We start from the raw sequence: 50,704 nt of genomic DNA, 5'->3' as shown, positions 1-50,704 counted from the left end.
GCGCCCCAGCGGTCGGTGCCGGGCGCCAGCTCCCGCATCGGCGTCCACGGGCCCGGACGGCCCTCCGGATCGGCCAGGACGACGTTCGCGGCGACGGCGGCGTGCCCCTCGCCGAACACGGTCGCCGTGACGTCGAACGACTCGCCCACGACCGCCTTCGCCGGGTGCCTGCCGCACTCGACGAGCGGCCGGACGTCGCGTACCGGGATGCGGCCGATGGCCTGGGACCGGCTCATGGGTGTCACCTCCGCCGTGCTCGGGGCCGGGCCCGTTGGCCCGGCCGGGGGTACAAGCTGCGCCGGAAGGATCTGCCTCCGAGCGGGGTTGCCGGCTGCGCGGGGAAGAGCTGCCTCCGCGCGGGGTTGCCGGCCGCGCGGGATCTACCTCCGCGCGGGGGTACGGCGCGCAGCCGCGGGCGGGGCGCGCCGGCCGGCCAGTGCCGTGCCGGTCCGGTCGTCCTCGTCCCGCAGATAGGAGATCAGGGTGGAGCGCAGATAGCGTTCGGCCGCGTCGGCGGCCTCGCGGGCGCAGCGCTTCCCCATGAGCACACAGAGGGTGTAGCCGGAGTCCTCGAAGGTGGCCCGCACCCCGCGGTCCGCCGGGGAAGCGAGCATCGCGCGTTCCCAGGCCCGGTACCGCCGCAGTTGCCGGGCGACTTCGGCCTTGGCCGGCAGCAGCATGGCGCCGTTCACCTCCCGGGGCTCGATGGCACGTCTCCCGACCGTCGGGCGGTGACCGGGCGCGGGCGCGCACGGTCCGTTACGGGCAATCGAGGTCTTCACACATGGTGCACGGGTGATGACGCAGCGTCTTGTTGGGGATTCAACGATCCCGGTGACCGCTCGTGTGGCCGCTCGTGTTGCACGAATGGCGTACCGCTCTCACTCTTGAGGTGACTCAGGAGCGATAAGCGCTCACGCTCCGCGTTCGGGGCCCGTCCCGCGGGGACGGGGAGGAGCGGGGACTTCGCCGGTGAGGAGCCAACGAGATGAAGACCGCAGTGCCCTGCTACTACCACCTCGACGTGGAAGTCAGCCCCGATCGGGTCGGACAGGTCAGGCGCATCCTGGCCGCTCACCTCCGGTTCTGGAACCTCGACAACCTGGTCGAGCCCGTCTGCCACGGCACCGAGCTGCTGCTCAAGGCCATCGACGAGCACGCCACGGACAAGAACACCTCGATCGAGATGTGGTGGAACGGCCAGCACCTCATCACCGCCATCGGCGGCAACGACTCCCAGCTGCGCCCGGACCAGGACCTGCGGAGCTGCCTGCAGTGGATCGCCGCCATGAGTGACGGATGGGGCTGCTGCGCCACCGACAACGGCAGCAAGGTCATCTGGTTCTCGCAGCGGGCCCGCGCCGGCGAACGCGTCCCGCTGGTGCCCACCGCGCCCGCGCCGAGCCTGCGCGAGGGGCTCCAGGTGCCCCGCGAGGTCCCGGTCGTCGCGCTGGCCGGCGACGTCGCGCCGGCCGGCGCGGCCGACGGCGCCGGCGTCCTTCAGGACGCCCGGTGACGGCCAGGCGACGGCGCAAGGCAGGGGTGCCCGTGTGGAGCGGGCACCCCTACCCGTTGGGTGCCTCCTTCGACGGCGAGGGCACCAACTTCGCCCTGTTCAGCGAGGTCGCCGAACACGTCGAACTGGTCCTCGTCGACGACGGCGGCGGCGAGCGCCGCGTCCCGGTGGCGGAGGCCGACGGGTTCGTCTGGCACTGCTACCTGCCCGGCGTCGGGCCGGGGCAGCGCTACGGCTACCGGGTGCACGGGCCGTTCCACCCGGAGCTGGGCCACCGCTGCAATCCGGCGAAGCTGCTCCTCGACCCGTACACCCGCGCGGTGGACGGGCAGGTGGACGATCACCCCTCCCTCTTCGAGCGGGCCTCGCACGGCCGGTCCCGGGCCGACAGCGCCGGGCACACCATGCTCGGCGTGGTGACCGACCCGGCCTTCGACTGGGGCGACGACCGGCCGCCCGACCGGCCGTACGCCGACACGGTGATCTACGAGGCCCACGTCAAGGGCCTCACCTGCACCCACCCCGACGTGCCCGCCGATCTCCGCGGCACCTACGCCGGCCTGGCCCACCCCGCGGTCCTGGAGCACCTGACCTCGCTGGGGGTGACCGCGGTGGAGCTGATGCCGGTGCACCAGTACGTGCAGGACGGTGTGCTGCGGGGCCGCGGGCTGTCCAACTACTGGGGCTACAACACGATCGGCTTCTTCGCCCCGCACAACGGCTACGCCGCCCGCGGCAGCCGCGGGCAGCAGGTCACCGAGTTCAAGTCGATGGTGAAGGCGCTGCACGCGGCCGGCCTCGAAGTGATCCTCGACGTCGTCTACAACCACACCGCCGAGGGCAACGAGCGCGGCCCCACCCTGTCCTTCCGCGGCATCGACAACGCCTCGTACTACCGTCTGGTGGACGGCGACTGGAAGCACTACTACGACACCACGGGCACTGGCAACAGCCTGCTGATGCGGCACCCGTACGTGCTCCAGCTGATCATGGACTCGCTGCGGTACTGGGTCACCGAGATGCACGTCGACGGCTTCCGCTTCGACCTCGCGGCCACGCTGGCACGGCAGTTCCACGAGGTCGACCGGCTGTCGGCGTTCTTCGACCTCATCCAGCAGGACCCGGTGATCAGCCGGGTCAAGCTGATCGCGGAACCCTGGGACGTCGGCGAGGGCGGCTACCAGGTGGGCAACTTCCCGCCGCTGTGGTCGGAATGGAACGGCAAGTACCGTGACGCCGTACGGGACTTCTGGCGCGGGGAGCCGCACACGCTCGGCGAGTTCGCCTCCCGGCTGACCGGCTCCTCCGACCTGTACCAGCACAACCGGCGCCGCCCGCGCGCCAGCGTCAACTTCGTGACCGCGCACGACGGGTTCACCCTGCGCGACCTCGTCTCGTACAACGACAAGCACAACGAGGCCAACGGCGAGGACAACCAGGACGGCGAGAGCCACAACCGGTCCTGGAACTGCGGCGTGGAGGGCGAGACGGACCGTCCCGCCGTCCTCGAACTGCGCGCCCGCCAGCAGCGCAACTTCCTCACCACGCTGCTGCTGTCGCAGGGCATCCCGATGCTGTCCCACGGCGACGAACTCGGCCGCACCCAGGGTGGCAACAACAACGCCTACTGCCAGGACAACGAGGTCTCCTGGATCGACTGGCGGCTGACCGAGGAGCAGCGCGGCCTCGTGGACCTCACCCGGTACCTCATCGGGCTGCGCCGCGACCACCCCGTGCTGCGCCGCCGCCGGTTCTTCCGCGGGGAGACCGTCCGGCACGCCGGCCAGCCGCTGCCGGACCTGGTCTGGCTGGCGCCGGACGCGCGGGAGATGACGGAGGAGGACTGGCAGCGGCCCGACGCGCACTCCGTCGGGGTCTTCCTCAACGGCGACGCCATCGCCGAACTCGACGCGCGTGGCCGGCGGGTGGTGGACGACTCCTTCCTGCTGCTGTTCAACAGCTACTGGGAGCCGATGACGTTCCGGCTGCCGGACGTCGCCTACGGCGAGCGCTGGCGGACACTCCTCGACACGGCCGAGGCGCAGGACGCCCCCGACGAGGTGGAGCACAAGGCGGGTACGGAGATGACCGTGGAGGCGCGCAGCCTCGTCCTGCTGTCGCGGCCCTCCCGCGCCGCGCGGTGAGGCGGAGACGGAGACGGAGACGGGGGAGCGTGCTGCTTCGGCGCTCGCCCGTCCCCGGTGTCCCCGGTGACCGCCCTCGGCTCTCGCGGCTCCCCTCGCTGCCTTGGTGCTCGCTGCGGCCCTGGTGCTCGCGGGCTCTCGGTGATGCTCGCGGGCTGTCGGTGCCCGCGGCTGTGAGTGCTCCCCGCCCTCAGTGCTCGCGGCGCGAGGTCACCGTGAACTGGGCGCCGTCGCGGTCGCGCAGCACGGCCTCGTCGCTGCCCTTCGACAGGACGCTGCCGCCGTGCCGCTCCGCGGCCCGGACGCAGACGTCCACGTCCACGACGGCGAAGTGGACCTGCCAGTGGGGCCGGATCCGCGGGTCGGGAGCCGCGCCCAGGGCGCCCGACTCGATGCGCGCCACCACGTCGCCCTGGCTGCGCAGCACGACCTCCTCGCCCTCGTAGCCGACCTCGCAGCAGCCGGGCTTCCCCGTCGCCCAGCCGAGGACCTCCCCGTAGAAGATCGCGGCGTCGAAGGCGTCACGCGTGTGGAGCCGGATGAAGGTCGGGGCCGCGCGGCGCCAGCTCTCCCACTCCGAGACCAGTTCCCCTTCCCAGATCCCGAACGTCGCGCCGTCCCGGTCGGCCAGCAGCGCCGCCCGGCCCGGCGGGAAGGAGATCGGCCCCACCGCCGTCGTGCCGCCGCGCTCCTGCGCCCGGGCCACGGCCTGGTCGGCGCCGGGCACGGCGAAGTACGGCGTCCATGTCACGACCATCTGCCACATGGTGGCCACGGCGGCGATCCCGGCGACCGGCGTGCCGTCCGCCAGCGCGATCCGGAAGTGCTCGCCCAGCTTGGCCCCCCGCCACCGCCAGCCGAACACGGCCGTGTAGAACTCCTCGGTGGCGCGCAGGTCGCGGCTGGTCAGACTCACCCAGCAGGGCGCGCCGAACACGGAGTGCGAGGAGACGACGCTCGTCGCAGGGCCGGGGCGCGTGATGTCGTGGTTCATGGCTCACGTCCAGGTCTCGTCCACCGGCGGCCACCGGTCTGCCACCAGTGTCCGACCGGAACGGCTCTCCGCGCCTGTCGAGTACCCCGGCGGGGCGGCCGAAACGGCGGCCTCGCCGGGCGGCTCCCCGGTGGCGGGCGCCCGCGCGAGTGGCGAGCATGGAAGGGCCGGACACCAGTACGCGAGCGGCCGGCGGGAGGTGGCCATGCCCGTGGACGGGGGCTCGGACCGGATCGTCGAGCTGCAGCAGGAAGTCGACCAGCTGAAGGAGGCCGTCGCCTCGCACGCCGTCGTGGACCAGGCGATCGGCATGGTCGTCGCCCTCGGCCGGCTGTCGCCGGACGAGGGCTGGCAGGTGCTGAGAGAAGTCTCCCAGCACACGAACATCAAATTGCGCAATATCGCGGAATTGATTCTCATCTGGGGCCGCAACGGAACACTGCCCCCGGAAATACGCTCTGAATTGGAAGAGGCGCTGGACCGTTACGGCCCTCCGCAGATCCCCGGCGCCCCGCCGCAGTGACGGGACGCCCTGCCGCCCGCTCCCGGGCCGCCCCCCGGCTCAGCCGGTCTGCCCCTGGCTCTGGGCCTGCCCCTGGCTCTGGGTCTGTGCCTGGGGTTGGGGCTGTGTCTCGCTGAGGAGTTCCCTGCGCAGCTCCGCGAAGCAGCCGCTGAGCAGACGCGAGACGTGCATCTGCGAGATGCCGAGCTGCTGCGCGATGCGGCTCTGCGTCATGCCCTTGAAGAACCGCAGGTAGAGGATGGTGCGCTCGCGCTCCGGGAGGGCCTGCAGACAGGGGGCGACGGCCACCCGGTCGACGACGACGTCGTAGGCCGGGTCGGACTCGCCGACGGTGTCGCTCAGGGCGTACCCCTCGGTGCCCGGCACCTCGGCGTCCAGGGACAGCGCGGAGAAGCACTCCAGGGCCTCCATGCCGGTGCGCACCTCGCTCTCCTCCAGGCGCGTGTGCAGGGCGATCTCGGCGACGGTCGGGGCGCGTCCCGGGGTCGTCTGCGACAGCTCCTTCACGGCGTGCCGCACCCGGTTGCGCAGGTCCTGGACCCGGCGCGGCACGTGCAGGGTCCACATGTGGTCACGGAAGTGGCGCTTGATCTCACCGGTGACGGTCGGCACCGCGTACGCCTCGAAGGCGTGACCGCGTGCCGGATCGTAGTGGTCGACGGCCTTGACCAGGCCGAGGGCGGCGACCTGGTACAGGTCCTCGAGAGCCTCACCGCGTCCCTTGAAACGGACGGCGATCCGTTCGGCCATGGGCAGCCAGGCCTGGACCAGCTCGTCCCTGAGCGCCTTGCGCTCCGGGCCTTCCGGCAGCCGCGCGAGCCGTTCGAAGGCCCGGGCGGTGTCGGGCGCGTCGTCGTGCGGATGCGGCGTGGTTCCGGTGGTGACGCGCATGGGCGCACCTCCCTCGGCCGGGTGCTGTGTGGACGGACACCACGGGAGGGGCGGGCGTGGACCTGACGGAGAGCATCCGGGGCCTGCTGCCGGCTCCCGTGGACGTGCCTCCGGTCCGAAGCACTGCGATGCGCATTCCCGTCCGCAGGGATTCCAAAACAATAAAGTCAATACGGTGACGCAAGGCGACCGGGCGATTCTGAATCGTCGCGGGAATTGCCCCCGATCGCCACGGACCGGCATCGCGGGAATTCGTCACGTGAGCTGCCGCGCCCGGTCGTGGCACGGTTCGGCGTAGGCATTTCCGGACGTCGCCGGGGGCCCCGCGAGACCGGTCCCGCCGCCCGCCGGGCGGCCCAGCTGCTGCCGAGGTCCCCGGCCGACGCCCCCAGCCGGTGCCCGCGGCCGGCGCCCGGCTCGGCGAGTGGCGCGGGCGGCGCGCTCGGCATCGCCGCGGTGCCCTCGCTCCCGGCCCGGCCGGCCCGCTGAGGGAGCCGGCCGGACGTGATGTGCGGCACGCGTGTGCCCGCGTGCTTCGGGGGCCACGCGCCGATTGTTCCTGCGCACGGCTTGATCACCGATCAAAGGGGGTGAACCGGCTGCCCACAGCGCATTCCGCTCATTTGACAGTGCACTGAGCCCACAGATAGGAAGCAGCTCTCTGAGGTCGAGAGGTGGATTGTGTACGAGCCCAACGTGGTCGGGGACTGGCAGGAGTACGACGAGCATGCCGGTCTGCGTGTCCGCGTCCACCGTCTCGAGGCCGCCGAGCCACCGCGGGGACGTGACGACGCGGCCGCCGGGCTGACGTACTTCAGCCTCCGCGTCACCGTCGAGAACCGGGGCAGCCGGAACTTCGGCATCCACCTCGAGGACGGTCAGATCGACGTGCGGACCGGCCCGGACGGCGAGGCCGCCTTCATCGACTGGCGCAACTCGCAGTTCGTCGAGGGCTTCGACGTCTATCCGCTGCGCCGGGTCACCGCCGTGCTGTACGCGGCCGCACCGGAGACGTCGCTGAGCCAGATCGACGTGCAGGTCCAGCTGCGGGTCGACGAGGAGTGGGCCGACCGCCGGATGTGGGTGGGCGGCATCGGACTGCACGAGCAGGGCACCGGCGCGGCCCCGGGCGCCGGCCGCGACTGCCTGGCCCACCAGGTGAGCAACTACCTGCGGGACCAGGCTGAGAAGGGCACCGCCTGATCCTTCGCGCCGGAGTGCGGAACGCCGTCGGTGGTCCCGCGCGCCTCAGTGCGGGATGCCGTCGATGATCTCGCGGGCGCCCTGGCGCAGCAGAGCGACGGCGACCGACGTGCCCAGCGTGGCCGGGTCCAGCCGTCCCGCCCACTCGTGGGCGTTCAGCCGGGTCTTGCCGTCCGGGGTGAACACGCAGGCGCTCAGGGACAGTTCACCGCTGCGGTCCACGCGCGCGTACCCGGCGATCGGGCTGTTGCAGTGGCCCTGCAGCACGTGCAGGAACATCCGCTCGGCCGTGGCCTCGCGGTGCGTGTCCGGGTGGCCGAGCCCGCTGACCGCGTCGATGAGTTCCGCGTCGCCCTCCCGGCACTGCAGGGCGAGGATGCCCGCGCCGATCGGCGGCATCATCGTCTCGGGGGAGAGGATCTCGGTGATGACGTCGTCCCGGCCGATGCGCCGCAGGCCGGACACCGCCAGCAGCAGCGCGTCCGCCTCGCCGGCCGCCAGCTTCTCCAGCCGCCGGTTGGCGTTGCCGCGGAAGGGCACGCACTCCAGGTGCGGGTGGGTGGCGGCGAGCTGGGCGACCCGGCGCACGGAGGAGGTGCCGATCCGGGTCCCCTCGGGCAGCTCGTCCAGGGTGAGACCGTCCGGATGGATCAGGGCGTCGCGGATGTCGTCGCGTTCGAGGAACGCGGCGAACGTCGTCCCGGCCGGCAGCGGCCGGTCGGCGGGCACGTCCTTGACGCAGTGCACCGCGAGGTCGGCCTCGCCGGCGAGCAGCGCGGCGTCCACCTCCTTGGTGAAGGCGCCCTTGCCCTCGACCTGGGACAGGTCACCGAGCCACTTGTCACCGGTCGTCCGCACGGGCACGACCTCGGTGCGCACGCCCGGGTGAAGGGCCGTCAGTTCCGCTCGTACGCGCTCCACTTGGGCGAGCGCCATCGGCGAGTCGCGGGAGACGATCCGGATCAGTTCGGGTACGGACATGCGGACACGATAGACCCTCGGACGGCAACGGCCGTGCGCCACCGCCCAGTCGGCGGACGGTAACGGCACTGCGCCACCGTCCGGTCGGCCGCCCGGCGCTCAGCGGCGCAGCACCGTCTCCCGCTGCATGCGCGACAGCTTCTCGGGGTTGCGCACGGCGTACAGCCCGGTGACGAGGCCGTCGTCGACGCGGACCGCCACCACGGTGTCGATCTCGCCGTCCATCCGCAGTACCAGCGCCGGACAGGCGTTGACCTGCGCCGGCCGCAGCGACGCCGCGGTGATCCGGCCGAGGCCGCCCGCCAGCAGCCGGGCCACCTTGTCGGCGCCCCTGACCGGCTGCGGCACGGCCTCGCCGGATCGGTCCGCGGAAGCAGTCCGCCTCCGGCTCGGGTCCTCGGTCCTCGGTCCGGAGTCCGGGGTTCGGAGTCCTCGCTCCGGGGGCCGGGTCCGGGTCCGGAGCCCGCGGCAGCGGCCTGCGGCCGAGGCCGCCCGCAGGCCGGGGAAGGGGCGGCACGCGGGGCCGTGTAGCTTACATCGGGATGAACGACGCGACACAGCGGCTGCGCTCGGCGATCGCCGCCAACCTGCGGTACGCCCGGCATGCCCAGGAACTGAGCCTCCGTGACCTGGCCGACCGGGCGGGCGTCAGCAAGGCTCTGCTGTCGCAGCTCGAGCGGGGCGTCGCCAACCCCACCATCGAGGTGCTCTCGGCCGTCAGCGCCGCCCTGGGCCTGGATTTCGCCGAGCTGATCCGAGTCCCGCTGTACGAGCCGCAGGTGCTGCCGGCCCACGCGGTGGAGGCCGGGACCCGCACCCTCTTCTCCAGCCCCGACCGGCGCCGGATCGAGCTGTACGAGGCGACGCTGGCCGCCCGGGAGATCCATGAGAGCGCCCCGCACGGCCGCGGGTCCGACGAGTTCACCTACGTGGTGTCCGGTCAGGTGACACTGGAGGTCGGGCAGTGGTCGGTGCCGCTGCGCACGGGTGAGGCGGTGCGCTTCTCCGGCGAGGCCGAGCACCGGTACGTCGCCGGCGGGCGGCCGGTCCGGCTGGTCACGGTGCTGTCGATGCCCTCGGAGTGACGGCCGCTCCCCGGCTCAGCGGGCGACGTCCTCGCCGTGCAGCAGTACCAGACCCCGGTAGCTGGGCTTGCCGTACCAGGCCAGCCGGTCCAGGGTCGCGGCGGGCAGCGGGAGGTCCTGCGCGTCCAGGTAGGTCTCGCCCAGGTGCGCGTCGGTCCACGGGTCGTGGGCGTGGAAGACGTCGCCGTCCACGTCGTGCACCACGATCCAGTGCGGGCAGCTCTCGTCATGCATGCCGAACTCTTCGATCAGGACCAGCGCGACCGCGCCGTCGGCGAGCGCGGTGCGCAGCGTGTCCAGGCCGAACGGCTCGGTGCGCACGTCCAGTCCGCGCTCGGCCGCCTCCGCGCGGAAACCCCGCTGGATGAAGGCGCGCAGGTCGCGCTCCTCGTCGGTGCGGCACAGTTCGAGCAGCACGGGCCGCTCGGTGGACAGCAGCACCTCGGGTGCCGCGCCGAGGTCGGCCGCCGCCAGGGCGAGCCCCAGCGGGTCGCAGCCGTCCGCGGTGGTGGCCCGGCGCCACAGCCGCAGTTCCTCCTCCCGGGTGGGCTCCGCGAGCAGCCCGAGCGCCGACGCGCCCATCTGCAGGGCCACCGGCCCGCAGGTGAAGTCGGTGGTCTGCCGCATGTACGGCACCGTGCGGCGGGGCGCCCTGCCGCGTCGGCGCACCTGGCCGAAGACGGTCCCGGGCCGGTGCGGTCCGGCCACCGGCCCGGCCCAGCGAGGCGCCGGCACCTCCGTCCAGCCGCGCTCCAGCGACCGCGACCAGGCCTCGTCCCGGGCACGGAACTCGCGCTTGACCACGGCGGCGCCCTCGCGCCAGGCCCGCTCCTCGATGGTATCCACCAGCAGTCGCTCCACGTGCGGCTCCGGCGCCCAGACGTCGACGATCTTCCGGTAGGCGGTCAGCGGGCGGTGCACCTCGTAGGCGGCGCCCACCAGTTCGCCGTCGCGCCTGGCCGTGGCCAGGGTGGCGACCTGGATACCGCCGCGCCGGTCCCAGCGCCGCAGCAGTTCCTCGGGCAGGTCGCCGACCCCGTCGGCGACCTCGGCCACGGCGCCGGTCACCGGCAGCACATCGACATGCACGGACAAGGGTCGTTCCTCGTTTCTGGTTCGGCGCGTCGGCACGCGCTGATGCGCTGACGCGCTCGGTACGGACGGGCTCCGGCCGCGTCCGACGGCGGTCAGTGGGCGGCGGGCCGGGCGGCCAGCAGACGCCGGGTGTAGGGGTGGGTGGGCGCGGACAGCACGGTGTGCGCCGGACCGCTCTCCACCACGCGCCCTCGGTGCATGACGTGGACCCGGTCCGCGACCTGCCGGGCCACGGCGAGGTCGTGGGTGATGAACAGCAGGGTCAGTCCCAGGTCGCGGCGCAGCCCGGAGAGCAGGTTGAGCACCCCGGCCTGCACGGAGACGTCCAGGGCCGACACCGACTCGTCGCAGATCAGAACCTTGGGCCGCGGGGCGAGCGCACGGGCGATGGCCACCCGCTGCCGCTCTCCCCCGGACAGCGCCCGGGGCCTGCGGCGGGCGTGCTCGGCGGGCAGCCCGACCAGGGCGAGCAGTCCGGCGACCTCCGAGGCCGGGCGGCCGGCGGCGGCCAGCGCCTCCCGTAGGCAGGCGCCGACGGTCAGACCGGGGTTGAGCGCGGAGTACGGGTCCTGGAAGACGATCTGGACCCGCTGCGGCCCGGCCGGGGCGCCGGGAAACTCGATACTGCCTTCGTCGGGCCGTTCCAGGCCGACGACGCAGCGCGCCAGCGTGGTCTTGCCGGAGCCGGACTCGCCGACCACCGCCACCGCCTCGCCCTGACGGACCGTCAGGTCCACTCCGTCCAGCGCGGGCTGCTCGGCGCCCCGGAAACGCCGCCTGAGTCCGCGGACGGTCAGCGCCGGGCCGGCCTCCTCCCGCGCGGGCTCCGGCTCGGGCGCCTCGGTGACCGGCGGTCGCGGGTCGGCCTGTCCGATCCGCAGGCAGGACGCCAGATGGCCGGGCCGCACCTCGACCGTCTCCGGCCGGGTGGTGCGGCAGGCGTCGACGGCGAGGGCGCAGCGGGCCGCGAAGGCGCACTCGCCGCCCACGGTGTGCGGCGGCGGCACCGCCCCGGGGATGGTGGGCAGCGTGGCCAGCCGCACGTCCAGCGGCGGGTCGCAGGCCGCGAGCCGCGCCGTGTAGGGGTGCGCGGGACGCTCGAGCACGTCGTCGACGGGCCCCTCCTCCAGCACACGCCCGGCGTACATCACCATGATCCGGTCGGAGCGGCTGCGGGCCACGGCCAGATCGTGGGTGATCAGGACGACTCCCATCCGCCGGGTGCGCTGGAGCCGGGCGATCAGGTCCAGCACCTCGGCCTGCGTGCTGACGTCCAGGGCGGTGGTCGGCTCGTCGGCGACGAGCAGGTCGGGGTCCCCGGCCAGCGCGGCGGCGATGGCCACTCGCTGGCGCATCCCGCCGGACAGCTCGAACGGGCGGCGGCGGGCCACCTCGGCGGGCAGCCCCACCTCGGCCAGCAGCTCGGTCACCCGCCCGGCGCGGCGGCGGCGGTCGGCGACGGCCCAGCCGATCTGCGTGCCGCAGCGGTGCAGCGGAGACAGGGAGGTGAACGGGTCCTGCGGCAGAACGGCGATCCTGGAGCCGCGGATCCGGCGCCACTGCGGCGCGGAGCCGTCGGGGTCCAGTGCCTCGCCGTCCAGCTCGATGGCGCCGGTGGCGGTCAGCCCGCGCGGCAGCAGGCCGCTGAGCGCCTTCACGGTGAGGGACTTGCCGGAGCCGGACTCGCCGACGATGCCCAGCGTGCGGCCGTGCTCCACGGTGAGGTCCACGTCGGTGACGACGGTGCCCAGCGGGCCGGTGACCCGGAGGCCGCGGGCCGAGAGCAGCGGCGCGCTCATCGGAGGGCCACCGTGCGGTCCAGACGCTCGAAGACCCAGTCACCGAGCAGGTTGACGGCGGTCGCGGTGAGGATGATGAGCACTCCCGGGACGATCGAGGCGAGCGGGTTGTCGCCGAGCAGTTCACGGCCGTCGGCCAGTTGCCTGCCCCAGTCCGGGGCGCCGGGCGGCGCGCCGAGCCCGAGGTAGGACAGCGAGGACAGCGCTACCAGCGCGAAGGCCGCGTTGAGCAGCACGTTGGCTACGACGGTGGGCGCGATGTTGGGCAGGATGTGCCGGATCATGATCCGTCCGGAGCCGATGCCCAGCAGCCGCGCCGAGTCGATGTACGGGCGGGTGGTCTGCTCCAGCACGGCGGCCCGGACCAGGCGCACGTCCGAGGGGGAGAACAGCACGGTCAGGACGGCCACGGTGACCCAGTAACCGCCGCCGAGGAGTCCGGCGACCACCACCGCCAGCAGGACCGCGGGCAGCGCCAGCACCAGATCGGCGTAGCGGCCGACGAGCGCGTCCAGCACTCCGCCGTGGTAGCCGGCCAGCAGGCCGAGCCCGGCTCCCAGCAGCATCGAGCCGCACGCCACCAGCACCGGGCCGACCAGCGCCGAGCGCGCCCCGGCGACGGACAGCTGCAGGATGTCGCGCCCCAACTGGTCGGTGCCGAGGAGATGGCCCTCCACCCCGGCGCCCACCACACCGGTGTAGAGGTCCTGGTCCAGCGCGTGCGGGGCGATCAGCGAGCCGAGGGCCGCGCACAGCGCGGCGGCCACCAGCAGGAGGGCGGACAGGGCGGGGGCGAGCGGCCGGCGGGTCCGCGCTGTCTTCACCGTCGTCACCCTCCCGGCCTTCTCCACCGTCGCCTGCGCGGACTTCGCCGTCTTCACGGTCCTCACGGGGCTCCTCATCGCGTCATCCGGGTGCGTATCCGCGGGTCGACCGCCAGGTAGGCGAGGTCGGCCAGCAGCGCGGTCAGCGAGATCACCACGGCCACCACCACGGTGAGCGCCTGCACCACGGGGAAGTCCTTGAACAGCACGGACTGCTCCAGCAGCGCGCCCAGGCCGGGCAGCGCGAAGGTCACCTCGACCAGCAGGGTGCCGCCGAACAGGTAACCCACCATCAGCGCGAGGCTGGTGAGGATGGGGATGGCGGCGTTGCGCAGCACGATCGTCAGCACCCTGACGCGACCCAGGCCCCGGCTGCGGGCGAAGACCACGTAGTCCTCGTCCAGTTCGCGGGCCACCGCGGCCCGGGTCAGTTTCACCACGAAGGCGCCCAGGCCCAGGGCGAGGGTGACCGCGGGCAGGACCAGGTGCCACAGGCCGTCGAGGAACCCGGTGCCGGTCCCGTAGACCGGGAACCAGCCCAGGCCGACCGCGAACACGTACAGCAGGATCAGGCCCACCGCGAACCCGGGGGCGCTGATCCCGACCACGGACCAGCCCACCAGCGTCCGGTCCAGCCGGCCGCCCCGGTGCAGCGCCGCGGCCACCCCGGCCGGGATCGCGACCAGCACCGACAGCAGGAAGGCCAGGGCGGACAACGCCGCCGTCAGGCCGAGGCGTTCGCGCATCATCCGGCCGACCGGGGCGCCGGTGCGGATGGAGTCCCCGAAGTCACCGGTGACCGCGTCCGCCAGCCAGTGCGCGTACTGCCACAGGAAGGGCTTGTCCAGGTGGTACTGCGCCCGGACCTCGGCGAGCGCCTGCGGCGTGACGTTCCTGGTGCCCAGCAGGTTGCGGGCGATGTCACCGGGCGCCAGGAACATCAGCCCGTACACCAGCAGGGACAGCGCGAGCAGCAGCAGGACCGTCATGCCGAGGCGACGGACGAGGAAGGCGAGGAGCTGCCGGGTCATTTCGCCGCGTACACCCGGGTCGGCCACTCGCCCAGCAGGGTGTAGGACGTGTAGTCCTTCAGCCCCACCGCGTCGGTCAGCGCGACGGCGGACTGGCCCCACCACAGCGGCGCGTAGGCGACGTCGGCGGCCTGGGCGCTCTGCGCCTGGATCAGCAGCTCGGCCCGCTTCGCCGGGTCCGACTCGGTCCCCGCGTCGGTGAGCAGGGTGGTGACCCTGCGGTTGGTGTACCGGGCGGGATTGTCCGCGCCGAGCAGCCAGGAGGCCAGCTCGCCGGGGTCGCCGGTGGTGTTGAAGTACCACATGTAGCCGAGGCCCGGGTGGGTGCCGAGCTCGGAGAGCCACTGCTCGATGGCGAGTTCCTTGACGTGCAGGGTGATGCCGATCTTCTTCAGGTCGGCGGCCAGCGCCAGCGCGGCGGTGCCCAGCTGGGGGCCGGTGCTGGGGTAGGAGATGCTCGCGGTGAAGCCCTTGGGCACGGAGGACTTGGCCAGTTCCTGCCGGGCCTTGTCCAGGCTGTGGTCGTACTGCGGGACCGCGGCGAGCCGCTTGGTGGCCTCGGCGGGGCTCCACAGGCCGCCGAACTGCTCGGGGGTGGACAGCGCGGTGGCGACCGCCCCGTGGCCGCGCAGGATGTCCCGCACGATCGCCTGCCGGTCGACGGCGTGGGCGATGGCCTTGCGCACGTGGACGTCGTCGAACGGCTTGACGTCGGTGTTGAAGGTCAGCCCGACGTACGAGCGGTCCGGGGTGTGGACGACCCGGGTGTGCGGGGCGTTCTCCCACTGGCGGGAGGCGGCCGGCGGCACGTTGAGCGCGAGGTCCGCCTTGCCGGCCTTCCAGGCCAGCAGCCGGGTGTTGTCGTCCGGGATGAAGTCGAAGCGGATCCGGGCGACCTTGGGCGCGGTGCCCCACCAGGTGTCCACCCGCTCCAACTCCACGTGCGAGTCGGGGGCGAAGTCGGTGACCTTGTACGGGCCCGATCCCACCGGAAGCGCGGACGCCGTGCCGATCTTGCCCTTGCCCTTCTGCCAGGTGGCCTTCGGGAGGATCCACAGGGCGTCGGCGTTGGAGGGGAGCCAGGCGAAGGACTCGTTGCCGCTCTTGCTGGTGAGGGTGATCTGGTGGTCGCCGGTCTGCTCGGCGGTGTCCAGGTCCGCCCAGTAGGCGGCGGTGCTCGGGGAGGCCGCGGTGTCCCGGGCCCGCTCTATGGAGTAGAGGATGTCCGCCACGGTGACCGGGCTGCCGTCCTGGAACTTCGCGTCGGACCGGATCGTGTAGACGTACCGCTTGGCGCCGGACCGGCGCACCTTGGTCGCCAGGCCGGGCACCAGCTGTCCGGACGGATCGACGCCGAACAGGCCCTCCAGGCAGACCCCGGCCACGATGTAGTTGAGGATGCCGGACTCCTGGCCCGGATACAGGTTGGAGAGGGAGCCGGGCAGCACCACCCGCAGGAGGTCGATCTGCTTGCCGGTGTCCTTGCCGATGGTGGCGGCCGCGTCGGGGGACGTCTTCTTCGACGGCTGGGCACCACACGCACCCAGGAGTGCCGAGGCCGACAGCATGCCGGCCCCGGCGAGGGCGGTCTTGATTACGGTGCGCCGGCCGGCGAAAGCCGGTCCTGAGGTCAAGGGCATGCTGGGTACCGTCCAGGTGTCTACTGGAATGGGTCGATTGGGTTGGCTTAGTAAACACCCAGGGATCGCGGGTCCGCCACCAGCGGAATCTGTGAGGTGGCCCGCAGACGACGGTTCCGAAATCGGACGCGGCACACGGCGCGATCCGCACCCGTCCCGGCCGGTGCACTCAACTCCGGGACTGTGCAGGGAAATCTGCGATGCGGGCGCACGCGTCGGCGGCGGGCGGGCCGGGGCGGCGGCCGGGGCCGGGGGAGGCAAGCCGACACACAGGTTTAACAAACGGGCCGAGCCGGCCTGCGGTCCCGGCGCAAGGGGCGGGCCGGTCCTCGTGCCGGGGCTCCGCCGTGACGGCGGCGCGGCCGCCTCAGCCGCCGTCACGCGCCGCGCCGTGCCGTGCCACGCCGCGCCGCGCCGCGCACAGCAGGGCTCCCGGAGCCGGGGCGGCTCCGGGAGCCCTGAGTGACCTGGGTGAGGGGCGGGCCGACGGACCGGCCGCGGGTCAGCTTGCGCGGGTTCTTCGCGTCAGGCGTTGGGGTCGAAGGTGATGCCGGACGGCAGCGCCTTGGACAGGTGTGAGGCGAAGCTGTCGTCCTTCAGGCCGAAGTGGGCGCTGCCGAAGTCGTACGCGCTCAGCTTGTCGCGCAGGCCCGCGGGGTAGCCGTTCCAGCCGACGAGCGGCGGGTACTGCCAGGTGCCCTTGTGGTTCTCCGGCGGCTCGTCGTTGGAGTTGGCCAGCCGGAAGCAGTGGGTGCTGATGCCGTCCTTGTGGTAGACGATCTTCGCGTGGGTGCCCTCGAACCGGACGTCGGACGCCGCGTGGACGGTGAACGAGCCGTGGTTCGACGTCGAGACGTACTTGACCTGGTTGTCCTGCACCCAGACCACGACGTGCTCCCAGTCGTGGCGGTGCCCGCCGATGCTGCTGCCGGCCAGGGCCTGGTCCTTCTCGAAGTACAGCCCGTACATGTACGCGCACCAGCCGTTGTTGCACTTGTAGCGCGAGTAGCTGTTGGTGTTGTCCAGGTCCGAGGCGTCCCGGCAGCTGCCGTTGAGGGCGCCGGTCGGCTTCAGGCCCCCGTTGATCGTGCCGTCGGGGCCGATGGCGGGGGTCGAGTAGCAGCCGTCGGTGTCGTAGTCGAACGCCGGCTGGTACGTGAACTCGGCGGCCTCCGCGTTGGCGGGCAGTGCCTGGGGCGGGGCGGCGAAGGCGACGGCGGGGAAGGCGACGACGAGAGCGGCGGCGCCGGCCAGACCGGTCAGCCATCTCCTGCGGTGTGTCCTGAACTTCGTTGACGACACTGCGTGCTCCTCTTGAGCGCAGCCCAACGGCTGTGGGGGAAAGGGGAGTTCAGCTTCCCCGCTTTTCACGTCCGGGCCAAGGGGTCACGCGCGTACCAGCGGTGAACCGCTGCCCAAAACTTGGACCATGGCGTGGCGTCGGGTGGGTGCGTCGCCGGTGTCAGGCGGGATCGTCCGGAATGTCGTCGGGCAGGCCGTCCGGAATGCCGTCCGGGAAGCTGCCGGGGAGGTCGTCCGGGAGGCTGCCGGGGAGGTCGGCCGCCGCCTCCTCGGGCGCCAGGTCGGGCCTGAGCCGCAGCCAGGACGGCTGGCGCAGCATCCCGGCCCGGGTACGCACGCTGTAGCGGACCTCGCCGACCAGCCGGGGCAGCACCCAGCGCGCCCCCGCCACCGGCGGCACGGGATCGAAGGGGCACACCTTGGACGCCGCGGCCCGCAACAGCGCCGCCAGCTGTGACCGCTCCGCCTCGCTCCAGCCGGTCCCCACGCTGCCGACGTAGCGCAGGCGTCCCGCGGCGCGCTGGCCGACCAGGACGGCGCCGGGCAGACCCGTCAGGCGGCCCTTGCCGGGCAGCCAGCCGCCCACGATGACGTCCTCGCTGCGCATGTTGCGGATCTTGATCCAGGACCGGGAGCGCACACCCGGCTCGTACACCGAGTCCAGGCGCTTGCAGACCAGGCCCTCCAGGCCGTGCTCGCGGGTGGCGCGCAGCGCCTGCTCGCCGTGTCCGACGAGGGCGGCGGGCGTCGACCAGAAGGGGCCGTCGAGGGCGAGGCCCTCCAGGCGCCCGCGCCGCCGGGTGTACGAGAGCCCGACGAGCGGGCGGCCCGCCAGATGCATGACGTCGAAGAGTACGAGATGGACAGGAGCCTGCGTGGCCCGGCGCGCGGCCCGCTCCGGAGCGTGTGCGAGCCCCATGCGGGACTGCAGCAACTGGAAGTCCGCCCGCCCCTGTTCGTCCAGCGCGAGCACCTCCCCGTCCAGTACCGCCGACGTTGCGCCCAACGCCCGTCCCAGCGAAGCCAGTTCGGGGTACGCGGCGGTGATGTCCTCCCCGGACCGGGCGCGCAGCAGCACGCTGCCGTCGCCTTCGAGGTAGACGACCACCCGCTGGCCGTCCTGCTTGGTCTCATAGGCCCAGCGCGCGTCCTGCGCGGCGGGCGGCAGGCTGCCCGGGGTGGCGAGCATGGGCGGGATCAGGGGCAGGGTCACGGCAGAAGGTCTCGACGCTCCCGCCCACCGCCACGCATCCCGCCCACCGGTTTCCCCTGAACGGCGCAACCGCCGCGGGCCGGGGAGGGGGCGCCGTTGCGCCGAGGCACTCGGACTCGGCCTCAAACCAGGCCGAGTTGAGCGCGTCCGGGCCGGCGAGGGCCCTCGTCGGCCCGGACGCCCGGGCCGACCCGCGGCATCCGGCCAGTTGCCCGGGCCCCCGTGGCTCGCCGCCGACCTTCCTGGCCCCGGCCCGGCGGTCGGCGGCTCGCGTGAGCAGCGCGTCGGTTCCTCAGGAGGCGGCTGCCGGTGCCTCCGCCGCCCGGGGCGTGGCCTCGGCCGGGGCCAGGGGCCGGCGGCGGGGGATGAAGGACGCCACGGCGAAGGCGAGCAGGGCGGCGCCCGCGCCGAGGCCCATGACCGCCTTGAAGCCGTCCTCCGACGGCAGTTCGTAACCGCCCAGGCTGATCGTCATCTGGGACAGCACGACACCGGCGATCGCGCTGGCGACCGACGTGCCGATCGAGCGCATCAGCGTGTTGAGGCTGTTCGCGGCGGCCGTCTCCGACAGGTCCACCGCGCCCATGATCAGGGCGGGCATGGCCCCGTACGTGAAACCGATGCCGGCGCCGATGACGCAGGACACCACGACGAGGTGCCAGACCTCGCTCATCAGGACGATGTTGAGGCCGTAACCGGCGGCCACGATCAGCGCGCCGATCATCAGCGTCACCTTCGGCCCCTTCGCCCGGGAGACCGCGGCCGACACCGGGGCGAACGCCATCATCACCAGGCCGGACGGCGCCATGACCAGGCCGGCGGTCAGCAGCGACCTGCCGAGGCCGTAGCCCGTCTGCTCCGGCATCTGCAGCAACTGCGGCAGGACCAGCGACATCGCGAACATCGCGAACCCGATCGCGACGGAGGCCATGTTGGTGACCAGCACCTGGCGGCGGGCGGTGGCGCGCAGGTCCACCAGCGGCTCGGAGGTGCGCAGTTCGAACCGGCCCCAGGCGAGCAGCACCAGGACGGCGGCGGCGAACAGTCCGAGGGTCAGACCGCTGGACCAGCCCCAGTCGGCGCCCTTGGAGATCGCCAGCAGCAGGCAGATCAGACCGGTCGCCATGCCGAGGCCGCCCACCACGTCGAAGCGGCCGCCGCTGCGCACCGCGGACTCGGGCACGAACAGCAGCACCAGGACCAGGGCGACCGTGCCCATGGCGGCCGAGCTCCAGAACAGCACGTGCCAGTCGAAGTGGTCGGCGATCAGCGCCGCCGTCGGCAGGCCGAGGGCGCCACCGACGCCGAGGGATGCGCTCATCAGCGCGGTCGATCCGGCGAGCCGCTCGGCCGGCAGCTCGTCCCGCATGATGCTGATGCCCAGCGGCACGACCGCGGCCGACAGGCCCTGCACGGCCCGTCCGACGATCATCGGCACCAGCGTCTCGCTGAGCGCGCACAGGACGGAGCCGGTCACCAGCAGGATCACGCTGACCAGCAGCATCCGCCGCTTGCCGAACATGTCACCGAGCCGGCCCACCACCGGCGTGGCCACGGCGGCGGCGAGCAGCGTGGCGGTCACGGCCCACGCGGTGTCCGACGCGGGGGCGTCCAGCAGCCTGGGCAGTTCGGGGACGATGGGGATGACCAGCGTCTGCATCAGCGATACGACGATGCCGGCGAAGGCCAGCACGGGCACCACGGCGTTCGGTCGCGGCGGGGCCGAGGCCGTGGCGTCGGCGGGTTCGGCGAGGGCATCGGGCATGGAGGTGCCTCCGGATCGGGGGTGGTGGAGAGCCGTGCGCCTGCGTAATTTAAGGCAGGTGATTGACTTACTGTAGCGCCTGCCCCTGCCGGGCCGCGCGACGGCCGGAGCGGACGGAGGCGGCGGCTGGAGCGAACGGAGGCGGCGGAGGCGGCCACAGTGGACGGAAGTCGGCGGATGCGGCCGGGCGGAGACCGGCGGGCGTATATGGATGTATGCGGACAAGCGCGGACGGAGGCGGGCGGAGGCGGCCGGGTGGTGCCCGGCGCGTGCGTGGCCGGGCGCCTGCCGGGCCGGTGCGCGGCCGATGCGGGGCGGGCCGGTGCCCCTGTGACGTGCCGTTGCGTAGGCTTTCGCGCGGGAGGCCGCCGCGTCGGCGGCGCACCCGCGGCGGCTCGAGGGACTGGCCGCCGGCGGGCGGAGCGAAGTCCCGGTGCGGTGGTGATCATGGCCGGCAGCACGGTGCGGGCGCGGCAGGCGAGTGCGACCCGGGAGCTGATCCTGGCCGCCGCCGAGCGGCTGTTCGCCGAGCGCGGTGTGAACGCGGTGTCCAACCGTCAGGTCGGCGAGGCCGCCGGGCAGGGCAACAACACCGTCGTCGGCTACCACTTCGGCACCAAGGCCGACCTGGTCCGCGCGATCGTCCGCAAGCACGCCACCCGCATCGAGGAGATCCGGTCCCGGCTGCTGGCCGGGATCCGCGATTCCACCGACGTGCGCGACTGGGTGGACTGCCTGGTGCGCCCCATGTCCGAACACCTGGGGGAGCTGGGCGGCCCCACCTGGTACGCGCGGTTCTGCGCCCAGCTGCTGACCGATCCGGCGCTGCGCGAGATCGTCGTGGAGGAGTCCCTCGCCTCCCCGTCCCTGCGCGAGATCATCGACGGCCTGAACCGGTGTCTGCCCGATCTGCCCGCAGAGGTCCGCGCCGAACGCGGCGAGATGGCCCGCCTCCTGATCGTGCAGATGCCCGCCGAACGGGAACGGGCGCTCGCCGAGGGCAGACCGACGCCCCGGTCCACCTGGCACGACGCCGCCACCGGCCTGGCCGACGCCATCGTCGGCATCTGGCTGGCGCCCGTGACGCCGGGCACCTGACGCACGCGCCGCCGTCGCGAGCGGCGGGGCCGGGCGGACCGGGCCGCCGCGCATCCGGTCTCGCGGCCAGGGCCCGTTGCCGCTCCGACCGACCTCTACCGTCCGGTAACATCGCGCCGCAGACGATCAGAGGAGGAACCGTGTCCCGGTCCGAACGCTCGCCCCTGCTCCTCGCCGGCCTGCTGGCCGCCGCGGGTGCCGCCCACTTCGCCGTGCCACGCCAGTTCGACGCGATCGTCCCGCGAGCCCTGCCGGGCACCCCTCGCACCTGGACGTACGCCAGCGGCGCCGCCGAACTCGCGCTGGCCGCGGGCCTCGCGGCGCCGCGCACCCGGAAGGCCGCCGCGCTCGCCGCGACCGCGTTCTTCGTCGGCGTGTTCCCCGCGAACGTGAAGATGGCGGTGGACTGGCGCCACCGCCCCGCACCGCAGAAGGCCGCGGCCTTCGGACGCCTGCCGCTGCAACTGCCCCTCGTGCTGTGGGCCCGTGGCGTCGCGCGCGGTGCGGAGGGCCGGTCGTGACGGGGCGTCCGGAAGTCGGCGACAAGGTCGGGGACTTCACGCTGCCGGACGAGACCGGCACCGACCGCAGCCTCGGCGAACTGCTCGTCGACGGGCCGGTGGTGCTGTTCTTCTACCCCGCCGCGCTCACCGCCGGGTGCACCGCGGAGGCCTGTCACTTCCGCGACCTGGCCGCCGAGTTCGCCGCCGTCGGGGCCCGGCCGGTGGGCGTCAGCGGCGACCCCGTCGAACGCCAGCAGGAGTTCGCCGGCCGTCACGGTCTCGGCATGCCGTTGCTGTCCGACGTCGACGGGGCCGTGCGCGAGGCGTTCGGCGTGAAACGGGGATTCACCCTCGCGCCCACCAAGCGGGTCACCTTCGTCATCGCGCAGGACCGCACCGTCCTGGAGGTGGTCCGCAGCGAACTGCGCATGAACACCCACGCCGACCGGGCCCTCGCCGCCCTGCGCGCCCACCGGGCCTGACGTCCGCCGGGCCGCGGGTTCGGGTCCCACCCGCCCCGGGCGCCGACGGCGTGGTTCACGCTCGGGGCTGGTCCGCGAGGGCGTGGGTGAGGCCCGCGAGGATGTCCTCGGGGACGGCCTGCGAGGTGGCGAAGTTCAGCCGCAGGAACGCGTCGGCGTCGGGGCCGAAGGGGGCGCCCCCGTCCAGCAGGACGTTGCCGGCCTTCAACACCCTTTCGACGGGGGGTCTTCGAGCGCGAGCCGCCGGACGTCGATCCAGGCCGGGTAGGCGGCTTCCGGTGCGTGGTACCGCAGGCGCGGCATTCGCGCTTGCAGCACCTCGGCCGGCCGTCGGCGGTTTCGGCCCAGGACGGTGAGCAGTTCGCGTTGCCAGGTGTCACCGTCGCGCAACGCACGCGGTGTCTCCCCGGCGCGCGGGATCACTCCACGTCGCAGCCCGGGTTCGGCGCGTCCTCGGAGAACGGCGCGCCGTGCGGCAGGACGTACAGCACGTCGAGGACCAGCGGCGTGTCGCCCTGGTTGCGGCCGAGGTGGACTTCGTCCGGCCCGCTCGGCTCACGCACCGTGGTGCCCGTCCGGTACACGCCGTCCACCGTGCAGTCCGCGTGGTAGTGGGTGAGGGTGCCCTGCCGCACGAAGCCGTAGAGCGGTCCGTCGTGGTAGTGCCAGCCCGTGCTCTGCCCCGGCGGGACGGTGATCTCCCGCAGCACGTAGTCGGTGTCCCCGATCGTGGTCTGGCTGATCAGCCGGCCGGTCACCCCCGGTCCGGGAGGCGTGGCGCCGGCGGTGCCGCAGGTCAGGACGGTGCCGGCGACGACCGTGCCGACGACGGCGGTGCGAAGTGCGTGGCGCATGCGGAAGACCTTCCGGGACGAGGGACCGCGAAACGGGTACCGCCGCGAACATAGAGGCTCGGCAAGGGGATCGGTGGCGGAACGATCCCATTCGCCCCAGCGTTTCTTCCGGTGTCACGGACGGCGTGAGGAGTGATCGACCGGGGGAGAGAGCAGGGAGAAGGGGCCCGGCTCGACCGGAGCCGGAGCGGACGAGTGGTGGAGCGCGTATGACGGCGGAGCGGGGCGCCGGGCGGGACACGGCGGCGGCCGACCCGTCCGCCGAGCCCGACGCGGCCACGGCGATCGATTCCGCGGCGATCGATTCCGCGGGGATCGAGGCCGCGGGGATCGAGGTGAGGCCGGTCGCCGGGCACATCGGGGCCGAGATCACGGGCGTCGACCTGACCGGCGACCTCGGCGACGCCGTGGTCGCCGCCATCCGGGCGGCGGTGCTGCGCTGGAAGGTCGTGTTCTTCCGCGGGCAGCACCTCGACCACGCCGGGCACATCGCGTTCGCCCGGCGCTTCGGCGAACCGGTCGTGCTGCCCAGGCGCGGCAGCGCCTCCCCGGCGGACTTCCCCGAGGTCGAGACGACCGCCGACCGGCTGGAGCTCGGCGGACGGTTCGGCATGGACCACGACGAATGGCTGCACCGCCGCCGGCACACGCTGCTGCGCGGCTGGCACTGCGACCACGGCGCCCGCGTCGACCCGCCCGCGGCGACGATCCTGCGCGCCGAGACGGTGCCGCCGTACGGCGGCGACACCACCTGGTCGAACCTGGCGGCCGCCTACGCCGGACTGTCCGCGCCGGTCAGGGAGTTCGCCGACGGCCTCAGGGCCGAACACCGCCTCGGCGTCGGCTACCAGCCCCGGCCCGGCGACGACGCGTACCTGCGGCACCTGCTCGACCACCAGGTCGCCTCCCTGCACCCGCTGGTGCGCGTGCATCCGGAGACGGGGGAGCGGGTGCTGTTCGTCAACGGCTACTACGTCGAGCAGATCGCCGGCCTGTCCCGCCCGGAGAGCCGGGCCGTGCTCGACATGCTGCTGGAGCAGGCGACCCGGCCCGAGTACACGGTGCGATTCCGGTGGGAGCCGGGCAGCGTGGCCTTCTGGGACAACCGGGCCACCATCCACCTCGCGCCCGCCGACAGCGCCCACCTCGGATACCCCCGGATCATGCACCGGGTGATGCTCGCGGGCGACGTGCCCCTCGGGGTGGACGGCAGGCCGTCGGAGCCGGTCGTGGGCACCCGGCCGGGCCTCTGGTGACGCCGGGCCTCCGGTGACTCAGCCGGCGGGGCGCCACCCCAGCGCCGGGCCGAGCTTCGTGGCGATGTCGGTGAGGATCTGCACGTAGTCCTCGTGCTCGAAGGTGAACGGCAGCGCGAACGCGACCTCCTCGACCTCGCGGAACGCGGCCTGCGCGGAAAGCCGCTCGGCGATCCGGTCCGCGGGGCCCACCAGGTCCGGCGCGAACAGCAGCCGCCCCGGTCCCTGCGGAGAAGCGGTGCGGGGCAGGCGCGCGGCCGCGTACTCCTCGTACTTCGCGCGCTGTCCGGGCGAGGCGGAGTCGGTGGGGATGACGACCAGGCCCTGCGAGACACGGGCGGCCTCGCCGTCGGGGTGGGCGGCGCGGAAGGCCCGGATGAGCGACAGCTGAATCCCGGCGAAGTCGAACTCGGCCGCTCCTTCCGGCCCCTCCGCCTTGACGACGCTGCTGGTCAGGAAGTTCATCCCGTGCTCGCCGGCCCACCGCGCGGAGGCGAGGCTCCCGCCGCCGTACCACATCCGCCGGCCCAGCCCCGGGGAGTGGGGCTGCACCCGGTCGCTGAACACTTCGAAGCCCTCGGTGCCGCTGAAGTCCGTGGCCCGCTCGCCGCGCACGAAGTCCAGCAGGCGCCGTACCCGCTCGTAGCCGAAGTCCTCGGCGTCGGCCGTGTCCGGGTACAGCGCGTCCCTGACCCGCTCGTAGTGCATCGGCGGGCCGGTGCTCACGCCCGGGTTGAGCCGTCCGCCGGACAGCAGGTCGACCGTCGCCAGGTCCTCGGCCAGCCGCAGCGGGTTCTCCCAGCCGAGCGGGATCACGGCGGTGCCGAGCTCGATGCGGCGGGTGCGCTGCGAGGCCGCGGCGAGGACGGCGACGGGGGAGGAGATGCCGTACTGCAGGTGCCGGTGGCGCACCCACGCGCTGTCGAAGCCGAGCCGTTCGCCCAGCTCGATGATCTCCAGCGTGGACTCGTGCCCGCGGCGCGGGTCCGCCTCGTCGAACAGTCCGATCGTGAGGAAGCCCAGCTTGCGCAACGGTCGTGGGGTGGACGGCACGGAGCTCTCCTGCGGTCGTACGTCAGTGCTGGCTCCGATTGTCGCAGGCGAACATTGCGGCAATGTGATCAGATCAGCGGGATGATCACCTCGTCCTCCACGGGCGGGTCGATCTCCTGCGCGCGGTTGCCGGTGGCGGCGTGACAGCGCAGCCGGATCGCCTCGGGGGTGACGTCCAGGCGCAGGAACTGCTTGAAGAACGGCGGGCTGTACGTCGCCGAGCCCGGCGAGAACAGCCGTGTGTACAGCTTGCGCACCGGGAGCCGGAACCGCGAGGTGCGGTCGGGACGGCCGCCCGCGCCCAGCAGGCTCGCCAGCAGACGCATCCGCCGCGTCACCCGCACCGGGCCGCCCGGCGCGCGGGTCGGCGGGATGCCCAGGCGTTCCGAGACCACCGCCGTCGCCTCGGCCTCGGTGAGGGCGAAGAACCGGCGCAGCCGCAGCCGGCGGCCGTAGAGCGCGCTGTAGAAGGCGAGGGAGTCGCCGCGCAGCGGGTAGCAGCGGAAGTCCCGCTCGGTGACGCCGGCGATGCCGACCCGGGGGATGGTGTGGGTGGCGTGCATGAACGCACCGCCGCCGCCCGAGACGACGTACTGCACGGTGCGGCCGTCCACCTGGACCGGATAGCGCTGGTAGTTGTGGATGTCGCCGCCGATCGCGGCCACGTAGCGGTGCTCGGGCGCGCGGACGATGTCGTCGACGGTGCCGCCGCCCTCGATGGGACAGGGGTGGTGCTCGCCGTCCACGTACAGGGGCGAGCCGGTGATCAGGATCTTCGGGCGGGGTCCCTTGGACACCTCGCGCAGCCATGCGCCCTGCTCGGCGTCGAGGGTGCCGAGCAGTCCGGTGTCGATGCCGACGATCCGCACCGGCCCGGCGTCGATGGCCCAGTACGGGCCCGGCTGGACGGCCTGCTGGTCGGCCGACGACCGCAACTCCCTGGCCTTCTGGAGGTGCTGACCGTCCGTCGGGCGCGGCCGGTGCCACAGGAGCGAGCGCAGCCAGGCGCGGGTGAGCGGGCGCGGCGCCGGTTCGGGGGCGAGGGGCGGGGCGTCGTCGCAGAAGACGCGCATGAAGGCGCCCAGGTCCTCGTACCAGTCGTGGTTGCCGGGTATCGCGTATATCGGCGCCCGGTAGTGCTGGTAGGGGCGGAAGAACTTGGTGTCGTAGTCGTCCGCGCTGCCCACCGGGTAGATCACGTCGCTGGCGATGACGGCGAAGTCGGTGCCCCGGCCGGCCTTCAGCAGGCCCGGCACGACCGCGTACTGGGAGTCGTCGCCCTCGCCGGTGTCCCCGACGACCAGGAAGGAGAAGCGGTCCGGGCCGTCACGCCGGATCACCTTGTCGGCCGGTGCGCCGGCCGCCGCGCGCTGCGCCACCCAGCGGCTGCGGGTACGGCCCGTGGGATCCCCGAACCAGGAGGCCAGCACGCCGTTGCGGGCGGCCCACAGCGTCTTCGGGCTGAGCCAGGAGAGCTTCTCGACCTTGTGCGGCATCAGCAGCTGGTAATCGCCGCGTTCCGCGGTTCCCCAGCCGGCGCCCGCGGCGGTATCGCGTGAAGAGTCAGACACCGGTGCACGGTAGCAACGAGCGCAGCCGGTGATCGAGGCCGGTCAGGTTTCAACTCGGGTGCTCACGCTGACGTTTGGCTGCCCGTCAGGGAGCGATGATCTTGATGCCGCTCATCCAGCCGTGCCCCTCGGGCCGCGTCTGCAGCGCCATGTGCAGCAGCTGGAAGCCCTCCAGTTCGCGGGCGTGGTGCAGTCCGCCGACGTCCACGGGGTTCAGGCCCCCGGAGGAGGCGAGTTCGGCGACCCGTGCGCGGGCGTCCGCGTCGTCCCCGGCGATGAACACGTCCAGCGGGATCCCGGCGACCTCGCCCGCCACCAGGGTCCCGGCGAACGTGGTGTTGAAGGCCTTCACCACGTCGACTCCCGGCACGGCCGCCGCGGCGATCTCCTCGGCCGCGGACGAGCCCGCCGGCACGGTCAGGGAGTCGAAGGTCGAGAAGTCCACCGGGTTGGAGATGTCGACGACCGTCTTCCCCGCCAGCCGCTGCCCGTAGGAGGCCACGACCTCCTTGGCGGCCTCGAACGGCACGGCCAGCACCACCACGTCGGCCTCCCCGACCGCGTCCGCTTCGGCGGCCGCCGCGTCCCCTCCGGGCACCCGGCGGCCCAGCTCCCCGGCCAGCTCCCGCGCCCCGGCGGGATCCCGGCCGATCAGCCGCACGGAGTGCCCGCCGGCCAGCGCCCGGGTGCCGATCCCGCCCGCCATGTTCCCGGTGCCGACGATGAAGACCTGCATGGACCGCGCCCTTCCTGCGTGACGAACGACACGAACCAGCCTAGATCCCCTCGAACCGGACGGCTCCCCGGGAGCGGTGGGCTGCAGGTCAGGGGCCGGTCAGGGGCCGCTCAGGGGCCGGTCAGGGTCGTCCGCTCGGCCTCCTCCAGCCAGCGCAGGTACCAGCGGGCGAACGTCAGCGGTGTGCCGTCGTCGTCGAGGAGCGGGGCGAGATCGACGTCGTCCGCGCGGCAGTCGGACCAGACCGTGCCCCGCCGGGTGCCGCTGACTATCAGCCACTCCCGCTGGGCGCAGCCCAGGTGGCAGATCGCGACGGCGCCGACGGTGCGATCCGGGTCGAACAGGACCGCCGCCCACCTCTCGTCCCACGCCTCCATGGCCTCGTCGAAGTCCTCGATGTCGGTGAAATCCTCCTCCTCGGGGCACTGCGAGAGCAGGCCTTTCAGCAGTTCGGGGTCCGGGCCGTGCTCCGGGAACGGCTCCGCGAGCCTGCCGAGGTCGGCCAGGTCCGCGCCGTCGCCCTCCCAGCGCCAGCGGCCCCGCACGCGCCGCACCGGGAAGACGCCGTACGCGGGCCCGGCGCCGCCCGCGCCGACGTGGAGCAGGAAGTCCCGGTACTCCTCGGGCAGCCGCACGCCCGTCTGCGTCTCGAGTTCGGCCAGCTCGGCGGGCGCGAGCGGTTCATCGAGCACCCACTCGTGTCCTACGGCCCCGAAAACCTTGCTCCCGGCTGCCGTCGCGCCCGCGGCCGCGACGCGCTGACGCACGCCCGCCCACCACTGATCGGTCATGGGACAGACCGTACGCGCCGCCACTGACAACCGGCCCCGGCGGCCTGCCCGCGCCCTGCCTGCGCCCCCGCCGGGCGGCCTGCCCGCGCCCTCCTGTGCCCCGCCGGATGGCCCGACCGCGCCCCGCCGGATGGCCCGACCGCGCCCCGCAGGGAGGCCGGTTCCGGCCGAGTCCGGGCGGGCCGTCCCTGGTCAGCGGGCTGCCCCGCCCTTCCGGTGCGCGGACAGAGGGATAACCCTCGAATGCCCGGAGCAGGGCTGACATGACCTGGTCAATCCTGCCATCCTCAACTGCCGCGCACCCCCCACGTGCCCGTCGCACCGTCACGGTCCCGCACAGCTGTCTCGTCCCGGTCAGTACACCCGTCTGCCCGGTCTGTTCCCGGCCGCCCCCGCGGCCGTCGCAGTAGGAGAACGAGTGAGACGCATTCCCCGCAAGCGCGTCGCGGTAGGAGCCCTGGTCTCCACCGCAGCCATGCTCGCCGTCGGCATCCAGTCGGTCCCGGCGACCGCCACGCCTGCCGCCGCCCACCCCAGCCCCCTGCGCACCGGTGGCCTCGAGGCCAAGCTGACCCCGGCCCAGCGCACGGCGCTGATCAAGAGCGCGGAGAAGAAGACCGCCGCCACCGCCCGCACGCTCGGCCTGGGCGCCAAGGAGAAGCTCGTCGTCAAGGACGTCGTCAAGGACAACGACGGCACCGTCCACACCCGTTACGAGCGCACCTACGCCGGCCTCCCGGTCCTCGGCGGAGACCTCGTCGTGCACACCCCGCCCGCCTCCAAGGCGTCCGGCACGGTCAGTACGACCTTCAACAGCAAGCGCACCATCAAGGTCGCCTCCACCGCCGCCACCCTGACCAAGGCGGCGGCCGAGACCAAGGCGCTCAAGACGGCCCGCGCGCTGGACGCCAAGCAGCCCGCCGCCGACAGTGCCCGCAAGGTGATCTGGGCGGGCAACGGCACCCCGAAGCTGGCCTGGGAGACCGTGGTCGGCGGCCTGCAGGACGACGGCACGCCGAGCCGGCTGCACGTCATCACCGACGCCACCACCGGCAAGGAGCTCGGCCGCTACCAGGACATCAAGACCGGTACCGGCAACACCCAGTACAGCGGCACCGTGACGCTGAACACCACGCTGTCCGGTTCGACGTACCAGCTGTACGACACCACGCGCGGCGGCCACAAGACGTACAACCTGAACAACGGAACGTCGGGGACCGGCACCCTGATGACCGACTCCGACGACGTCTGGGGCACCGGGGCCGGCTCCAACACCCAGACCGCGGGTGCGGACGCCGCCTACGGCGCCCAGGAGACCTGGGACTTCTACAAGAACACCTTCGGGCGCAGCGGCATCAAGAACGACGGCGTGGCCGCCTACTCGCGCGTCCACTACAGCAGCGCCTACGTCAACGCGTTCTGGGACGACAGCTGCTTCTGCATGACCTACGGCGACGGCTCCGGCGGCACCCACGCGCTGACCTCGCTGGACGTGGCCGGCCACGAGATGAGCCACGGCGTCACCTCCAACACCGCGGGCCTGAACTACAGCGGTGAGTCGGGCGGCCTGAACGAGGCGACCTCCGACATCTTCGGCACCGGCGTGGAGTTCTACGCGAACAACTCCACCGACGTCGGTGACTACCTCATCGGCGAGAAGATCGACATCAACGGCGACGGCTCCCCGCTGCGCTACATGGACAAGCCCAGCAAGGACGGCTCCTCCGCCGACAGCTGGTACTCCGGTGTCGGCAACCTCGACGTGCACTACTCCTCGGGCCCGGCGAACCACATGTTCTACCTGCTGTCCGAGGGCAGCGGCAGCAAGACCATCAACGGCGTCACGTACAACAGCCCGACCTCCGACGGTGTCGCGGTCGCCGGGATCGGCCGGGCCGCGGCTCTGCAGATCTGGTACAAGGCGCTGACGACGTACATGACGTCCAGCACCAACTACGCGGGCGCCCGCACCGCGGCCCTGAACGCGGCCGCCGCGCTGTACGGCACCAACTCCACGCAGTACGCCGGCGTCGGCAACGCCTTCGCCGGCATCAACGTCGGCAGCCACATCACCCCGCCCAGCAGCGGCGTCACGGTGACCAACCCGGGCAGCCAGTCCTCCACCGTCGGCACCGCGGTGAGCCTGCAGATCTCGGCGAGCAGCACCAACAGCGGCTCCCTGAGCTACTCCGCGAGCGGCCTGCCCACCGGCCTGTCGATCAACAGCTCCACCGGCGTCATCTCCGGCACCCCGACGACGGCGGGCACCTACAGCACCACCGTCACGGTGACCGACTCCACCGGCGCGACCGGCACCGCCTCCTTCACCTGGACGGTCAGCTCCAGCGGTGGCGGCGGCACCTGCACCTCGGCCCAGCTCCTGGGCAACCAGGGCTTCGAGTCGGGCAACACCACCTGGACCGCCTCCAGCGGCGTCATCACCAACTCCAGCAGCCAGTCGGCCCACGGTGGCTCGTACTACGCCTGGCTGGACGGCTACGGCTCCACCCACACCGACACGCTGTCGCAGTCGGTGACCGTCCCGAGCGGCTGCAAGGCGACGCTCACCTTCTACCTGCACGTCGACACCGCGGAGACCACCACCAGCACGCAGTACGACAAGCTGACGGTCACCGCCGGATCGACGACCCTGGCGACGTACTCGAACCTGAACGCCGCCTCCGGCTACACCCAGAAGTCGTTCGACCTGTCCTCCTTCGCCGGCTCCACCGTCACCATCAAGTTCAGCGGCGTCGAGGACTCCTCGCTCCAGACCAGCTTCGTCGTGGACGACACCGCCCTGACGACCAGCTGATCCACCGCACACGCACACGCACACGCACACGCACAAGGACCTCACCCCGCACCGCGGGGTGAGGTCCTTCGCCTCGGCTTCGCGTCAGTTCAGCGGGTCGAGCGTCAGATAGGCCTGCTGGGGGCTGCCGTCGTGCACCAGCGACTCCTGGTTGCCGACGTCGTCGAAGGCGAACGCGTAGGCCTTGCCGTCGGCCATCTGCGCGTGGACGGCCCGGGCGTAGTGATTGGTCACCGTGTCCTGGTAGAAGTTCGCGGCGGTGGTGTCCGGCTGGTCGGAGTCGACCAGCAGCGTGGAGCGGTTGAAGCCCGCGCACAGGGTGCGGGAGATCGGGCCGCGCACCTGGTCGTTGGGGGCGTCGAGCAGCTTGTGGCAGCCGAAGACGCTGTCGGCGTCCGGCTTCTGGAAGCTGGTCACCACCGCGCCCGAGGCGTCGGTGAAGTTCATGACGCCGCCCGACACCCGGCCGTAGTACTTGGTGCCGGGCCGGTCGGCGAACGGGGTGACCGTCAGCGTCGACGTCGTGTACTTCTGCCAGACACGGTTCACGTAGTCGTCCATGACGGTCGCCGGGAGCGCGCCGGTCTCCAGACCGTGTCCCGGGGACAGCGCCCGCAGCACGGTGCCGTCGGAGCGGGTCTGGATCAGGCCGGCCCAGCCGCCGGGCTGCCCGCGCAGGGCGGAGAAGAAGCCGTTGTAGCCGCCGGACTTGAGGTGGCCGGTGGTGGCCGTGGTCCCGTCGGAGCGCTGCACGCCGACCGCGTAGGGCACGGAGAACATGTCCACCTGCGTGCTGTTGATCCACAGCCCGGAACCGTCGAGCGTGTACTCGGACCAGTTGAACAGGATGTCGCGGTTGGGGTCGCTCGGGTTCTGCACGGCGGGCTGCACCAGACCGCCGGTGGTGAGCTTGAAGACGAGCTTCTGGCCGTAGGAGAAGTAGATGCGGCCGGAGAACCTGGGGATGCGGATCGTCGTCGACTGCCCGGCCGCGGGGCCGGGGATGGCGGCGTCGGGCGCGGGCGTCGGCGGGTTGCCGCCCGCGGGCCAGGCGTGGAAAGTGCCGGCGGCGTCCGCCCAGCCCTGCTGTCCGGTGCTGAGCCGGGTGCCGAGGTCGTAGATGTAGACGGGCTCGCCGCGGCCGGAGTTGTTCGTCACCGTCAGGGGGATGGTGTCGGGCACCGCCGCCTCGGCGGTCGAGGGCGAATGGGCCGCGAGGACCGCGCCGAGCAGCGCGGTCGCCGCGGCCGGTGCCAGGAGCCGGCGCAGGGGCTTTCTGAACACGCTCCACCTCCGTGGGGGTTCACGAGTTGTGGGGGGATCTCACGAGGCGTGGGTCCGCAGTGGTCCGTACCTTCATGAGAGCGCTCTCAAAGTGGCACCCAGGCGCGTGCATGTCAATAAGATGAACAATGGGGGCGGACGGCGCCGGCCGGCGCCGCTGTCCGCCCCGGTCCTCAGAAGGTGCGCTCCAGCAGGTCGAGCAGCACGGCCCAGTGCCGCTCGGCGCCCTCCTTCTGGTACGCGGCCGTGTCGGCCTGGGTGTAGCCGTGGCGGGCGCCCGGGTACACCTCGCAGCGGTGCCGCACGCCCGCCGCGGTCAGCGCGTCTTCGAGGATCTTCATCTGCTCGGGCGGCATCGAGGGGTCGTCGTCGGCGTGGCCGAAGTACAGCTCGGCGGTGATGTTCCCGGCCGCCAGGTGCGGGCTGTCCGGCGCGTCCGTGGCCAGCTGCCCGCCGTGGAAGCCGGCCGCGGCCGCGACCCGGTCGGGGTACGCGCCGGCGGTGCGCAGCGCCAGCCGGGCGCCCATGCAGTAACCGGTCAGCGCCACCGGGCCGTCGGCGACCAGCGGGGAGTCAGCCATCCAGCGCAGGTAGGCGCCCGCGTCGCGCATGGCGAGGCCGGGCGTCAGCGACCGCATCACCGGGCTGATCTGCTGCCAGATCTCCGGCCGCGCGCCGGGGTCGATGAACTCGGGCAGGTCGAAGACGGGCGTGCGGCCGTGCCGGTAGAAGACGTTCGGCAGCAGGACCGTGTAGCCGGCGCCGGCGAGCCGGTCGGCCATCGACCGCAGGTGCGGCCGGATGCCGAAGGCGTCCATGAACAGCAGGACGCCGGGGTGCGGGCCGCCGTCGTCGGGATGGACCAGATAGGCGTCGGCGACGCCGTCCTCGGTGGGGACGTCCACGGCTGTTCCCTGTACGGAGGTCATGAGGGGCTGCCTCTCTGCGGTCGACGGCGGAAGCGCGCACCACCGGCCCGACCTGGGCCGGATGATCGAATGCCCATGTTTCCACGGGGCGAGACGCCCGCTTCGTCCGCCCCCGGGTCTCACTCGAACCGTGTCGCGTCCCCCGCGCCGCGCCGTACGATCTCCGCCTCGCCGCCCGAGAAGTCGATCACCGTCGTCGGCTCGGTGCCGCACTCGCCGGAGTCGACCACCGCGTCCAGCACGTGGTCCAGCCGGTCCTTGATCTCCCAGCCCTGGGTCATCGGCTCCTCCTCGTCGGGCAGGAGCAGCGTGCTGGACAGCAGCGGCTCGCCCAGCTCGGCGAGCAGGGCCTGGGTGACGACGTGATCGGGGATGCGCACGCCCACCGTCTTCTTCTTGGGGTGCTGCAGGATCCGCGGCACCTCCCTCGTCGCGGGCAGGATGAAGGTGTAGCTGCCCGGCGTGGACGCCTTGATCGCCCGGAACACGTCGTTGTCGATCCGCACGAACTGGCCGAGCTGCGCGAAGTCCTGGCAGACGAGGGTGAAGTGGTGCCGGTGGTCCAGATGACGGATGGAACGGATGCGTTCCACCCCGTCACGGGTGCCCAGCCGGCAGCCCAGCGCGTAGCAGGAGTCGGTGGGGTACGCGATGAGGGCGTCCGCGCGGACGAGGGCGGCGATCTGGCCGATGGTGCGCGGCTGGGGATTGTCGGGGTGCACGTCGAAGTACTTGGCCATCTACCGAGCTTATGCCGTCCGCGCACGCGGACCGCACAGGGACGACCGCGGACGCGCTGCGCCCGCGGGGCGGAGGGACTGCGCGGGCGTGGTGAGCGGGGCTGTGCTGGGGGCAGGTTGCGCCGGTGGGCACCGGCGGGCGACACCGGCGGGGCTGCGGTGGGTCGATGGGGGTCGGCGGGAGCGGAGAGGCCGGGCTGTCGGGGGGTGGGGTCGGCAGGGGCCGCGCCGTCGGGAGTCGATGGGGGTGTGCCAGCGTGCACGGACGCGCACGGACGTGTACGGACCCGGTTGTGCCGTCAGAGGGCGCTGGGGCTGCCCGTCGGGGCCGTTGGAATTGTGCCGGTGGGACCGGGCGGGCTGAGCCGACGGGGATGGATTGTGCCGGTGGGCGCCGACTCGGCCGCGTAGTCGGGGGCGACCGGGACGCGTTGTCAGGGGGCGGCCGGGACGCGTTGTCAGGCGGCGACCGCGGTCGGGCGTCGGGTGTCGGGTGTCGGGTGGGTCGTGTGGCTCGTGTGGGGTAACGTCCCCGAGCGATGTGCCGAGGCCGACGCGCTGGACGAGGAGAAGCCCGACATGGCCGGCCGCGAGGACGGGACCCGTACCACGGCGGTGACGCAGGACGACGGCCCGGCGTGGGCGCAGCAACTGCTCGACCACCTCCGGCCCACCGGACGCGACGTCCGCAAGGTCGTCGCCTGGCCGGCCGGCGCCGTGCGGGGCACCGCCTGTCTCCAGGACGGCACCGCCTGTCTCCAGGACGGCTCCGGCGCCCTCCTCGCCGGCACCCCGACGCCGCTGGAGGAGGACCTGACCGCCGACATCGTCTCCGGCCGGATCGCCTCCGCCGCGTGGGACGGCCGGGGGCGCCATCTGCGCCTGGTACGGGTCGAGCGGCCCCGGCCCGCGTCGGCCGGCGTACTCGTGGCCGCCCGCGAGACCCCTTCGACCGGCGGGCCTCCGACATCGTGACGTACACCGCCCAGGTGCTGGAGGTGCTGCTCCGGGCGCGTGCGACGTCCGCCGCCGGACGCCGGCTGGAGCGGGCCACCGCCGATCTGCGCCTGGCGATCCTGCAACTGCTGATGGTGGAGGACACCGTCTCGGCGCGCCGGGTGGCCGCGGGCTTATGGCCCGGTCTGCTCGACGCGGACACCGCGTGCGTGTACGTGCTGGAGGGCCACGTCGACGACCGCGACCGGACCGCCGAGGAGTGCATCGAGGCGACGGGCGAGCGGGTGCTCGTCGTGCGCTGCCCCGCAATGGACGCGCACGTCATCGTCGTCGCACCGCACGACACGGCCGCCGACGAGCTGCGCTCCCTGATCGGCCGGCGGCCCGGCACCTTCCTCGGCGGCAGCGCCCCGCAGCGCCTCGCCCGCACCGCCGCCGCCTACGGTCAGGCCGTCAGCGCCCTGGCCGTGGCCCGCTTCCGGCCCGACCGGCAGGCCGTGTACGCCGAACGCACCCACCCCGAGCGGCTGACGGACCCGGCCGCGCTGCATCACTGGACCGCCGGGGTGCTGCGTCCCCTGGACGGTCTGGCCCACCACTCCCGCGCCGAACTCCTCGCCATCACGCGGCTGGGCCTGGAGTTCACCGCCGTCAGCGCCGCGAAGGTGCTCGGCGTGAGCCGGAACACCGTCCGCGCCCGCATGGAGCGCGTGGAGGCCCTGCTGCGGACGGACTTCTCCGGCCTCGCGGTCCGCGCGGTCGTCCACCTGGCGCTGAACGCGCACGCGGGCCTCACCGAGGCGCCGCCGCGGGCCGGCACCGACGCCGCGGCGCGGGTCCGGCTCGGCGACCTCCTCACCGGCGCCGCCCTGCGCACCTGGGCCGACGACCTGCTCGGACGCCTGGCCGCGGACAGCCGCGACCTGCGTCGCACGCTGCGCACCTGGATCGCCGCCGGAGGCAACGCCGAGCGGGCCGCGCAGACCCTGGGGGTGCACGCGCAGACCGTGCGCGAGCACGTCCGCAGCGCGGAACCGGTACTGGAACGTCAGCTCCTCGCCGCCGGCCGCGACCTCTACGAGGTGGTCCTCGCCCATCTGGCCCTCGGCGCCCTCGAACCGCCCGCCCTCCACGGGGCATAACCGGGCGATCGGGACTAACTTGTGCACAGGTGAGTCCTCGGGACGCCGGGGCGGGCACCGGCACGATTCACAAAGCCCGGACCAGCGACGTAGGTTCGACGGGCCGCGGGGGCGCGACCGGGACGGGGGACTGGTCGGCCCCCCGCGGTCTCACCCGCGCAGCCGCACCGGGATCTCCTGCCAGCCGGACGCGATGAAGGACGGCACCTGCCGCAACTCCCGTTCGTCGACGGCCAGTCGCAAGCCGGGGAAGCGGTCGAAGAGGGCGGGCAGCGCGGTCAGCGCCTCCACGCGGGCGAGCGGAGCGCCGATGCAGCGGTGCACGCCGATGCCGAACGCCAGATGGTCGTCGGCGCCGCGGGCCGCGTCGAAGTGGTCCGCGGCCGGCCCGTAGTGCGCGGGATCGAGGCCCGCGGCGGCGTACGTGGTGATGATCGCGTCGCCCGCCGCGACGGTGACGTCGCCGACGGCGATGTCGCTGACGGCGAACCGCAACGGCAGAGCGGCGATGGACGGGTGCACCCGCAGCGTCTCGTCGACGACCGCGTCCCAGCCGATCGTCCCGGCCCGTACGGCCGCCAGCTGCTCCGGGTGCGTCAGCAGGGCGACCACCGCGTTGCCGATGAGGTTGACGGTGGTCTCGAAACCGGCGCCGATCACCAGCAGCAGCGTGTACAGCAGTTCCTCGTCGCTGAGCCGGTCGCCGTCCTCGTCGCGCACCCGGATCAGCTCGGTGGTGAGGTCGTCGCCGGGGTGCCGGGTGCGGTGGGCGATCAGCGCGGGCAGCACCGTGCCGATCTGCCGCTGCACCGAGGCGGCGTGCTCCGGGCTCGGGTCGGAGGTGTCCATGATGGCGGCGATCAGACGGGCGGTGTCGTCGACCAGTTCGTCCGGCACGCCGAACAGTTCGCAGATGATCCGCATCGGGAGGGGATGCGCCAGCGCCGCCTTGACGTCGACCACGTCCGTGCCGGAGGCCGCCATGGCGTCGAGCAGCCGCGTGGTGATCGCCTCGACGCGCGGATGCATGACCTCGGTGCGCCGCTGCGTGAAGCTCGGGGCCACCAGCTTGCGCAGGCGGGCGTGGTCGGCCCCGTAGGTGGACAGCATGTTGACCACGCCCACCCAGCCCAGGATCCAGCCCCAGGAGGGGTGTTCGCCGATCTCCGGCCACAGCTTCCAGTGCCGTCGCGGGTCCTTGCTGACCCGGGGGTCGAGGATCAGGTCCTTGAGGGTGTCGTAGCGGGTGGGCGCCCACGCGGGGATGCCGCCGGGCAGCTCGACGGGCACGATCGGGCCGTGGGCGCGCAGACGGGCGGTCTCGGCGGCGATGTCGGCGCCGAACGGATCGAGGGCGACGCGGTCGGTCACGGTCACGGCGGATCTCCAGGATGGTCACGGTCCGCGGCCCCTCGCGGAGACGCTCGCAGGACAGTACACACCGTCGCCGATCACTCGCGCTCGGTAGAGCTGAATTTCGCCGCCAGGATTGCCGATTCCTGATCGTTTCCGTGCTGGTCTCTGAACTGCCGTGCCGGTGCGGCCCGTTGGCGGGGCGCACCGGCACGGCGGGGGACCGTCAGCCGTTCGGGACGATCACCGCGCGTCCGCTGATCGTCCCGGCGTGCAGCCGCTCGTAGGCGAGCGGGGCGTCGTCCAGGGAGAAGGTCTCCGTGTGCACCGACACCGCGCCGGAGCGGGCCAGCGCGAGCACCTCGATCAGCTCGCTGCGGCTGCCCCAGTACGGGGAGCTGACCGACACCTCGAACGGCAGGTGCCCGAAGCCCACGGGCAGTGCCGCGCCGGCGATGCCGACGATGGAGATGTCGCCCTCGACGGCCGCGACGGCAGCCGCGGTGGCGACGGTGGGCTCGGCGCCTACGAAGTCGAACACCGCCTCCGCGCCGACGCCGCCGGTGATCTCGCGGACCGCGCCGGCCGCGGCGGCGTCGGACAGCACCGTCTCGTGCGCGCCGACCTCACGGGCCAGCCGCAGCTTGTCCTCGCTCACGTCGAGGGCGACGACCCGGGCCGGGGTCAGCGCCCGCAGCAGCTGGACCGCGACGTGCCCGAGCCCGCCCGCGCCGATGACGACCGCGGTGGTGCCCGGGACCAGCTTGGGCAGCGCCCGCTTGACGGCGTGGTACGGCGTCAGGCCGGCGTCGGTCAGCGGAACCGCCGCGACGGGGTCGAGCCCCTCCAGCGGCACCAGGTGCCGCGGGTCGTCCACGAGCAGGTACTCCGCCATGGAACCGGGCCTGCCGAGCCCCGGCGGGAAGATGCGCAGCTTCTCGGCCCGCAGGCAGTAGTTCTCCTTGCCCTCCGCACACTTGACGCAGGTGCCGCAGCCCCAGGGCCCGTACACCGCGACCGCGTCGCCCTCGCGCACGCCGGAGGCCCCGGCGCCCAGCGCCACGACCGTGCCGACGCCCTCGTGGCCGAGGGTGAGCGGGAGTTCGTACGGGAAGCCCTCGGCGGGCCAGCTCATCACCGCGATGTCGGAGTGGCACACGCCGGCGGCGGTGACCTTCAGCAGGACCTGTCCGGGGCCGGGTTCGGGATCGGGGACGGTGACCACCTCGGGGGCGGCGCCGATGGTGCGGTACTGCAGTGCCTTCATGACTCCTGCTCCTTCGCGCCGTTCAGACCGCGGTGTAGGCGCCGTCGACGAGGTGGTAGCTGCCGGTCACGAACGAGGCCCGGTCGGACAGCAGGAAGACGATCAGTTCGGCGACCTCCTCGGGGCGGCCGAGCCGGCCGGCGGGGTGCAGCCCGACCAGACCGTCGTAGGCCGCCTTGTCCATGCCCTGCAGCAGCGGCGTCTCGATGAAGCCGGGGCCGACCGCGTTGACCCGGATGCCCTTGGCCGCGTACTCGGCGGCCGCCGTCTTGGTCAGTCCCACGACGCCGTGCTTGGCGGCGACGTAGGCGGGGGAGCCGGGGAAGGCGACCGAGCCGAGGATGGAGGCCACGTTGACGATGGCGCCGCCATTTCCGGCCGCCTCCATCACGGGCAGCTCGTGGCGCAGGGAGTAGAAGACGCCGTTGAGGTTGGTGCTGATGACGCGCTCGTAGGCCTCGATGTCGTACTCGCCGGTGGGGGCGCTGGGGCCGCCGATGCCGGCGTTGTTCACGGCCAGGTCCAGGCCGCCGAAGGTGTCGACGGCGAAGGCGACGGCGGCGGCCACCGATTCGGGCCGCGTGACGTCCACCTTCACGGCGGCGGCGGAGATGCCCTCCGCCTTCAGCGCGGCGGCCGCCTTCTCGGCCCCTTCGGCGTTGTAGTCGGCGACGACCACGCCGGCGCCGCCGGCGCCCAGCCGGCGTGCGGTGGCCAGGCCGATGCCGGAGGCGGCGCCCGTGACGAGGGCGGTCTTCCCGGTGAACTCGGTCGCGTAGTCGGCGACGGGCTCGGGGGTGTGGGTGCTCATGGTGCTCTCACTCTTCGGTGGTGCTGTGCGCGGCCGCGGACGCGGCCTCGCCGGTCAGGGCGTCGTAGGCCCGCTCCACCAGGGCGGCGAGGTCTGCGGCTCCCGAGTCGTGACGGTCGTCTCCGCGGGCCCAGATGCGCAGGGCGGCGGTGAGGACACCGGCGGCGGCGTCCACCACGACGGCCGGGCGCACGTCCCGGACGTCGTCGGCGCCGAGCCGGCCGGCGATGATGCGGATCGACTCCTCCTGGGCGTCGACCCGGATGCGCTCGTAGGCGGCGAACAGCGCGGGCTCCCCGTCCACCAGGCCCAGCAGACGCCGCATCCGGGGGCGCACGTGCCAGGCCGGGTTGTCGCGGTCGGCGAGCCACTCGCGCACGGCCCGGCGGTAGGCGAGCAGCGGCGGCTCCGCCGGGGGCCGGGCGCGCAGCAGCGCGTTGATGCGGTCGCCGTCGCCGCGCACGAAGTCCAGGGCCGCGTCCTCCTTGCCGGTGAAGTACCTGCTGAAGGTGCGGCGCGTGACGTCCGCCCGCTCCGCGATCGCCTCCACCGTGGTGGCCGCCAGCCCGCGCTCGAGGATGAGGTCGAGGGCGGCCCCCGCCAGCGCGTTGCGGGTCTGCCGCGCCTTGCGCTGTCGGCGGTCCTCCGTGGCGGACATGGACTGCATCGCCTCCCTCGCCTCCATCGTGCGCCTTCCTCGCCCCCACCGGTCACCCTACCGCCTGATGTCCCATTGGGACAGATGTCCCGGCGGGACATGTTGCTGGACCTCGCAAGACGAAGGAATCGATCGCGCAGGCGACGGAAACAGTGGCTGCTACTTGTCCATACGATGTTTTCCGTCGTAGTGTCCGGCTGTTCGATCGGTACGCGACATCCCGAGGTGACCCATGGACCGCTCCCGCCTGCAGGACCTGCTGGCCCGCGAGAGGGCCGAGGCCGTGCGCCGCTGCCCGCGCTCGAAGGACGCCTACGGGCGTGCCGACCACCTGTTCGGCCGGGTGCCGATGACCTGGATGAACAAGACCGCCGGCCCCTTCCCGCGCTACCTGGCCACCGCGCGGGGCGCCCGCGTGACCGACATCGACGGGCACGAGTACATCGACTTCTGCCTGGGGGACACCGGCGCGATGGCCGGTCACTCCCCGGCCGTGGTGGCCGAGGCGGTCCGGCACCGGTTCGCCGACCAGGGCGGGGCCACGGCGATGCTGCCGACGGAGGACGCCGAACTCGTGGGCGCGGAACTGACCCGCCGCTTCGGCCTGGCCCGGTGGAGCTTCTCGCTCACGGCCACCGACGCCAACCGGTGGGCGATCAGGCTGGCGCGCGCCGTCACCGGCCGCCCGAAGATCCTCGTGAACAGCTACAGCTACCACGGCAGCGTCGACGAGTCGCTGATCGTGGTCGGGCCCGACGGCAACGGAACCGCCCGCCCCGGAAACGTCGGTGCTCCCTGCGACGTCACGCTGACCAGCCGCGTCGCGGAGTTCAACGACCTCGACCAGCTGGAGCGCGAGCTGGCCCACGGCGACGTCGCCGCCGTCCTGATGGAGCCCGCGCTCACCAACATCGGCATCGTCCTGCCCGAGCCGGGCTACCTGGCCGGAGTGCGGGAGCTGACCCGCCGGCACGGCACCCTGCTCATCAACGACGAGACGCACACCTTCTCGGCCGGACCCGGCGGCTGCACCGCCGCCTGGGGCCTGGAGCCCGACCTGCTCACCATCGGCAAGGCCATCGGCGGCGGCATCCCGGCCGGCGCCTACGGCCTGTCCGCCGAGCTGGCCGAGCGCCTGCTGGAGCGCGACGACCTCGACCTGGTCGACATGGGAGGCGTCGGCGGCACGCTCGCCGGCAACGCCCTGTCGATGGCAGCCGTACGCGCCACGCTGGAACACGTCCTCACCGACGAGGCCTTCGCCCGCATGGACGAACTGTCGCAGCGGTTCGAGGCCGGCGTGCGCGCGGGCATCGAGGCGCACGCGCTGCCCTGGTCGGTCAGCCGGCTCGGCGCCCGTACCGAGTACCGCTTCGCCGACCCGGCGCCGCGCACCGGCACCGAGTCCGCCGCGGCCGCCGACCCCGACCTGGAGGACTTCCTCCACCTCTACCTGGCCAACCGGGGCATCCTGCTGACGCCGTTCCACAACATGGCCCTCATGTGCCCCGACACGACCGAGCAGGACGTCGACGCCCACACGGAGCTGTTCGCCGCCGCCCTGTCCGAACTGGCCGGCTGACACGGCGACCGCGGAAGGCGGACAGCGGAAGGAAAGGACGACGCACGTGGACGAGATCGACCGGGCCATCCTGCGCGAGCTGCAGACCGACGGCCGCATCGCCTACGCCGACCTCGGGCCCCGGGTCGGGCTGTCGGCGTCGGCCGCCCGGCAGCGCCTGCAGAGGCTGCTGGACTCCAAGACCGTCCAGGTCGTCGGCGTCACCGACCCGATGTCCATGGGCGGGCAGGCCATGGCCCTCCTCGGCATCCGCGTGGACGGCGACCCGCGTCCGGTCGCCGACGAACTCGCCCGGCGCGCCGAAGTGGTCTACTCGGTGCTGACGTCGGGCGGCTTCGATCTGTTCGCCGAAGTGGTCGCGCCGGGGCCGCGGGAACTGCTCGACTTCGTCAACGACGTGGTGCGGCCGATCGAAGGCGTCGAACAGATCCAGCCGTTCCCCTACTTCGGCATCCACACCCACCGGTTCCTGTGGGACCTGGGCTGACTGGCGACCTGCAACTGCTGCGGGCGCGCCTCAACGGCGGCTGACGACGACTCGCCGGGGCCCGGCCGGCCGTGCGGCACACGGCGCGCCGGGCCCCGTGCGTGCCGGGCCCGCGCCCCGACCGACCCCGACCGCCGTCCCCCGCTGCCGCCCCGACCGCCGCCGTCCCCCGCTGCCGCGCCGACCCCGTATCCCGACCGGGTCGCTACCGGCCCGTCGGCCTCGCTGATGCTGGGATGGAGACGGCAGAAGGGAACGATGGTGGAACGTCAACGGGTTGCCACGCCCCGGCCGGGGCCGGCCGATCGATTCACCCTGGCGCAGCGGGCCGTCGCCGCGATCGGCACCACGCCGGACGAACGCGGCACAGCCGCGGAGTGCGCCCGTTTCCTGGTCGGGGAACTGTGCGACGCCGCGGCCGTCGACCTGCTCACGCGGCAGGAGGACCCGCGCGCACGGCGCGGCGCCCTGCGCGCCGCCGCCGCGGCGGGCCGCCGCGACCTGCTGGACGGCCTGCGGCACGTGCCGCGGCGCAGCATCCTGGTCCGCGCGCTGGACGCGGGCCACCCGATCACCGCCTCGCTCAGCCTCGACGGCCACGAACCGGTGGCCGCGCTGTCCGTGCCGCTCCTGGCCTGGGACCGGGCCTACGGAGTCGTCCTCGCGGTCCGCGCCGGCCGGGCGTTCGACGACGGCGAGGCCGCCGCGGTGCACTACGCCGCCCGGCTCACCGCCACCCATCTGCACCACGCCACCCATCTGCACCCGGCCACCCGTCTGCACCCGGCCACCCATCTGCACCGCGCCGCCGGACACCGCCCGCCGCGGGACACGGCCCCGCCCCTCGCGGCGGGCCCGCCCGCCGGACCGGGCCACCCGCACCCCGGCGTCGAGGTGGCCACCCGATTCGTGCCCGCCGGCCCCGGCACGGCGGTGGGCGGCGACTGGTTCGAGACCGTACGCCTGCGCCACGGCCGCACCCTCCTCGTCGTCGGCGACGTGATGGGGCACGGCCTGGACGCGGCGGTCGACATGAACGCCTACCGCTCGACGCTGCGCTACGTCGCCGCCGCCGGTCTGCCGCCGCACCGCGTCCTGCGCCGGATGGACGCCATCGCCGCCGCGGACGCCCGGCGCAGGCCCGCCACCTGCCTGCTCGCCCTGCTGGACCCGGCGGGCCGCTCGGTCGCCCTCGCCGCCGCCGGGCACCTCCCGCCGGCCGTCTTCCGCCCGGACGGCACCGGCGAGCTGCTCCCCCTGCCGGCCGGCCCGCCGCTGGGCGCCGGGCCGCCCGACCACACGACGACCACCCTGTCCCTGGGCGCGGGCGACACTCTGGTGATGTTCACCGACGGACTCGTCGAACGCCGCGGCGAGGACATCGACACCTCGCTCTCCCGGCAGGCCCGGCTGCGCCTGCACCCCGGCCTGGATGCCGGGCAGGTCCTGGACGAGGTCGTCGCCCGCCTGGCGACACCGCGGGCGGACGACGACATCGCCGTCCTCACCGCCCGTCTGCGGCCCCGGCCCGGCTGAGTCCGCCGCCCGGCCGGCCACCCCTCGCGGCGGGCCCTGTTCCGTGCGCTCTCGCACGGCGCCGGGGTGACGGGGGAAGATGGGCCGGCAGGCAACACAGGTCAACCGATGTGGAGGAGCGGGCACATGCAGCACGAGCGAGCGGGCAGGCCGGCCGGCCCCGAGGATCTCGTCGACGTCGCCCGGCTGGTCACCGCGTACTACGCGCTGCACCCGGACCCGGCCGACCCGGCGCAGCGGGTGGCGTTCGGCACGTCCGGGCACCGTGGATCGTCCCTGGCGACGGCGTTCAACGACGACCACATCGCCGCGACCAGCCAGGCCATCTGCGAGTACCGCGCCGCGCAGGGCACCGACGGCCCCCTCTTCCTCGGCGCCGACACCCACGCCCTGTCCGAACCCGCGCGGGTCACCGCGCTGGAGGTGTTCGCGGCCAACGAGGTGACGGTGCTCATCGACAGCGCCGACGGCTACACCCCGACCCCCGCGGTCTCGCACGCCATCCTCACGCACAACCGCGGACGCGCCTCCGCACTCGCCGACGGCGTCGTGGTCACCCCCTCGCACAACCCGCCCGCCGACGGAGGCTTCAAGTACAACCCGCCGAGCGGCGGACCGGCCGGCTCCGACGCCACCTCCTGGATCCAGGACCGCGCCAACAGCATCATCGCGGGCGGCCTGAAGGACGTACGGCGCATCCCCCTCACCCGGGCGCTCGCCGCGCCCACCACCGCCCGCCACGACTTCCTCGGCGCCTACGTCGCCGACCTGCCGAGCGTGCTGGACCTGGACGCGGTCCGCGCCGCCGGCGTGCGCATCGGCGCCGACCCCCTGGGCGGGGCGTCGGTCGCCTACTGGGGCCGCATCGCCGAGCAGCACCGGCTCGACCTGACCGTGGTCAACCCGCTCGCCGACCCCACCTGGCGGTTCATGACGCTCGACTGGGACGGCAAGATCCGCATGGACTGCTCCTCGCCGTACGCGATGGCCTCCCTCATCGAACAGCGCGACCGCTTCCAGATCGCCACCGGCAACGACGCCGACGCCGACCGGCACGGCATCGTCACGCCCGACGCGGGCCTGATGAACCCCAACCACTACCTGGCCGCCGCCATCGCCTACCTCTACGCCCACCGCGAGCAGTGGCCCGCCGGCACCGGGATCGGCAAGACGCTGGTGTCCTCCGGGATGATCGACCGCGTCGCCGCCGACCTGGGGCGCCGGCTGGTCGAGGTGCCCGTCGGGTTCAAGTGGTTCGTCGACGGGCTGGTCGACGGCTCGCTCGGTTTCGGCGGCGAGGAGTCGGCCGGCGCGTCGTTCCTGCGCCGCGACGGCTCGGTGTGGACCACGGACAAGGACGGCATCATCCTCGCGCTGCTCGCCTCCGAGATCCTGGCCGTCACCGGCAAGACGCCCTCCGAGCACTACGCGGCCCTCACCGCCCGCTTCGGCGCGCCCGCCTACGCCCGCATCGACGCCCCTGCCACCCGCGAGGAGAAGGCGCTGCTCGCCAAGCTCTCGCCCGCTCAGGTCGGCGCGGACACACTGGCCGGAGAGGCCGTCACCGGAGTGCTGACCGAGGCTCCGGGCAACGGCGCGCCCATCGGTGGCATCAAGGTCACCACCGAGAACGCGTGGTTCGCGGCCCGTCCCTCGGGCACCGAGGACGTGTACAAGATCTACGCCGAGTCCTTCCGCGGCCCCGACCACCTGCGCCAGGTGCAGGAGGAGGCCAAGGACGTGGTGATGGCGGCCCTGGGCGGCTGACGCCGACGGCGTGCGCCGTGCTTCCGCCGGCCGGGAGCACGGCACCCCACCTTGTCGCCCGAAATGGTTAATATGAGGGAGTTTCAATCTGAAGGGGCTGATGCCCTCACCGGAGTGATCCATGTTCCGCACGCGCCCGACGGACGACGGGGACGAACTGCTGGCCAGGCTGTCCTCGCTGACTGCCCAGGCGCGCGAACTCGCGCAGCAGCAGCGCTCCCGCGTAGAGCTGGCCATCGCCCTGCAGCGCGGCATGCTGCCCCGGGACCTGCCCGAGGTCCCCGGCTACCGGCTGGCCGTCCGCTACGCGCCGGCCTGCCACGGCCTCAACGTGGGCGGCGACTGGTACGACGCCTTCACCATGCCCGACGGCCGGCTCGGGCTGTCCATCGGCGACGTGCAGGGCCACAACATCGAGGCGACCGCCTTCATGGGCCAGGTCCGGGTCGGCCTACGGGCGCTCGCCTCCGTCACCGGCGAGCCGGGCGAACTGCTGGCCTGCACCAACGACCTGCTGTTGTCCCTCGGCACGGACCTGTTCGCCACCTGCACCTTCATGCGGCTCGACCCGGCGACGGGCGTCCTGGAGAGCGCGCGGGCCGGCCACACCCCGCACATCTGGGCCACGGCGGACGGCAAGTCCGGCGTCGCCGAGACCCGCGGCGGCCCCCCGCTCGGCGTCCTGGCGGGGGTGCGGTACCCGGTGACCCGGCACCGGCTCACCACGGGCGGCGTCTTCATCATGCTCACCGACGGGGTGGTCGAGGGGCCCACCCTGAACGTCGACGAGGGCCTCGACCGGGTGGCGCGGCTGGCAGGCGCCGCCGCGGTCGCGGGGATGGAGGCGGGCGCGCTCGCCGACGCCGTGCTGAAGGTGGCCGAGCGGGTGGGCCACGAGGACGACGCGGCCGTGCTCGTGGTCGGCCACGACCGGCCCGGCGTTCAGCCATAGGGCCCGACGCCGGGGCTCTCGCCTCGCCGCCGCGCCGGGACCGGTGTCTGATGGCAACTGTGGTGACTACCCAGGACCTGCGGCGGACCGGTGCCTACGTCCTCCAGACGCTGGCCGTGGCCGCTGCGTACTTCCTGGGCGGCCGGCTGGGGCTGCTGGGCCACCTCGCCGCCAAGCACGCGATCATCTCACCCGTCTGGCCCCCCACCGGCATCGCCTTGGCCTGCCTGCTGGTGCTCGGTCTGCGCTGCTGGCTCGGCATCGCCCTCGGCGCCTTCCTCGTCGTCGCGTCCGTCGCCCCCTCCCTGCAGCCCAGCGCCATCGGCACGGTGTTCGGCAGCACCGCCGCGCCCGTCGTCGCCTTCCTGCTGCTCCGCGCCGTCGGCTTCAGCGCCGACCTCGGCCACCTGCGGGACGGCCTCGAACTGGTGTTCCTGGGGGCGTTCGCCGCGATGACGATCAGCGCCACCAGCGGCGCCCTGCTCCTGCTGATCACGGACAAGATCCCCGCGGGCGGCTTCTGGACGGTGTGGCTGGGATGGTGGGTGGGCGACGCCATGGGCATCCTGATCGTCACCCCGATCCTGCTGATGCTGCGTCACGCGCGATGGCCCATGGACATGTCCCGGTGGAAGGAAGCCGTCGGCACGGCGCTCCTGATCGCCGCTCTGGTGCCCCTGTTCAGCTACAACGACGTCAGCACGCTGTTCCTCGTCTACCCGCTGCTGATCTGGACGGCCCTGCGGTTCCAGCTCATGGGCAGCATGCTGTGCGCCCTGTACGCCTCCGTCATGGCGACCCTCGTCGCGATGGACCGGGTCGGCCCGTTCGACCATCTGACCCGGGCCGAGGTCCTGATGAAGCTCCAGGCGTTCAACGGTTCCATGGCCCTGACCGCCCTGCTCCTGTCCGCCGTGATCACCGAGCAGCTCAACACCAGGAGGTCGGTGGCACAGGCATGCCGGGAACTGGTCACGGTGCTGGAACACCTCACCGCGGGGGAGGCGCCGGAGGCCCGGCGGCCCGAGGAGCGCTGAGCCCGCCCGTCAGTTCCACAGGGGCAGGGTGACGGTTCGCGGGTGGATGTCCGGCCTGCTGCCGTGGTACTCGAGGGTCAGCCGGGTGAAGTGCCGGACGTGCGGCCGCTTGTTCCAGGGCTCCGGGCGGCCGAGCCGGACGGTGACGCGATAGGAGCGGAAGGTGCCCGCCGCGCAGTAGGGCTTGCAGTCGTTGACCGCGTTCACGCCCTCGGCCGTCGCCGAGTCCGATCCCCACCGGGACCAGTGCAGGGCGGTCAGGCGGCTGTTGCCGTCACCGCAGGCGAGCATGAAGCCGACGGGACGTACCCGCGGGTGCCAGAGGCAGTCGACCAGCACGGGAAGCCGCGGCCGCTGCTGCGCGACCTGCCCGGCCGACGCGGCCGCCGATGCCGGTCCGGCGGCGGAGGGAGCCGCTCCGGCCGCCGCGAGCGACGCGGCGCAGCACACCGCGACCGCCGTGCCCCATCCGCCTGTACGCATGACCCCTCCCCGGTGACGCCGGCCGGTCCGTCCCGCTTCCGAAGCTACGACCGGACCCGCCGATCCACCACCCGAACGGCCCACGGCGACCGGTCAGCAGCCGCGGCGACGCAGATGGAGACAGCCGTCGGGCGGGAACGCCGGGGGCGCCGCGGGCACGGACCAGGCCGGTTCGTACCGGCACTTCCGCGCGACGCGGCAGGAAGCGGTGTTGTCGGCCTGATGGAGCAGCCGGAGCCGCGCGAGCCCGTCCTCGGCGAAGGCGGCGAAGGCGGCGAAGGCCCAGTCGGTCAGCGCGCCCGGTGCTCTCGGCGCCACACCGCGACCGCGGGCGTGCGCGGCGGTCCAGTAGCCGACGTCGCCGGACGGTGCGCCGGACGCGGGACGCTTGAGGACCACGTGTCCCGCCTGCCGCCCGTCCTCCCCGGCGGGGGAGACTTCCACCACGGCGAAGGCGAAGCGCTCGCCCGCCTCGCGTGCCTCGCGCTGGGCCCGCACCCACCGTGCGGCGCCGGCTTCGTCCCGCACGGCGGCGCTCGGCCGACGGCGCAGGGCGTCGTCGCGGAAGACGTCGACCAGGGCGGCGGCGTCGGCCGTGTCGCCACGGGCGCAGGAGCAGGGCGGGCGCCGACGGCGTGGCGGGTGCTTGCAGGTGCTCTGTCACCTCGTTCACCGGGGCGGCGTACGCAGCCGTAAGCCCGTGTGGTTCGGAGGTCAGGACGGGCAGCAGGCGTCGGTGGCCAGGCAGGTGCTCAGGGCCGAGTGCAGGCGTGCCGCGCTGGTCCATTCGCGGCCGCGGGACGGCGGTACGTGCCAGTGCGGGCCGGGGCCCGTGGTGCGGTGCAGGGGCGGGACCACGACGTGCGAGCCCGAGGTCAGGACGGACACCGGGGCGAGGCTCCAGTCGGCCGCGGAGCCCGGCCGGATCAGCCAGTACAGGATGCGGCCGTAGCCGTCCGTGATCACGGCTCCCGTCTCGTCCCCCAGGTGCCGCAGCGCGTGCAGGCCCAGGTCGAGCGGTACCCGGACGGCGTCCCACCAGTAGCCGGCGGCCAGCAGCTTCGCCTCGGGACTGTCCCGCGGCATCCACCGTGGAGCCCAGCTGCCTGTCATCACCCTCACCGGTCCTCCCGTCCGACGTCCCGACCCTAGGGCCGGCGCGGTGCCGCCGACTTGCGGTCACGCGCACGGAAGTTGTGACGGTACGCAGCACGCGCGGCCGGACCTCGTCCGGCCCCGCGACGGCGACGTAGCGTTACGGGCCGTATCGGCGCAGGAACATCCAGGAGGCTGCGATGGGTCACCCCGACCCCTTAGTGATCGACCCGACGGGCCGGGACATCCACGGCGAGGCCGCCCGGATCCGCGAGCGCGGACCGGTGACCCCGGTCGAACTCCCCGACGGCGTCGCGGCGTGGGCCGTCAGCGACCCCGGCCTGCTCAGGCGCCTGCTCACCGACCCCCGCGTCTCCAAGGACCCGCGGCGCCACTGGAACAGCTGGATCAACGGCGAGATCGCCCCCGAGTGGCCGCTGTTCACCTGGGTGGCGGTGCAGAACATGTTCACCGCGTACGGCGGTGAGCACAAGCGCCTGCGCGCGCTGGTCTCCAAGGCGTTCACCGCCCGCCGCACCGCCGCGCTCCAGCCCCGGATCGAGGAGATCACCCGGAACCTGCTGGACCGGGTGGAGCAGGCCGGGCGGGACGGGCGCCCCGTCGACCTGCGGGAGGACTTCTGCTACCCGCTGCCGATCCAGGTGATCAGCGAGCTGTTCGGCCTGCCCGAGGACCAGGGCGCGGAACTGCGGGCCGTCGTGGACGGCATCTTCCACACCTCCGCCACCCCGGAGGAGGTCACCGACATCTACACCCGGTTCTACGCCGCGCTCGCCAAGCTCGTCGCGCTCAAGCGGGAGTCGCCCGGCGACGACCTGACCACCGCTCTCATCGCGGCCCGTGACGACGAGGACGGCACCCGGCTCAGCGAGCAGGAACTCCTCGACACCCTGGTGCTGATGGTCAGCGCGGGCCACGAGACCACGGTCAACCTCCTCGACAACGCCGTGCACGCCCTGCTCACCCACCCCGACCAGCTCGCCCTCGTCCGCGACGGCAGCGCCTCCTGGGACGACGTGATCGAGGAGACGCTGCGCGTCGAGGCGCCGGTCGCCAGCCTGCCGCTGCGGTACGCCGTGGAGGACCTGGTGATGGAGGAGTTCGGCGGCCCCGCCGGTGTCGTGATCGGCAAGGGCGAGGCGATCCTGGCCGCGTACGCCGCCGCCGGGCGCCACCCGGGCAGGTACGGCGACGACGCGGACCGCTTCGACGTCACCCGTGCCGACAAGGAGCACCTGTCCTTCGGGTGCGGCGTGCACTTCTGCCTGGGGGCTCCGCTGGGACGGCTGGAGGCGCGGATCGCGCTGCCGGCGCTCTTCGACCGCTTCCCGGGGCTGCGCCCGGCGGTGCCCGGGGAGGAGCTGGAGCCGGTGGATTCCTTCATCTCCAACGGCCACCGCTCCCTCCCGGTGCACCTGCGCTGATCACTCCCCGCGCC

At 73.1% G+C, this 50,704-nt stretch carries 46 protein-coding genes and 2 pseudogenes; 18 read left to right on the top strand and 30 right to left on the bottom strand.

Going from position 1 to position 50,704, the window contains the following annotated elements:
- Positions 1 to 236 (bottom strand): maltotransferase domain-containing protein (locus AB0G63_RS31690; protein WP_360757307.1); only part of this gene is annotated, 236 nt, incomplete at its 3' end.
- A gap of 144 nt (positions 237 to 380) precedes the next feature.
- The gene (locus tag AB0G63_RS31685) at positions 381 to 680 is read right to left on the bottom strand and encodes a DUF5133 domain-containing protein (RefSeq protein WP_360757304.1); all 300 of its coding nucleotides are present in this window, start codon (positions 678 to 680) and stop codon (positions 381 to 383) included.
- Between the two features lie 308 nt (positions 681 to 988).
- Between AB0G63_RS31685 and AB0G63_RS31680 the strand changes: the two genes are divergently transcribed.
- Together AB0G63_RS31680 and glgX are read left to right on the top strand one after the other, a co-directional pair.
- Positions 989 to 1,516, top strand: coding sequence for a pep a2 (locus AB0G63_RS31680; protein WP_360757301.1), 528 nt, complete (start codon positions 989 to 991; stop codon positions 1,514 to 1,516).
- Positions 1,513 to 3,660 (top strand): glycogen debranching protein GlgX, encoded by a 2,148-nt coding sequence (gene glgX, locus AB0G63_RS31675; protein WP_360757299.1) that lies wholly within the window; start codon positions 1,513 to 1,515, stop codon positions 3,658 to 3,660. The genes AB0G63_RS31680 and glgX overlap by 4 nt, the downstream gene beginning before the upstream one ends.
- A gap of 190 nt (positions 3,661 to 3,850) precedes the next feature.
- Here glgX and AB0G63_RS31670 read toward each other — a convergent pair whose 3' ends face one another.
- Positions 3,851 to 4,654, bottom strand: coding sequence for a VOC family protein (locus tag AB0G63_RS31670; protein WP_360757297.1), 804 nt, complete (start codon positions 4,652 to 4,654; stop codon positions 3,851 to 3,853).
- A 205-nt stretch (positions 4,655 to 4,859) separates the two neighbouring features.
- On the opposite strand from AB0G63_RS31670, the gene AB0G63_RS31665 reads away from it, so the two are divergent.
- Positions 4,860 to 5,177 carry an ANTAR domain-containing protein gene (locus tag AB0G63_RS31665; RefSeq protein ID WP_360757295.1) on the top strand — a complete coding sequence of 106 codons (318 nt, stop codon included), beginning with the start codon at positions 4,860 to 4,862 and terminating at the stop codon, positions 5,175 to 5,177.
- 39 nt (positions 5,178 to 5,216) lie between these two features.
- On the opposite strand, the gene AB0G63_RS31660 is transcribed toward AB0G63_RS31665, so the two are convergent.
- Positions 5,217 to 6,068: a SigB/SigF/SigG family RNA polymerase sigma factor gene (locus tag AB0G63_RS31660; RefSeq protein ID WP_360757293.1), complete on the bottom strand. Its 852-nt coding sequence runs from the start codon at positions 6,066 to 6,068 to the stop codon at positions 5,217 to 5,219.
- Positions 6,069 to 6,749: 681 nt separating this feature from the next.
- Between AB0G63_RS31660 and AB0G63_RS31655 the strand changes: the two genes are divergently transcribed.
- The gene (locus tag AB0G63_RS31655) at positions 6,750 to 7,271 is read left to right on the top strand and encodes a hypothetical protein (RefSeq protein ID WP_360757291.1); all 522 of its coding nucleotides are present in this window, start codon (positions 6,750 to 6,752) and stop codon (positions 7,269 to 7,271) included.
- A 45-nt stretch (positions 7,272 to 7,316) separates the two neighbouring features.
- Here the strand turns inward: AB0G63_RS31655 and hemC are convergent, their stop codons facing one another.
- The gene (gene hemC, locus AB0G63_RS31650; protein ID WP_360757288.1) at positions 7,317 to 8,252 is read right to left on the bottom strand and encodes a hydroxymethylbilane synthase; all 936 of its coding nucleotides are present in this window, start codon (positions 8,250 to 8,252) and stop codon (positions 7,317 to 7,319) included.
- Positions 8,253 to 8,351: 99 nt separating this feature from the next.
- Positions 8,352 to 8,600 (bottom strand): hypothetical protein, encoded by a 249-nt coding sequence (locus tag AB0G63_RS31645; RefSeq protein WP_360757286.1) that lies wholly within the window; start codon positions 8,598 to 8,600, stop codon positions 8,352 to 8,354.
- A 194-nt stretch (positions 8,601 to 8,794) separates the two neighbouring features.
- Between AB0G63_RS31645 and AB0G63_RS31640 the strand changes: the two genes are divergently transcribed.
- Positions 8,795 to 9,337, top strand: a complete 543-nt coding sequence (locus AB0G63_RS31640; protein WP_360757284.1) for an XRE family transcriptional regulator — start codon at positions 8,795 to 8,797, stop codon at positions 9,335 to 9,337.
- A gap of 15 nt (positions 9,338 to 9,352) precedes the next feature.
- Here AB0G63_RS31640 and AB0G63_RS31635 read toward each other — a convergent pair whose 3' ends face one another.
- From AB0G63_RS31635 to AB0G63_RS31600, 8 genes are all read right to left on the bottom strand, one after another.
- The gene (locus AB0G63_RS31635) at positions 9,353 to 10,426 is read right to left on the bottom strand and encodes a peptidase C39 family protein (RefSeq protein ID WP_360757312.1); all 1,074 of its coding nucleotides are present in this window, start codon (positions 10,424 to 10,426) and stop codon (positions 9,353 to 9,355) included.
- A gap of 98 nt (positions 10,427 to 10,524) precedes the next feature.
- On the bottom strand, positions 10,525 to 12,231 hold the full coding sequence (locus AB0G63_RS31630; RefSeq protein ID WP_360757281.1) for an ABC transporter ATP-binding protein: 1,707 nt from the start codon (positions 12,229 to 12,231) through the stop codon (positions 10,525 to 10,527).
- Positions 12,228 to 13,121 carry an ABC transporter permease gene (locus AB0G63_RS31625; protein ID WP_360757278.1) on the bottom strand — a complete coding sequence of 298 codons (894 nt, stop codon included), beginning with the start codon at positions 13,119 to 13,121 and terminating at the stop codon, positions 12,228 to 12,230. The genes AB0G63_RS31630 and AB0G63_RS31625 overlap by 4 nt, the downstream gene beginning before the upstream one ends.
- An 8-nt stretch (positions 13,122 to 13,129) precedes the next feature.
- A complete protein-coding gene (locus AB0G63_RS31620) occupies positions 13,130 to 14,086 on the bottom strand; it encodes an ABC transporter permease (RefSeq protein WP_360757275.1) in 957 nt (318 codons plus the stop codon).
- Positions 14,083 to 15,726, bottom strand: coding sequence for an ABC transporter substrate-binding protein (locus AB0G63_RS31615; RefSeq protein ID WP_360757272.1), 1,644 nt, complete (start codon positions 15,724 to 15,726; stop codon positions 14,083 to 14,085). The genes AB0G63_RS31620 and AB0G63_RS31615 overlap by 4 nt, the downstream gene beginning before the upstream one ends.
- A gap of 525 nt (positions 15,727 to 16,251) precedes the next feature.
- Positions 16,252 to 17,028: an NPP1 family protein gene (locus tag AB0G63_RS31610; RefSeq protein ID WP_360757270.1), complete on the bottom strand. Its 777-nt coding sequence runs from the start codon at positions 17,026 to 17,028 to the stop codon at positions 16,252 to 16,254.
- Between the two features lie 160 nt (positions 17,029 to 17,188).
- Positions 17,189 to 18,241 (bottom strand): ATP-dependent DNA ligase, encoded by a 1,053-nt coding sequence (locus tag AB0G63_RS31605; RefSeq protein ID WP_360757268.1) that lies wholly within the window; start codon positions 18,239 to 18,241, stop codon positions 17,189 to 17,191.
- A 292-nt stretch (positions 18,242 to 18,533) separates the two neighbouring features.
- Positions 18,534 to 20,006 carry an MFS transporter gene (locus AB0G63_RS31600; RefSeq protein WP_360757265.1) on the bottom strand — a complete coding sequence of 491 codons (1,473 nt, stop codon included), beginning with the start codon at positions 20,004 to 20,006 and terminating at the stop codon, positions 18,534 to 18,536.
- A gap of 447 nt (positions 20,007 to 20,453) precedes the next feature.
- Between AB0G63_RS31600 and AB0G63_RS31595 the strand changes: the two genes are divergently transcribed.
- The 3 genes from AB0G63_RS31595 to AB0G63_RS31585 all read left to right on the top strand — a co-directional run bounded on the left by AB0G63_RS31595 (position 20,454) and on the right by AB0G63_RS31585 (position 22,089).
- Complete coding sequence (locus AB0G63_RS31595; RefSeq protein ID WP_360757263.1) at positions 20,454 to 21,104, top strand: TetR family transcriptional regulator; 651 nt, start codon at positions 20,454 to 20,456, stop codon at positions 21,102 to 21,104.
- A 140-nt stretch (positions 21,105 to 21,244) separates the two neighbouring features.
- Positions 21,245 to 21,625, top strand: coding sequence for a hypothetical protein (locus AB0G63_RS31590; RefSeq protein ID WP_360757262.1), 381 nt, complete (start codon positions 21,245 to 21,247; stop codon positions 21,623 to 21,625).
- Positions 21,622 to 22,089 carry a peroxiredoxin gene (locus AB0G63_RS31585; protein ID WP_360757259.1) on the top strand — a complete coding sequence of 156 codons (468 nt, stop codon included), beginning with the start codon at positions 21,622 to 21,624 and terminating at the stop codon, positions 22,087 to 22,089. Before AB0G63_RS31590 ends, AB0G63_RS31585 begins: the two co-directional genes overlap by 4 nt.
- A 55-nt stretch (positions 22,090 to 22,144) precedes the next feature.
- Here AB0G63_RS31585 and AB0G63_RS31580 read toward each other — a convergent pair whose 3' ends face one another.
- Together AB0G63_RS31580 and AB0G63_RS31575 are read right to left on the bottom strand one after the other, a co-directional pair.
- Entirely contained in the window at positions 22,145 to 22,300 is a 156-nt protein-coding gene (locus tag AB0G63_RS31580; RefSeq protein ID WP_360757257.1) for a hypothetical protein, read from the bottom strand.
- A 208-nt stretch (positions 22,301 to 22,508) separates the two neighbouring features.
- Positions 22,509 to 22,943, bottom strand: coding sequence for a cupin domain-containing protein (locus AB0G63_RS31575; protein WP_360757254.1), 435 nt, complete (start codon positions 22,941 to 22,943; stop codon positions 22,509 to 22,511).
- A gap of 209 nt (positions 22,944 to 23,152) precedes the next feature.
- Between AB0G63_RS31575 and AB0G63_RS31570 the strand changes: the two genes are divergently transcribed.
- Positions 23,153 to 24,199, top strand: a complete 1,047-nt coding sequence (locus tag AB0G63_RS31570) for a TauD/TfdA family dioxygenase (protein ID WP_360757252.1) — start codon at positions 23,153 to 23,155, stop codon at positions 24,197 to 24,199.
- 18 nt (positions 24,200 to 24,217) lie between these two features.
- On the opposite strand, the gene AB0G63_RS31565 is transcribed toward AB0G63_RS31570, so the two are convergent.
- The 4 genes from AB0G63_RS31565 to AB0G63_RS31550 form a co-directional block, all read right to left on the bottom strand.
- Entirely contained in the window at positions 24,218 to 25,252 is a 1,035-nt protein-coding gene (locus tag AB0G63_RS31565; RefSeq protein WP_360757249.1) for an LLM class flavin-dependent oxidoreductase, read from the bottom strand.
- 68 nt (positions 25,253 to 25,320) lie between these two features.
- Positions 25,321 to 26,823 carry a metallophosphoesterase gene (locus AB0G63_RS31560; RefSeq protein ID WP_360757247.1) on the bottom strand — a complete coding sequence of 501 codons (1,503 nt, stop codon included), beginning with the start codon at positions 26,821 to 26,823 and terminating at the stop codon, positions 25,321 to 25,323.
- 85 nt (positions 26,824 to 26,908) lie between these two features.
- Positions 26,909 to 27,559, bottom strand: coding sequence for an NAD(P)-binding domain-containing protein (locus AB0G63_RS31555; protein WP_360757245.1), 651 nt, complete (start codon positions 27,557 to 27,559; stop codon positions 26,909 to 26,911).
- 110 nt (positions 27,560 to 27,669) lie between these two features.
- On the bottom strand, positions 27,670 to 28,350 hold the full coding sequence (locus tag AB0G63_RS31550; RefSeq protein WP_360757243.1) for an SMI1/KNR4 family protein: 681 nt from the start codon (positions 28,348 to 28,350) through the stop codon (positions 27,670 to 27,672).
- Between the two features lie 418 nt (positions 28,351 to 28,768).
- Between AB0G63_RS31550 and AB0G63_RS31545 the strand changes: the two genes are divergently transcribed.
- A complete protein-coding gene (locus AB0G63_RS31545; RefSeq protein ID WP_360757240.1) occupies positions 28,769 to 31,165 on the top strand; it encodes a M4 family metallopeptidase in 2,397 nt (798 codons plus the stop codon).
- Positions 31,166 to 31,249: 84 nt separating this feature from the next.
- On the opposite strand, the gene AB0G63_RS31540 is transcribed toward AB0G63_RS31545, so the two are convergent.
- The 3 genes from AB0G63_RS31540 to AB0G63_RS31530 all read right to left on the bottom strand — a co-directional run bounded on the left by AB0G63_RS31540 (position 31,250) and on the right by AB0G63_RS31530 (position 34,118).
- Positions 31,250 to 32,449, bottom strand: coding sequence for a glycoside hydrolase family 64 protein (locus tag AB0G63_RS31540; RefSeq protein WP_360757238.1), 1,200 nt, complete (start codon positions 32,447 to 32,449; stop codon positions 31,250 to 31,252).
- Positions 32,450 to 32,622: 173 nt separating this feature from the next.
- On the bottom strand, positions 32,623 to 33,378 hold the full coding sequence (locus AB0G63_RS31535) for a dienelactone hydrolase family protein (RefSeq protein WP_360757235.1): 756 nt from the start codon (positions 33,376 to 33,378) through the stop codon (positions 32,623 to 32,625).
- A gap of 119 nt (positions 33,379 to 33,497) precedes the next feature.
- Positions 33,498 to 34,118, bottom strand: coding sequence for an L-threonylcarbamoyladenylate synthase (locus AB0G63_RS31530; RefSeq protein WP_360757232.1), 621 nt, complete (start codon positions 34,116 to 34,118; stop codon positions 33,498 to 33,500).
- Between the two features lie 579 nt (positions 34,119 to 34,697).
- Between AB0G63_RS31530 and AB0G63_RS31525 the strand changes: the two are divergent.
- Positions 34,698 to 36,217 (top strand): annotated as a pseudogene (locus tag AB0G63_RS31525) (helix-turn-helix domain-containing protein).
- A 150-nt stretch (positions 36,218 to 36,367) separates the two neighbouring features.
- On the opposite strand, the gene AB0G63_RS31520 reads toward AB0G63_RS31525, so the two are convergent.
- The 4 genes from AB0G63_RS31520 to AB0G63_RS31505 form a co-directional block, all read right to left on the bottom strand.
- On the bottom strand, positions 36,368 to 37,594 hold the full coding sequence (locus AB0G63_RS31520) for a cytochrome P450 (RefSeq protein WP_360757229.1): 1,227 nt from the start codon (positions 37,592 to 37,594) through the stop codon (positions 36,368 to 36,370).
- Positions 37,595 to 37,796: 202 nt separating this feature from the next.
- The gene (locus AB0G63_RS31515) at positions 37,797 to 38,837 is read right to left on the bottom strand and encodes an NAD(P)-dependent alcohol dehydrogenase (protein WP_360757227.1); all 1,041 of its coding nucleotides are present in this window, start codon (positions 38,835 to 38,837) and stop codon (positions 37,797 to 37,799) included.
- 22 nt (positions 38,838 to 38,859) lie between these two features.
- Positions 38,860 to 39,648, bottom strand: coding sequence for an SDR family NAD(P)-dependent oxidoreductase (locus tag AB0G63_RS31510; RefSeq protein WP_360757224.1), 789 nt, complete (start codon positions 39,646 to 39,648; stop codon positions 38,860 to 38,862).
- A 7-nt stretch (positions 39,649 to 39,655) separates the two neighbouring features.
- Entirely contained in the window at positions 39,656 to 40,306 is a 651-nt protein-coding gene (locus tag AB0G63_RS31505) for a TetR family transcriptional regulator (protein ID WP_360757309.1), read from the bottom strand.
- Between the two features lie 232 nt (positions 40,307 to 40,538).
- On the opposite strand from AB0G63_RS31505, the gene AB0G63_RS31500 reads away from it, so the two are divergent.
- The 6 genes from AB0G63_RS31500 to AB0G63_RS31475 all read left to right on the top strand — a co-directional run bounded on the left by AB0G63_RS31500 (position 40,539) and on the right by AB0G63_RS31475 (position 47,667).
- The gene (locus tag AB0G63_RS31500; protein ID WP_324789603.1) at positions 40,539 to 41,888 is read left to right on the top strand and encodes a transaminase; all 1,350 of its coding nucleotides are present in this window, start codon (positions 40,539 to 40,541) and stop codon (positions 41,886 to 41,888) included.
- A gap of 46 nt (positions 41,889 to 41,934) precedes the next feature.
- Positions 41,935 to 42,375 (top strand): Lrp/AsnC family transcriptional regulator, encoded by a 441-nt coding sequence (locus AB0G63_RS31495; protein WP_360757222.1) that lies wholly within the window; start codon positions 41,935 to 41,937, stop codon positions 42,373 to 42,375.
- Between the two features lie 258 nt (positions 42,376 to 42,633).
- On the top strand, positions 42,634 to 43,911 hold the full coding sequence (locus AB0G63_RS31490) for a PP2C family protein-serine/threonine phosphatase (RefSeq protein WP_360757219.1): 1,278 nt from the start codon (positions 42,634 to 42,636) through the stop codon (positions 43,909 to 43,911).
- A gap of 126 nt (positions 43,912 to 44,037) precedes the next feature.
- On the top strand, positions 44,038 to 45,678 hold the full coding sequence (gene pgm / locus AB0G63_RS31485) for a phosphoglucomutase (alpha-D-glucose-1,6-bisphosphate-dependent) (protein ID WP_360757216.1): 1,641 nt from the start codon (positions 44,038 to 44,040) through the stop codon (positions 45,676 to 45,678).
- A gap of 121 nt (positions 45,679 to 45,799) precedes the next feature.
- The gene (locus AB0G63_RS31480) at positions 45,800 to 46,630 is read left to right on the top strand and encodes a PP2C family protein-serine/threonine phosphatase (protein ID WP_360757214.1); all 831 of its coding nucleotides are present in this window, start codon (positions 45,800 to 45,802) and stop codon (positions 46,628 to 46,630) included.
- 50 nt (positions 46,631 to 46,680) lie between these two features.
- Entirely contained in the window at positions 46,681 to 47,667 is a 987-nt protein-coding gene (locus AB0G63_RS31475; RefSeq protein WP_360757211.1) for an MASE1 domain-containing protein, read from the top strand.
- Positions 47,668 to 47,676: 9 nt separating this feature from the next.
- Here the strand turns inward: AB0G63_RS31475 and AB0G63_RS31470 are convergent, their stop codons facing one another.
- The 3 genes and pseudogenes from AB0G63_RS31470 to AB0G63_RS31460 all read right to left on the bottom strand — a co-directional run bounded on the left by AB0G63_RS31470 (position 47,677) and on the right by AB0G63_RS31460 (position 49,263).
- Positions 47,677 to 48,150, bottom strand: a complete 474-nt coding sequence (locus tag AB0G63_RS31470) for a hypothetical protein (RefSeq protein WP_360757208.1) — start codon at positions 48,148 to 48,150, stop codon at positions 47,677 to 47,679.
- A gap of 93 nt (positions 48,151 to 48,243) precedes the next feature.
- A pseudogene (locus AB0G63_RS31465) lies at positions 48,244 to 48,769 on the bottom strand (GNAT family N-acetyltransferase).
- A 95-nt stretch (positions 48,770 to 48,864) separates the two neighbouring features.
- Positions 48,865 to 49,263, bottom strand: a complete 399-nt coding sequence (locus AB0G63_RS31460; protein WP_360757205.1) for a hypothetical protein — start codon at positions 49,261 to 49,263, stop codon at positions 48,865 to 48,867.
- Between the two features lie 182 nt (positions 49,264 to 49,445).
- Between AB0G63_RS31460 and AB0G63_RS31455 the strand changes: the two genes are divergently transcribed.
- Entirely contained in the window at positions 49,446 to 50,690 is a 1,245-nt protein-coding gene (locus tag AB0G63_RS31455) for a cytochrome P450 (protein WP_360757202.1), read from the top strand.
- Positions 50,691 to 50,704 lie beyond the last annotated feature (14 nt).

This window comes from Streptomyces sp. NPDC020996 (genome assembly GCF_040641355.1).
In the GTDB taxonomy this organism is placed as follows: Bacteria; Actinomycetota; Actinomycetes; order Streptomycetales; family Streptomycetaceae; genus Streptomyces.
This window is presented reverse-complemented; position numbering and strand designations above follow the sequence as displayed.

What these genes read in the sequence shown, in the direction of transcription:
- AB0G63_RS31685 (WP_360757304.1), bottom strand. Translation starts at nt 680, where the DNA reads ATGCTGCTGCCGGCCAAGGCCGAAGTCGCCCGGCAACTGCGGCGGTAC.
- AB0G63_RS31680 (WP_360757301.1), top strand. Translation starts at nt 989, where the DNA reads ATGAAGACCGCAGTGCCCTGCTACTACCACCTCGACGTGGAAGTCAGC.
- AB0G63_RS31670 (WP_360757297.1), bottom strand. Translation starts at nt 4,654, where the DNA reads ATGAACCACGACATCACGCGCCCCGGCCCTGCGACGAGCGTCGTCTCC.
- AB0G63_RS31665 (WP_360757295.1), top strand. Translation starts at nt 4,860, where the DNA reads ATGCCCGTGGACGGGGGCTCGGACCGGATCGTCGAGCTGCAGCAGGAA.
- AB0G63_RS31660 (WP_360757293.1), bottom strand. Translation starts at nt 6,068, where the DNA reads ATGCGCGTCACCACCGGAACCACGCCGCATCCGCACGACGACGCGCCC.
- hemC (WP_360757288.1), bottom strand. Translation starts at nt 8,252, where the DNA reads ATGTCCGTACCCGAACTGATCCGGATCGTCTCCCGCGACTCGCCGATG.
- AB0G63_RS31640 (WP_360757284.1), top strand. Translation starts at nt 8,795, where the DNA reads ATGAACGACGCGACACAGCGGCTGCGCTCGGCGATCGCCGCCAACCTG.
- AB0G63_RS31630 (WP_360757281.1), bottom strand. Translation starts at nt 12,231, where the DNA reads ATGAGCGCGCCGCTGCTCTCGGCCCGCGGCCTCCGGGTCACCGGCCCG.
- AB0G63_RS31620 (WP_360757275.1), bottom strand. Translation starts at nt 14,086, where the DNA reads ATGACCCGGCAGCTCCTCGCCTTCCTCGTCCGTCGCCTCGGCATGACG.
- AB0G63_RS31615 (WP_360757272.1), bottom strand. Translation starts at nt 15,726, where the DNA reads ATGCCCTTGACCTCAGGACCGGCTTTCGCCGGCCGGCGCACCGTAATC.
- AB0G63_RS31600 (WP_360757265.1), bottom strand. Translation starts at nt 20,006, where the DNA reads ATGCCCGATGCCCTCGCCGAACCCGCCGACGCCACGGCCTCGGCCCCG.
- AB0G63_RS31595 (WP_360757263.1), top strand. Translation starts at nt 20,454, where the DNA reads ATGGCCGGCAGCACGGTGCGGGCGCGGCAGGCGAGTGCGACCCGGGAG.
- AB0G63_RS31575 (WP_360757254.1), bottom strand. Translation starts at nt 22,943, where the DNA reads ATGCGCCACGCACTTCGCACCGCCGTCGTCGGCACGGTCGTCGCCGGC.
- AB0G63_RS31570 (WP_360757252.1), top strand. Translation starts at nt 23,153, where the DNA reads ATGACGGCGGAGCGGGGCGCCGGGCGGGACACGGCGGCGGCCGACCCG.
- AB0G63_RS31555 (WP_360757245.1), bottom strand. Translation starts at nt 27,559, where the DNA reads ATGCAGGTCTTCATCGTCGGCACCGGGAACATGGCGGGCGGGATCGGC.
- AB0G63_RS31550 (WP_360757243.1), bottom strand. Translation starts at nt 28,350, where the DNA reads ATGACCGATCAGTGGTGGGCGGGCGTGCGTCAGCGCGTCGCGGCCGCG.
- AB0G63_RS31535 (WP_360757235.1), bottom strand. Translation starts at nt 33,378, where the DNA reads ATGACCTCCGTACAGGGAACAGCCGTGGACGTCCCCACCGAGGACGGC.
- AB0G63_RS31530 (WP_360757232.1), bottom strand. Translation starts at nt 34,118, where the DNA reads ATGGCCAAGTACTTCGACGTGCACCCCGACAATCCCCAGCCGCGCACC.
- AB0G63_RS31515 (WP_360757227.1), bottom strand. Translation starts at nt 38,837, where the DNA reads ATGAAGGCACTGCAGTACCGCACCATCGGCGCCGCCCCCGAGGTGGTC.
- AB0G63_RS31510 (WP_360757224.1), bottom strand. Translation starts at nt 39,648, where the DNA reads ATGAGCACCCACACCCCCGAGCCCGTCGCCGACTACGCGACCGAGTTC.
- AB0G63_RS31505 (WP_360757309.1), bottom strand. Translation starts at nt 40,306, where the DNA reads ATGTCCGCCACGGAGGACCGCCGACAGCGCAAGGCGCGGCAGACCCGC.
- AB0G63_RS31500 (WP_324789603.1), top strand. Translation starts at nt 40,539, where the DNA reads ATGGACCGCTCCCGCCTGCAGGACCTGCTGGCCCGCGAGAGGGCCGAG.
- AB0G63_RS31490 (WP_360757219.1), top strand. Translation starts at nt 42,634, where the DNA reads ATGGTGGAACGTCAACGGGTTGCCACGCCCCGGCCGGGGCCGGCCGAT.
- pgm (WP_360757216.1), top strand. Translation starts at nt 44,038, where the DNA reads ATGCAGCACGAGCGAGCGGGCAGGCCGGCCGGCCCCGAGGATCTCGTC.
- AB0G63_RS31480 (WP_360757214.1), top strand. Translation starts at nt 45,800, where the DNA reads ATGTTCCGCACGCGCCCGACGGACGACGGGGACGAACTGCTGGCCAGG.
- AB0G63_RS31475 (WP_360757211.1), top strand. Translation starts at nt 46,681, where the DNA reads ATGGCAACTGTGGTGACTACCCAGGACCTGCGGCGGACCGGTGCCTAC.
- AB0G63_RS31470 (WP_360757208.1), bottom strand. Translation starts at nt 48,150, where the DNA reads ATGCGTACAGGCGGATGGGGCACGGCGGTCGCGGTGTGCTGCGCCGCG.
- AB0G63_RS31460 (WP_360757205.1), bottom strand. Translation starts at nt 49,263, where the DNA reads ATGACAGGCAGCTGGGCTCCACGGTGGATGCCGCGGGACAGTCCCGAG.
- AB0G63_RS31455 (WP_360757202.1), top strand. Translation starts at nt 49,446, where the DNA reads ATGGGTCACCCCGACCCCTTAGTGATCGACCCGACGGGCCGGGACATC.